The 56,500-nt window shown below is 69.9% G+C and carries 50 protein-coding genes and 2 tRNA genes (2 of these 52 cut by a window edge); 29 read left to right on the forward strand and 23 right to left on the reverse strand.

Going from position 1 to position 56,500, the window contains the following annotated elements; genetic code table 11:
* A protein-coding gene (gene gloB / locus JUB11_RS04630; protein ID WP_207456564.1) for a hydroxyacylglutathione hydrolase crosses the window boundary here: on the reverse strand, positions 1–667 show its 5' portion. Its footprint begins 101 nt before the window's first position; the window shows 667 of its 768 coding nt (coding positions 1–667); its start codon is at positions 665–667; its stop codon lies beyond the left edge, outside the window.
* Between the two features lie 46 nt (positions 668–713).
* On the opposite strand from gloB, the gene JUB11_RS04635 reads away from it, so the two are divergent.
* Genes JUB11_RS04635 through JUB11_RS04645 form a run of 3 tightly spaced genes read left to right on the forward strand, consistent with a single transcriptional unit; the run spans position 714 to position 5,753 of the window.
* Positions 714–1,484: a methyltransferase domain-containing protein gene (locus JUB11_RS04635; protein ID WP_207456566.1), complete on the forward strand. Its 771-nt coding sequence runs from the start codon at positions 714–716 to the stop codon at positions 1,482–1,484.
* Between the two features lie 31 nt (positions 1,485–1,515).
* Positions 1,516–2,079: an alpha/beta hydrolase gene (locus tag JUB11_RS04640; RefSeq protein ID WP_207456568.1), complete on the forward strand. Its 564-nt coding sequence runs from the start codon at positions 1,516–1,518 to the stop codon at positions 2,077–2,079.
* Positions 2,080–2,120: 41 nt separating this feature from the next.
* Entirely contained in the window at positions 2,121–5,753 is a 3,633-nt protein-coding gene (locus tag JUB11_RS04645) for a tetratricopeptide repeat protein (RefSeq protein ID WP_247886857.1), read from the forward strand.
* Here JUB11_RS04645 and serB read toward each other — a convergent pair.
* Together serB and JUB11_RS04655 are read right to left on the reverse strand one after the other, a co-directional pair.
* Positions 5,743–6,642: a phosphoserine phosphatase SerB gene (gene serB, locus JUB11_RS04650; protein ID WP_207456868.1), complete on the reverse strand. Its 900-nt coding sequence runs from the start codon at positions 6,640–6,642 to the stop codon at positions 5,743–5,745. The two genes, JUB11_RS04645 and serB, sit on opposite strands and share 11 nt — an antisense overlap.
* Before the next feature lie 64 nt (positions 6,643–6,706).
* The gene (locus tag JUB11_RS04655; RefSeq protein ID WP_207456570.1) at positions 6,707–7,414 is read right to left on the reverse strand and encodes a VOC family protein; all 708 of its coding nucleotides are present in this window, start codon (positions 7,412–7,414) and stop codon (positions 6,707–6,709) included.
* A gap of 114 nt (positions 7,415–7,528) precedes the next feature.
* Between JUB11_RS04655 and miaA the strand changes: the two genes are divergently transcribed.
* From miaA to ilvC, 5 genes are all read left to right on the forward strand, one after another.
* Entirely contained in the window at positions 7,529–8,518 is a 990-nt protein-coding gene (miaA, locus tag JUB11_RS04660; protein WP_207456572.1) for a tRNA (adenosine(37)-N6)-dimethylallyltransferase MiaA, read from the forward strand.
* 19 nt (positions 8,519–8,537) lie between these two features.
* Complete coding sequence (locus tag JUB11_RS04665) at positions 8,538–9,752, forward strand: aminotransferase class I/II-fold pyridoxal phosphate-dependent enzyme (RefSeq protein ID WP_207456574.1); 1,215 nt, start codon at positions 8,538–8,540, stop codon at positions 9,750–9,752.
* A 350-nt stretch (positions 9,753–10,102) separates the two neighbouring features.
* Positions 10,103–11,866: an acetolactate synthase 3 large subunit gene (locus JUB11_RS04670; RefSeq protein WP_207456576.1), complete on the forward strand. Its 1,764-nt coding sequence runs from the start codon at positions 10,103–10,105 to the stop codon at positions 11,864–11,866.
* A gap of 30 nt (positions 11,867–11,896) precedes the next feature.
* Positions 11,897–12,403: an acetolactate synthase small subunit gene (gene ilvN, locus JUB11_RS04675; RefSeq protein ID WP_207456581.1), complete on the forward strand. Its 507-nt coding sequence runs from the start codon at positions 11,897–11,899 to the stop codon at positions 12,401–12,403.
* Positions 12,404–12,541: 138 nt separating this feature from the next.
* Entirely contained in the window at positions 12,542–13,561 is a 1,020-nt protein-coding gene (gene ilvC, locus JUB11_RS04680) for a ketol-acid reductoisomerase (RefSeq protein WP_207456583.1), read from the forward strand.
* Between the two features lie 111 nt (positions 13,562–13,672).
* On the opposite strand, the gene JUB11_RS04685 is transcribed toward ilvC, so the two are convergent.
* Together JUB11_RS04685 and JUB11_RS04690 are read right to left on the reverse strand one after the other, a co-directional pair.
* Positions 13,673–13,933: a DUF3126 family protein gene (locus tag JUB11_RS04685; protein WP_247886842.1), complete on the reverse strand. Its 261-nt coding sequence runs from the start codon at positions 13,931–13,933 to the stop codon at positions 13,673–13,675.
* A 223-nt stretch (positions 13,934–14,156) separates the two neighbouring features.
* A complete protein-coding gene (locus JUB11_RS04690) occupies positions 14,157–14,471 on the reverse strand; it encodes a hypothetical protein (protein WP_207456585.1) in 315 nt (104 codons plus the stop codon).
* A 370-nt stretch (positions 14,472–14,841) separates the two neighbouring features.
* Here JUB11_RS04690 and JUB11_RS04695 point away from each other — a divergent pair, with 370 nt between their 5' ends.
* The 3 genes from JUB11_RS04695 to JUB11_RS04705 all read left to right on the forward strand — a co-directional run bounded on the left by JUB11_RS04695 (position 14,842) and on the right by JUB11_RS04705 (position 21,372).
* Positions 14,842–17,535, forward strand: coding sequence for an SUMF1/EgtB/PvdO family nonheme iron enzyme (locus JUB11_RS04695; protein WP_207456588.1), 2,694 nt, complete (start codon positions 14,842–14,844; stop codon positions 17,533–17,535).
* A 234-nt stretch (positions 17,536–17,769) separates the two neighbouring features.
* Positions 17,770–20,037 (forward strand): SH3 domain-containing protein, encoded by a 2,268-nt coding sequence (locus tag JUB11_RS04700; protein ID WP_207456589.1) that lies wholly within the window; start codon positions 17,770–17,772, stop codon positions 20,035–20,037.
* 207 nt (positions 20,038–20,244) lie between these two features.
* On the forward strand, positions 20,245–21,372 hold the full coding sequence (locus JUB11_RS04705) for an NADH:flavin oxidoreductase/NADH oxidase (protein ID WP_207456591.1): 1,128 nt from the start codon (positions 20,245–20,247) through the stop codon (positions 21,370–21,372).
* A gap of 104 nt (positions 21,373–21,476) precedes the next feature.
* On the opposite strand, the gene JUB11_RS04710 is transcribed toward JUB11_RS04705, so the two are convergent.
* A complete protein-coding gene (locus JUB11_RS04710; RefSeq protein WP_207456593.1) occupies positions 21,477–22,154 on the reverse strand; it encodes a dienelactone hydrolase family protein in 678 nt (225 codons plus the stop codon).
* 189 nt (positions 22,155–22,343) lie between these two features.
* Between JUB11_RS04710 and JUB11_RS04715 the strand changes: the two genes are divergently transcribed.
* Both JUB11_RS04715 and JUB11_RS32625 read left to right on the forward strand, forming a co-directional pair.
* Positions 22,344–23,750, forward strand: coding sequence for a dipeptidase (locus JUB11_RS04715; RefSeq protein WP_207456595.1), 1,407 nt, complete (start codon positions 22,344–22,346; stop codon positions 23,748–23,750).
* A 276-nt stretch (positions 23,751–24,026) separates the two neighbouring features.
* Entirely contained in the window at positions 24,027–25,454 is a 1,428-nt protein-coding gene (locus JUB11_RS32625; RefSeq protein WP_247886843.1) for a BON domain-containing protein, read from the forward strand.
* 54 nt (positions 25,455–25,508) lie between these two features.
* Here JUB11_RS32625 and JUB11_RS04725 read toward each other — a convergent pair whose 3' ends face one another.
* From JUB11_RS04725 to JUB11_RS04740, 4 genes are all read right to left on the reverse strand, one after another.
* Complete coding sequence (locus tag JUB11_RS04725; protein WP_207456596.1) at positions 25,509–25,709, reverse strand: hypothetical protein; 201 nt, start codon at positions 25,707–25,709, stop codon at positions 25,509–25,511.
* A gap of 313 nt (positions 25,710–26,022) precedes the next feature.
* Positions 26,023–26,295, reverse strand: a complete 273-nt coding sequence (locus JUB11_RS04730; RefSeq protein ID WP_207456597.1) for a hypothetical protein — start codon at positions 26,293–26,295, stop codon at positions 26,023–26,025.
* Positions 26,296–26,397: 102 nt separating this feature from the next.
* A complete protein-coding gene (locus JUB11_RS04735) occupies positions 26,398–26,571 on the reverse strand; it encodes a hypothetical protein (protein WP_207456894.1) in 174 nt (57 codons plus the stop codon).
* 454 nt (positions 26,572–27,025) lie between these two features.
* The gene (locus JUB11_RS04740; protein ID WP_207456598.1) at positions 27,026–28,279 is read right to left on the reverse strand and encodes a multidrug effflux MFS transporter; all 1,254 of its coding nucleotides are present in this window, start codon (positions 28,277–28,279) and stop codon (positions 27,026–27,028) included.
* Between the two features lie 202 nt (positions 28,280–28,481).
* Here JUB11_RS04740 and hisG point away from each other — a divergent pair, with 202 nt between their 5' ends.
* From hisG to JUB11_RS04795, 11 genes are all read left to right on the forward strand, one after another.
* Complete coding sequence (hisG, locus tag JUB11_RS04745) at positions 28,482–29,177, forward strand: ATP phosphoribosyltransferase (protein WP_207456600.1); 696 nt, start codon at positions 28,482–28,484, stop codon at positions 29,175–29,177.
* Entirely contained in the window at positions 29,161–30,468 is a 1,308-nt protein-coding gene (hisD, locus tag JUB11_RS04750; RefSeq protein ID WP_207456601.1) for a histidinol dehydrogenase, read from the forward strand. The genes hisG and hisD overlap by 17 nt, the downstream gene beginning before the upstream one ends.
* On the forward strand, positions 30,468–30,947 hold the full coding sequence (locus tag JUB11_RS04755) for a UPF0262 family protein (protein WP_207456602.1): 480 nt from the start codon (positions 30,468–30,470) through the stop codon (positions 30,945–30,947). Before hisD ends, JUB11_RS04755 begins: the two co-directional genes overlap by 1 nt.
* A gap of 16 nt (positions 30,948–30,963) precedes the next feature.
* Positions 30,964–31,425: a low molecular weight phosphatase family protein gene (locus tag JUB11_RS04760; RefSeq protein WP_207456605.1), complete on the forward strand. Its 462-nt coding sequence runs from the start codon at positions 30,964–30,966 to the stop codon at positions 31,423–31,425.
* A gap of 116 nt (positions 31,426–31,541) precedes the next feature.
* Positions 31,542–32,684 carry a lytic transglycosylase domain-containing protein gene (locus tag JUB11_RS04765; RefSeq protein WP_207456874.1) on the forward strand — a complete coding sequence of 381 codons (1,143 nt, stop codon included), beginning with the start codon at positions 31,542–31,544 and terminating at the stop codon, positions 32,682–32,684.
* Positions 32,685–32,822: 138 nt separating this feature from the next.
* Entirely contained in the window at positions 32,823–33,428 is a 606-nt protein-coding gene (locus JUB11_RS04770; protein ID WP_207456607.1) for a Maf family protein, read from the forward strand.
* The gene (locus JUB11_RS04775; RefSeq protein WP_247886844.1) at positions 33,425–34,672 is read left to right on the forward strand and encodes a ribonuclease E/G; all 1,248 of its coding nucleotides are present in this window, start codon (positions 33,425–33,427) and stop codon (positions 34,670–34,672) included. The genes JUB11_RS04770 and JUB11_RS04775 overlap by 4 nt, the downstream gene beginning before the upstream one ends.
* A complete protein-coding gene (yacG, locus tag JUB11_RS04780) occupies positions 34,669–34,866 on the forward strand; it encodes a DNA gyrase inhibitor YacG (RefSeq protein WP_207456608.1) in 198 nt (65 codons plus the stop codon). Before JUB11_RS04775 ends, yacG begins: the two co-directional genes overlap by 4 nt.
* A 199-nt stretch (positions 34,867–35,065) precedes the next feature.
* Positions 35,066–35,141, forward strand: a tRNA-Phe gene (locus JUB11_RS04785).
* Positions 35,142–35,542: 401 nt separating this feature from the next.
* Positions 35,543–35,929, forward strand: a complete 387-nt coding sequence (locus JUB11_RS04790) for a response regulator (protein ID WP_207456609.1) — start codon at positions 35,543–35,545, stop codon at positions 35,927–35,929.
* Positions 35,930–35,959: 30 nt separating this feature from the next.
* Positions 35,960–38,257, forward strand: coding sequence for a PAS domain S-box protein (locus JUB11_RS04795; protein WP_207456610.1), 2,298 nt, complete (start codon positions 35,960–35,962; stop codon positions 38,255–38,257).
* A 10-nt stretch (positions 38,258–38,267) separates the two neighbouring features.
* On the opposite strand, the gene JUB11_RS04800 is transcribed toward JUB11_RS04795, so the two are convergent.
* The 3 genes from JUB11_RS04800 to JUB11_RS04810 form a co-directional block, all read right to left on the reverse strand.
* Positions 38,268–39,464, reverse strand: coding sequence for a histidine kinase dimerization/phosphoacceptor domain -containing protein (locus tag JUB11_RS04800; protein WP_207456611.1), 1,197 nt, complete (start codon positions 39,462–39,464; stop codon positions 38,268–38,270).
* 75 nt (positions 39,465–39,539) lie between these two features.
* Positions 39,540–40,484 (reverse strand): YihY/virulence factor BrkB family protein, encoded by a 945-nt coding sequence (locus JUB11_RS04805; protein ID WP_207456612.1) that lies wholly within the window; start codon positions 40,482–40,484, stop codon positions 39,540–39,542.
* A complete protein-coding gene (locus JUB11_RS04810) occupies positions 40,477–40,638 on the reverse strand; it encodes a hypothetical protein (RefSeq protein ID WP_207456613.1) in 162 nt (53 codons plus the stop codon). The genes JUB11_RS04805 and JUB11_RS04810 overlap by 8 nt, the downstream gene beginning before the upstream one ends.
* A gap of 152 nt (positions 40,639–40,790) precedes the next feature.
* Between JUB11_RS04810 and JUB11_RS04815 the strand changes: the two genes are divergently transcribed.
* A complete protein-coding gene (locus JUB11_RS04815) occupies positions 40,791–41,144 on the forward strand; it encodes a nuclear transport factor 2 family protein (RefSeq protein ID WP_207456614.1) in 354 nt (117 codons plus the stop codon).
* 139 nt (positions 41,145–41,283) lie between these two features.
* Positions 41,284–42,972, forward strand: a complete 1,689-nt coding sequence (locus JUB11_RS04820; protein WP_207456616.1) for a CHASE3 domain-containing protein — start codon at positions 41,284–41,286, stop codon at positions 42,970–42,972.
* A gap of 75 nt (positions 42,973–43,047) precedes the next feature.
* On the opposite strand, the gene JUB11_RS04825 is transcribed toward JUB11_RS04820, so the two are convergent.
* On the reverse strand, positions 43,048–43,215 hold the full coding sequence (locus tag JUB11_RS04825) for a hypothetical protein (protein ID WP_207456617.1): 168 nt from the start codon (positions 43,213–43,215) through the stop codon (positions 43,048–43,050).
* Between the two features lie 209 nt (positions 43,216–43,424).
* Here JUB11_RS04825 and JUB11_RS04830 point away from each other — a divergent pair, with 209 nt between their 5' ends.
* Together JUB11_RS04830 and JUB11_RS04835 are read left to right on the forward strand one after the other, a co-directional pair.
* Positions 43,425–43,880 carry a YbaN family protein gene (locus JUB11_RS04830; RefSeq protein ID WP_207456619.1) on the forward strand — a complete coding sequence of 152 codons (456 nt, stop codon included), beginning with the start codon at positions 43,425–43,427 and terminating at the stop codon, positions 43,878–43,880.
* Between the two features lie 118 nt (positions 43,881–43,998).
* The gene (locus JUB11_RS04835) at positions 43,999–45,009 is read left to right on the forward strand and encodes a threonine/serine dehydratase (protein WP_207456622.1); all 1,011 of its coding nucleotides are present in this window, start codon (positions 43,999–44,001) and stop codon (positions 45,007–45,009) included.
* Positions 45,010–45,057: 48 nt separating this feature from the next.
* On the opposite strand, the gene JUB11_RS04840 is transcribed toward JUB11_RS04835, so the two are convergent.
* Positions 45,058–46,524, reverse strand: a complete 1,467-nt coding sequence (locus tag JUB11_RS04840; protein WP_207456624.1) for a S41 family peptidase — start codon at positions 46,522–46,524, stop codon at positions 45,058–45,060.
* 234 nt (positions 46,525–46,758) lie between these two features.
* The gene (locus JUB11_RS04845) at positions 46,759–47,481 is read right to left on the reverse strand and encodes a sugar transferase (RefSeq protein WP_207456626.1); all 723 of its coding nucleotides are present in this window, start codon (positions 47,479–47,481) and stop codon (positions 46,759–46,761) included.
* Positions 47,482–47,751: 270 nt separating this feature from the next.
* On the opposite strand from JUB11_RS04845, the gene JUB11_RS04850 reads away from it, so the two are divergent.
* Positions 47,752–47,827: transfer RNA gene (locus tag JUB11_RS04850), tRNA-Glu, on the forward strand.
* Positions 47,828–48,046: 219 nt separating this feature from the next.
* Here the strand turns inward: JUB11_RS04850 and JUB11_RS04855 are convergent.
* The 7 genes from JUB11_RS04855 to JUB11_RS04885 all read right to left on the reverse strand — a co-directional run.
* Positions 48,047–48,730 carry a Crp/Fnr family transcriptional regulator gene (locus JUB11_RS04855; protein WP_247886845.1) on the reverse strand — a complete coding sequence of 228 codons (684 nt, stop codon included), beginning with the start codon at positions 48,728–48,730 and terminating at the stop codon, positions 48,047–48,049.
* Between the two features lie 318 nt (positions 48,731–49,048).
* On the reverse strand, positions 49,049–49,402 hold the full coding sequence (locus JUB11_RS04860; protein WP_348771354.1) for a response regulator: 354 nt from the start codon (positions 49,400–49,402) through the stop codon (positions 49,049–49,051).
* Between the two features lie 169 nt (positions 49,403–49,571).
* The gene (locus JUB11_RS04865) at positions 49,572–52,010 is read right to left on the reverse strand and encodes an EAL domain-containing protein (protein WP_207456633.1); all 2,439 of its coding nucleotides are present in this window, start codon (positions 52,008–52,010) and stop codon (positions 49,572–49,574) included.
* A gap of 228 nt (positions 52,011–52,238) precedes the next feature.
* On the reverse strand, positions 52,239–52,883 hold the full coding sequence (locus JUB11_RS04870; RefSeq protein WP_207456635.1) for an HAD-IA family hydrolase: 645 nt from the start codon (positions 52,881–52,883) through the stop codon (positions 52,239–52,241).
* Positions 52,883–54,073 (reverse strand): GTP-binding protein, encoded by a 1,191-nt coding sequence (locus JUB11_RS04875; protein ID WP_207456637.1) that lies wholly within the window; start codon positions 54,071–54,073, stop codon positions 52,883–52,885. The genes JUB11_RS04870 and JUB11_RS04875 overlap by 1 nt, the downstream gene beginning before the upstream one ends.
* A complete protein-coding gene (locus JUB11_RS04880) occupies positions 54,052–54,543 on the reverse strand; it encodes a Fur family transcriptional regulator (RefSeq protein ID WP_348771359.1) in 492 nt (163 codons plus the stop codon). The genes JUB11_RS04875 and JUB11_RS04880 overlap by 22 nt, the downstream gene beginning before the upstream one ends.
* 137 nt (positions 54,544–54,680) lie before the next feature.
* On the reverse strand, positions 54,681–56,500 hold the 3' portion of the coding sequence (locus tag JUB11_RS04885) for a PhoX family phosphatase (RefSeq protein ID WP_247886846.1). The gene runs 193 nt beyond the window's last position; only the last 1,820 of its 2,013 coding nucleotides appear in the window; its start codon lies beyond the right edge, outside the window; it ends in the stop codon at positions 54,681–54,683.

Below are 56,500 nucleotides of genomic sequence, written 5' to 3' on the forward strand. Positions count from 1 at the left end.
CGCGCAGGAAGGGGTTGGTGCGAACCTCCTCCTCCAGGGTGGAGGGGACGGTGGGCTCGCCCCGCGCGCGCTGCGCCTCGACGCGGGCGACGCGGGCGTGCAGCTCGCGGTTCTCCGGATCGACCGTCACCGCGAAGCGGGCGTTGGACAGGGTGTATTCATGGCCGCAATAGACCCGCGTGGCGCCGGGCAGCGCCCGCAGCTTGAACAGCGAGGTCCACATCTGCGTCGGCGTGCCCTCGAACAGCCGGCCGCAGCCCAGCGCGAACAGCGTGTCACCGCTGAACAGCGCCCCCGCCGTCTCGAACCAGAAGGCGATGTGGCCGGAGGTGTGGCCCGGCGTCTCGAACACGCGCGCGGTCTGCGACCCGAAACGGACCGAATCGCCTTCCCCGACGGTCGCGTCCATGTCCGGGATGCGGGCCGATTCGGCGCGCGGGCCGATCAGCGTGGCACCAAAACGCTGTTTCAGCGTTTGATTTCCGCCGATGTGGTCGCCGTGATGGTGGGTGTTGAGGATGTGGGTGAGTTTCAGGCCCAGCCGGTCCAGCGCCGCCAGGACCGGCTCCGCCTCGCCGGGATCGACCACCCCGACCGCTCCGCTGGCCGGATCGCTGATGAGATAGACGTAATTGTCCGAAAGAGCCGGAATCAGATGGACGTCCATGACCTCTCGCCCTCCCCCCGTTGATCTGTGATATGGTTGGAGCATCATGTACACCGATATCGTCGATCTGCGGGAGTTCTATGAATCCGGCCTGGGGCAGGTGGCGCGGCGGATGATCCGCCGCCGCATCCGCACCCTGTGGCCGGACGTGCGCGGGCAGATCGTGCTGGGCATCGGCTACGCCACCCCCTACCTGCGGCCCTTCCGCGACGAGGCCGACCGGGTGCTCGCCGTCATGCCGGCGAGCCAGGGCGTGTCCTACTGGCCGCGCGAGGGTCCCGGCATGGTGGCGCTCGGCGACGAGGCGGAACTGCCGCTCGCCGACATGTCGGTGGACCGCGTGCTGCTCGTCCATGGGCTGGAGGGCACCGAACAGCTCCGCCCGATGATGCGGGAGATCTGGCGCGTGCTGGCCGGCGGCGGGCGCGTGCTGGTGGTCGTGCCGAACCGGCGCGGCCTGTGGGCGCGCGCCGACTGGACGCCCTTCGGGCACGGCTTCCCCTATTCGGGCTCGCAGCTCAAACAGGTGCTGCGCGACACCATGTTCGTGCCGGAGCGCACCGGCCACGCCCTGTTCATCCCGCCGCTGCGCTCGCGCTTCCTGCTGAGCACCGCGCCGGCCTGGGAAGAGGCGGGAGAGCGCTGGTTCAAGGCCTTCGCCGGCGTGACGATGATCGAGGCGTCGAAGCAGATCTTTGCCGGGGTGGCGCGCAAGGCGCAGCCGGTGCGCCGCCGGCTGATCGTGCCGCTGCCCGGCGGGGCCGCCGCCGCGCGCCGGCAGGTGATCCTGCCGTCGAAGGACGGTTCGGCGGAGTGATGCGGAACGGGCACGGGTTGCGGGGTGTCGCATGGCGGAACAGGGTGAAGGTGTGAGCGTCCTGGTGGCGCCCGGGCTCGGCGGTTCGGGGGCGGACCACTGGCAGGGCTGGCTGCAAGCCCGCCATCCCGCCTTCCGCCGCGTCGAGCAGCGGGACTGGGACGCGCCGGTGCTGCAGGAGTGGGTCGCGGCCCTGGAGGCCGAGGTCGCGGCGGCCCCCGCGCCCGTCGTCCTCGTCGCCCACAGCCTCGCCTGCATCCTGGTGGCCCATTGGGCGAAGAGCGGTTCGACGGGCAAGATCGCGGCGGCCCTGCTGGTTGCCCCGCCGGATGTCGAATCGGCCGAGCACACCCCGCCCTCGGTCCACGGCTTCGCGCCCGTGCCGGCGGACCCGCTGCCTTTCCGCACGGTCGTGCTGGGCAGCCGCAACGATCCCTACTGCACCGCCATGCGCGCCTGCGCCTTTGCCGCCGGCTGGGGCGCCGACTTCATCGACTCGGGCGAGGTGGGCCACATCAACACGGAGGCCGGCTTCGGCCCCTGGCCCGAGGGCGAACGTCTCGTGCAGGACCTCGTCAGGGACGCTTCCGCCTGACCGGCCGGGAGAATGGGCCGGACGCCGCGCTCGACCGGGCGCTGGCGCGCCACCGTGCCGGCGACCTCCCCGGCGCCGAGCGGGGCTACCGCGCGATCCTGGAGAGGGAGCCCGGCCATGCCGGCGCCCTGCATCTGCTGGGGGTCCTGGCGCACCAGACCGGCCATTCCCTCCAGGCAGTCGAGTTGATCGCCCAGGCCATCGCCCACGATCCGGACAAGCCTGACCCGCACGCCAACCTCGGACTCGCCCTGCACGCGCTGGGCCGCGTCCGCGAGGCGGAGGCCGCCTACCGCCAGGCGCTTGCCTTAAGGGAGAGCTTCCCGGAAGCGCACAACAGCCTGGGCAGCGCCTTGCAGGAGCTGGGGCGGCTCGACGAGGCGGTCGCCCATTACCGCCGCGCCCTGGATCTGCACGGCGCCTACCCGGAGGCGCTGGCGAATCTGGGCACCGCGCTGCACGCCCGCGACCGGCTGGAGGAGGCGGAGGCGGCCCTGCGCCAAGCGCTGGCACTCGACCGGAGCAACCTGCTGGCCTGGTGCAATCTCGGCGTCGTGCTGAAGGAATGCGGCCGGCTGAGCGAAGCGGAGACCGCACTTGCCGAGGCCTTGCGCCTGCTGCCCGGCGATCCGGAAACGCTGGTCAATCTTGGTCTCCTGCGCGAGGCGCAGGGCCAGCGGGAGGAGGCGGAGCGCTGCTACAGGCAGGCGCTGGCCGGCGATCCGGGTTTCTCGCTCGCCCGCTGGAACCTCGCCATCCTGCTGATCGGGCAGGGGCGGCTGGCGGAAGGCCGGGACCTCTACGAATCCCGCTTCGACTCCAGCCGCGTGCTGGGCGCGCGCGTTTTCCCGGTGCCGCGCTGGGACGGAAGCGATCCGGCGGGCCGGCGGATCATGGTCTGGCGGGAGCAGGGGCTCGGCGACGAACTGCTCTACGCCACGGCGCTGCCCAACCTGATCCGCCGCGCTGGCCATGTCGTCCTGGAATGCGACCGCCGGATGGTAAGCCTCTTCGCCCGGTCCTTCCCGGACGCGACCGTGCGGGAGGAGACGTTGCGGGATGGAAGGGAGACGCTGGACCCCCTCGATTTCGACGCCCACCTGCCGATGGCGTCGCTGCCCCGCTTCTTCCGGCGGAGCCTCACCGGTTTCCCGCCGGAGGGACGCTACATGGTGCCGGACCCGGAGCGCACAGCGCTGTGGCGGGACCGGCTGGCCGGGCTCGGGCCGGGGCTGAAGGTCGGCATCTGCTGGCGGAGCCAATTGACGACCGGCGAGCGCAAGCACGCCTATACGGGGCTGGATGCCTGGGCGCCCCTGTTCCGGCTGCCCGGTGTCACCTTCATCGCCTTGCAGTACGACCTGCGCGACGAGGAAGTGGCCGATGCCGCCGGGCGGCTTAGCGTCACGCTGCACCGCTGGACCGACGCCGACCTGAAGAACGACCTGGAAACCGCCGCGGCGCTGACCGCGAACCTGGACCTCGTCATCACCGTCGCCTCCTCCGTCGGCGAGATGGCCGGCGCGCTCGGCGTGCCGGTCTGGCGGTTCGGCGGACGCTACGACTGGACCATGCAGGGCACGGCCTGCCGCCCCTTCTTCCCTTCGATGCGCATGTGGCGCGCGGCGGCGGGGGAGCGGCTGGGCGACGTGCTGGGCCGCATGGCGAGGGAAGTGGAGCGGCTGCGCGCGTCCGGTCGGGAGGAGCAGGCCGAGGAGTTGCTCGCCGAAGCTCAGCGGCTGCACGAATCCGGCCGCTGGCCGGAGGCGGAGAAGGCCTACCAGCGCGTGCTGGAACTGGCGGGCGATCACACGGATGCCCTGGAGGGCTATGGCCGCCTCGGCCATGAGGCGGGACGGCCGGACATCGCGGCGGAGCTGATCGGGCGCGCGATCCAGGCGGGGGGAAGCAGCGCCGTCCGGCACCGCCGGCGCGCCATGGCCCTCCAGGATCTCGGCGCCCTGGCTGAAGCAGCCGAGGACTGGCGCCATGCGGTCGAACTGGGCGCCGACGACGCGGAGGCGCAGGGCAACTTCGGTCTGGTCCTGCTTGCGCTCGGACAGGCGGGGGAGGCCGCCGAGGCGCTGGGCAGGGCCGTCCGGCGGGAGCCGGGCTGGGCCGGCCTGCACGCGAACCTCGGCCTGGCCCTCCAGTCCGCCGGACGCGCGGGGGAAGTGGCGTCCGCGCTGCGGCGCGCCCTGGCGCTCGATCCCGCCCTGCCGGAAGGCTGGAACAGCCTCGCGGGCATGCTGCTGAACGGGGAGGATGCGGGCCGGGCTGAGCGTCCGGCCCGCCGCGCCCTTCTGCTGCGCCCCGGCTATCCGGAGGCTCTCGGCAACCTTGGCCTTGCGCAGCTCACCGCCGGCCGGGAGGGGGAGGCGGTGGAGAGCCTGCGCGGCGCCCTGGAATTGCGGCCGGGCGATGCCGGCACGCTCGCCAACCTCGCCCTGGCGCTGGAGCGGGCAGGGCAGGAGGACCGGGCAGGGCTCGCCTGGTGGCGCATCCTGCTGCTCGACCCCGGTTCGGCGCCGGGCTTCGCCGGGCTGGCCGACCTGCGCCAGCGGCAGAAGCGGCTCGACGCGGCCCTCAAGGCTTGGGAGCGGGCCTTGCGTATCGACCCGCGCCGGGCCGACTGGCACTACAACGCCGGCAACGCCCTCCAGGCCGCCGGCCGTCCGGCGGAGGCCGACGCCGTCTACCGGCGCGCCGTGGCGGAGGACCCGTCCCTGTCGCTCGCCGCCTTCAACCGGGGCTATGCGGCCCTGGCACGCGGGCGGCTGGAGGAGGGCTGGACGGGTCTGGAGGCCCGCTTCGCCGCGGGGCAGGCCAGGCCCGACCGCCGCTTCCGCCGCCCGGCCTGGACCGGCGAGGATCTCGCCGGCCGCACGCTGCTGGTCTGGCGGGAGCAGGGGGTGGGTGACGAGCTGATGTACGCCTCCTGCTACCCCGACCTGATCGGGCGGGCCGGCAAGGTGATCCTGGAGTGCGACCCGCGTCTGGCCGGCCTTTTCACCCGGTCTTTCCCCGGTGCCGAGGTTCGCGCCGCCACCGGGGACCCGGACGATTTCGACGTCCATGTCGCCGCCGGCTCGCTGCCCCTGCGGCTGCGGACCGGGCTGGCCGACTTTCCCGCCCGCTCCGGCGGCCATCTGCGGGCCGATCCCGCGCGCGCCACGGCATGGCGGGAACGGCTGGCGGAATCCGGCCCCGGCCTTACGGTCGGCATCTGCTGGCGCAGCCGCCTTCGCGGCGCGGAACGGGACGCCGGCTACACGCGGCTGACGCAGTGGGGGCCGGTCATCGCCGTGCCGGGCGTCCGCTTCGTGAACCTGCAATATGACGAGTGCGCCGGGGAGATCGCGGAGGCCGAGGCCCGTTTCGGCGTGCCCATCCGGCGCTTCGCCGCCCTGGACCTGATGAACGACCTGGAGGAGGCCGCCGCCCTCACCGCCGCGCTCGACCTCGTGGTGAGCGCTGGCACCTCGGTGGCGGAGATGGCGGGGGCGCTCGGCGTGCCGGTCTGGCGCTTCGGCGGGCGGGGGGAATGGACGGCGCTCGGTACCGGCTGCCGTCCCTGGTACACCTCCATGCGCCTTTTCGCGCCCCCGCCCGGCGGCACCATGGAGGGCGCCCTGCGGGCGGTCGCGCGGGAGCTGCGGCGCCTTACGCAGTGACGATCTCGCCCGCCCGGTAGCCCTGGGCGTAGAGCAGGGCGGTCAGATCGCCGTGGTCCACGCGGGCGCGGGCCTCCGCCGCCACGGCGGGCTTGGCGTGGAAGGCGACGCCCAGCCCGGCGGCGAGCAGCATCGGCAGGTCGTTGGCGCCGTCGCCGACCGCCATCGTCTCCGCCATCGGCACGCGGCGGTCGCCGGCGAAGCCCACCAGCGACTGGAGCTTGCTGTCCTTGTCGAGGATCGGCTCGACCACCTTGCCGGTCATGACGCCGTCCACGACTTCCAACTCGTTGCCCCGGTCCTCGTCGAAGCCGATCCAGTCCCGCACCCGGCTGGTGAAGCAGCGGAATCCCCCCGACACGAGGAAGCAGGCCGCACCGTTGGCGCGCATGGTGGCGACCAGTGCCGCGGCACCCGGCATCAGCGTGGCGCGCTGCCACACCTCGTCGATCACCTCCTCCCGCAGGCCCTTCAGCAGCGCCACCCGCTCCCGCACGGCGCCCTTGAAGTCGATCTCGCCGTTCATGGCGCGGGTCGTGATGTCGGCGATGTGCTGCTTCAGCCCGACATAATCGCCCAGCTCGTCCAGCATCTCCTGCTCGATGATCGTCGATTCCATGTCGGCGACCAGCAGGCGCTTGCGGCGGGTCGCGGCGGCCTGCGCGATCACGTCCACGGCGGCCCCGGCCAGCGCCTTGCGCGCAGCGGCCTCCGCCTGCTCGGGCGCCAGCCCCTCGAAGGGCAGGTCGCAGGCGACGCCCGGCGCGAGCCAGTCGGGCCGGCCCGTCTTTCCGCCGAGCGCGGTCAGGGCCGAAAGCACCGCCTGGACCGTATCGTCGGTCAGGTCGGCGGCGGAGGGTGCGGCGATGAGGGTGGCGACGGCGGTCATGGAAGCCTCGGGCATTCGGTTGCAGGCTCCCCTACCACAGCGGGCGTTACGGGTAAAATCCTGATCAGGCTTCCATCGCGGTCCGCCCGATCCCGACCGTGCCGAGCGGTGTCGCGAGGCGGGCGCCGAGCGTGGGTTCCCCCTCGGCCGCATGGATCCGCACCAGCCCGTCGCCGCGCTCCAGCCCGATGGCGTCCAGCGCCGCCGAGAGCCGGTCCGGCTTCGGGTGCCAGAGATCCAGCGCCAGCAGCCGGCAGCCGAGATCCGCCATGCCGCCGGCGGGGTGCGGCCGGTCCGCAGGCCATTGGATCAGCGCCGGCAGGGTGCCGCCCTCCGGCAGCGCCCCGTCGGGCGGGACCGTGATCCGCCATTCCAGCCCGCCGCGGCTCATCGGCTCCACCGGCCCCAGTGGGATGGGCGAGCGGACGGCCGCCTCCTGGATGGAATCCGTTCGGGCGATCCAGGTCACCAGCTGCGGGCCGGACCGCAGCCGGTCCCGCATCGCCGGATCGTCCAGCGCGAACCAGCGCGGGCGGTCCGGCGGCGGCGCCTGCGGATCGACCGCGATGATCTCAAGATAGACCTCGCCGCCGGGCGGCGCGCCGCCGAGCCGCATCAGGTGGTTGTGCGTGCCCATGCGTGGATGGACGCCTCCCGCCGGCGGCACCGCGCCAAGCGCGCGCCGCGCCCACTCCACCCCTTCCTCCAGGGTGGAGGCGGCGATCGCAAGGTGATCGATGCGCGTGCTCATCCCGTCCTCGCCCTTGCTCATGTCTTCGCGAACCGGCGGGCAGTGTCGCAAAACCCGCCTCTCCTGGCGAGATGGGTTGCGTCGCCGCTCCATCCGCTGCCATACGCTGTTGCCTTGGGAAAACAGGCGGGCGCCATGGCTGACGGCACGGCTCAGGATAGGGTTCGGGACAGGGATGTGGTGGTGATCGGCGGGCCGACGGCCTCGGGCAAGTCGGGCTTGGCGCTCGACATCGCCGAGGCTTTCGGCGGCACCGTCATCAACGCCGACAGCATGCAGCTCTACCGGGAGCTGGACGTCATCACGGCCCGTCCGGGGCCGGAGGATCTGGCGCGGGTGCCGCACCGGCTCTACGGCGTGCTGCCGGCGTCCGAACGCGGTTCGGCCGCGCGCTGGCGCGACATGGCGCTGGCCGAGATCGCCGGCGCGCACGCCGCCGGCCGGCTGCCGGTCGTGGTCGGCGGCACGGGGCTCTATCTCCGCACACTGATGGAGGGACTGAGCGCCGTCCCGCCGATCCCGGACGAGGTCCGACGGGCGGCGCACGCCCGGCTCGAAGCACTCGGCGGCGTCGCCTTCCGCGAGGAGCTGCTGCGCCGCGATCCGGAGCAGGCCAAGCTCAACCCCGGCGACACCACGCGCCTGACCCGCGCCTGGGAGGTGCTGGAGGCCACCGGCAAGCCGCTCTCCCACTGGCAGACCCAGGCGCCGGAGGGCGCGCCCGAGGGGCTGGCCTTCCATGTGCTGGTGCTGGACCCGCCGCGCGACGCGCTCTACGCCAACTGCGACCGGCGCTTCGCCTGGATGATGGAGCATGGCGCGCTGGAGGAGGCCCGGCGGATCGACGGGCTCGGCCTCGATCCGGACCTTCCGGCGACCAAGGCGCTGGGCGTGCCGGAGCTGCGGCGTCATTTGCATGGCGAACTGTTGCTGGACGAAGCGATTGCGCTGGCGCAACAGAGCACGCGGCGCTATGCCAAGCGTCAGGTCACCTGGTTCCGCCACCAGCTGATCGGGCGGGAGCCGAGGGGTGCCGTGCATGGCTGTCATGCCGTCGAATCCCTCTACTCTTTTGCGCTTAGGGATGTAATGCTGACCTTTATTGAAACGACGTTGCGTCGTTGATGGCTCTGGAGGGTAAAAAGTGTCGGTCGATTGGGGTCATGTGTTCGCCGGCCGCGTCAGCGGCATGTCGGCTTCTGAGATCCGCGAACTCCTGAAGCTGCTCGGGCGTCCGGAAATCATCTCCTTCGCGGGCGGCATTCCGGATCCGGACTTCTTCCCCAGCGCCGCCGTGTCGCGCGCCTACCAGCGGGTGTTCGAATCCAACAGCGGCGCCGGCAGCGCCCTGCAATACAGCATCAGCGAGGGCTACGCGCCGCTGCGCGACTGGATTTCCGTCTACATGGGCCGCAGCGGCCTGGCCATCGGGCCGGAAGAGGCGGTCATCACCAGCGGGTCGCAGCAGGCGCTCGACTTCATCGGCAAGCTGCTGATCGGGCCGGGCGACCTCGTCGCGGTGACGGCGCCCACATATCTGGGGGCGCTCCAGGCCTTCTCGCCCTACGAGCCGCGCTACGTCAACGTCCCCATGGACGAGGACGGCCCGGTGCTGGCCGCCGTCGAGGCGGCGCTGGCTCAGAAGCCGAAGTTCCTCTATCTCGTCCCCGACTTCCAGAACCCGAACGGCATCACCGTGTCGCTGGAGCGCCGCGAGGCGCTGGTGGCCATATGCGCCGAGGCCGGCGTTCCCATCGTCGAGGACGCGGCCTACGCCGAGCTGCGTTACGAGGGCGAATCGCTGCCGCCGATCGTCGCGCTGGACGCCGCGCGCAACGGCGGCAAGCCCGCCAACGTCATCTATTGCGGCTCATTCTCCAAGACGCTGGTCCCGGCGCTGCGCGTCGGCTGGATCGTCGCCCCGGCCGAGGTCGTCAACCGCATCGTCCTGATGAAGCAGGCCGGCGACCTGCACACCAGCACCATCAACCAGATCGTCGTGCACGACATCGCGTCGGAAATCTTCGACAGCCATGTCCGACGGCTGCGCGTCCAGTACAAGGAACGCCGTGACGCCATGATCGCGGCACTGGAGGAGTTCGCTCCTCAGGGCGTGACCTGGACCAAGCCGGAGGGCGGCCTGTTCGTCTGGCTGGAGCTGCCCGAGGGCATCGACGGCACGTCGCTGCTCGCCCGCGCCGTCCAGGAGTTCAACGTCGCCTTCGTTCCGGGCTCGGCCTTCTTCGCCGACCGCTCCGGCAAGAACACGATCCGCCTCAGCTTCTCCGCGACCAACCCCGAGCGCATCCGCGAGGGCATCCGCCGCCTTTGCGAACTCGTGACGCTCGTATCGGCCTGACGGCCCGTCCCGCCCGGCCGCCGGGCGGGACTTCCTTTGAAAACCCCCAAATCGCTGCCTTTTCGAAGCTCCCCGCCGGCCATCCGGCGCGGGAGCCCTCGGCGTTTCCCGGGCGTGGTAAGGATCGGAGTAGGATGCGAAAGAATAGGAAAAACTCTGCCAAAAAAGCTTTTCGAAACTTCGCAAAATGGGTTGACCAGGGACATGCAATTGTCTAGTTTTCCGCTCCCGGCCGCTGCCGTTGGGGCTAAGCCATTGGCCTAGTTCAACTAAGGCGCAGCCGGACCCGCGAAGGAACAGGGCCGCCCTTGGGAGATTAGGGACGGCGGCATTACCAGGAAGGTCGTGACATGTCCGAACAGAAGCTGACCGGCGCGCAGATCGCCATCAAGGCCCTGAAGGATCAGGGCGTTGACACCATTTTCGGCTATCCGGGCGGCGCGGTACTTCCGATCTACGACGCCCTGTTCCAGCAGAACGACATCCGCCATATCCTCGTCCGCCACGAGCAGGCCGCCGTCCACGCGGCGGAAGGCTACGCCCGCTCCACCGGCAAGGTCGGCTGCGTGCTCGTGACCTCCGGCCCCGGCGCCACCAACGCGGTGACGGGCCTGCTGGACGCCTTGTGCGATTCCATTCCGATCGTCTGCCTCAGCGGGCAGGTTCCGACGCACCTGATCGGCAACGATGCCTTCCAGGAGGCCGACACGACCGGCATCACCCGCCCGGTCACGAAGCACAACTACCTGGTCAAGGACGTCAACGATCTGGCCCGCACGATGCACGAGGCCTTCTACGTCGCGCGCACCGGCCGTCCCGGCCCGGTGCTGGTCGACCTGCCGAAGGACGTGCAGTTCGCCGAGGGCGTCTACGTCCCGCCGGCCGAGGTCAAGCACAAGACCTACCGCCCGCAGACCAAGCCGGAGATCGCCCGCGTCGAGGAAGCCGTCGAGCTGATGGCAAACGCCAAGCGCCCGATCTTCTACACCGGTGGCGGCGTCGTGAATTCCGGCACCGAGGCGGCCCGGCTGCTCACCAAGCTGGTCCAGATGACGGGCTTCCCGATCACCAGCACGCTGATGGGGCTGGGCGCCTTCCCGGCGTCGGAGCCGCAGTGGCTGGGCATGCTGGGCATGCACGGCACCTACGAGGCCAACCTCGCGATGCATGGCTGCGACGTGATGATCAACATCGGCGCCCGCTTCGACGACCGCGTCACCGGCAAGCTGTCGGAATTCTCGCCGGGCTCGAAGAAGATCCACGTCGACATCGACCCCAGCTCCATCAACAAGAACGTCGCGGTGGACGTGCCGGTGGTCGGCGACTGCGCCGCCGTGCTGGAGGAGATGATCCGCCTCTGGTCGGCCCGCCAGCAGCGCAACGATCCGGCCGCGCTGAAGGATTGGTGGAAGCAGATCGATGGCTGGCGCGCCCGCAACTGCCTGAACTACAACCGCAGCGAATCGGTCATCAAGCCGCAATACGCGCTGGAGCGGCTGCGCGAGGCGCTGAAGGGCAAGGACCACTACATCACGACCGAGGTCGGCCAGCACCAGATGTGGGCCGCCCAGTTCCTGCCCTTCGACGAGCCGAACCGCTGGATGACCTCGGGCGGCCTCGGCACCATGGGCTACGGCCTGCCGGCCGCCATCGGCGCGCAGATCGCCCACCCCGACGCGGTCGTGGTGGACGTGTCGGGCGAGGCCTCCTTCCTGATGAACATGCAGGAGCTGGGGACCGCGGTTCAGTACCGGGCGCCGGTCAAGATCTTCATCCTGAACAACAAGTACATGGGCATGGTCCGCCAGTGGCAGGAGCTGCTGCACGGCTCGCGCTACTCGGAAAGCTACTCGGAAGCCCTGCCGGACTTCGTGAAGCTGGCGGAGTCCTGGAACTGCGTCGGCCTGCGCGCCACGAAGGTGGAGGAGGTCGACAAGGTGATCGAGCAGATGCTCGCCGTCACCGACCGGCCCTGCATCGTCGATATCGTCGTCGATCAGAAGGAAAACTGCTATCCGATGATCCCCGGCGGCAAGGCCCACAACGAGATCCTGTTCGGCCCGGAGGACAGCCCGTCCGACGCCACGCCGGAAGACGGCATGGTTCTGGTCTGATCGCGCGCTGAAGATCCGGGAAAGAAGATCATGGAACAGAACATCGAGAAGCACACGATCGCCGTGCTGGTCGACAACGAGCCGGGCGTGCTCGCCCGCGTCATCGGCCTCTTCTCCGGCCGCGGCTACAACATCGAGAGCCTCACCGTGGCCGAGGTGGACAACGCCGCGCACCTGTCGCGCATCACGCTCGTCACGTCCGGCACCCGCATGATCGTGGAGCAGATCAAGGCCCAGCTCGACCGGCTCGTCCCGGTCCACAAGGTCCGCGACCTGACCGACGAGGGTCCCTGCGTGGAGCGCGAGCTGGCGTTGATCAAGGTGGCCGGCACGGGCGACAAGCGGATCGAGGCGCTCCGCCTCGCCGACATCTTCCACGCCAAGGTGGTGGACGCGACGCTGACCTCCTTCGTGTTCGAGCTGACCGGCACGACCAGCGATGTCAACGACTTCGTCGCGCTGATGACCCAGCTCGGCCTCGTCGAGGCCACCCGCACGGGCGTCGTCGCCATGGCCAAGGGCCAGACCGGCTTCTGATTAGGTCAAGCCGGGCGGCGGGCGCATAGGTCCGCCGCCATTTTCTCAACCCCGTTTGTCTTGACGGGGACTATCGCTGGTGGGAGTAATCCCGCCGGTTGCTCACCAACGCTGATTATCGACCCAAGGAACCATCCAATGCGCGTCTATTATGATCGTGATGCCGACGTCAACCTGATCAAGGGCAAGAAGGTCGTCATCGTCGGCTACGGCAGCCAGGGCCACGCCCACGCCAACAACCTCCGCGACAGCGGGGCCAAGGACGTGCGCATCGCGCTCCGCCCGGGTTCGGGCAGCGCGCCGAAGGCCGAAGGCGCCGGCTTCACGGTCATGAGCCCGTCCGAGGCCGCCGCCTGGGCCGACGTTGTGATGGTGCTGACCCCCGACGAGCTGCAGGCCGACCTGTACCGCGACGACCTCGCCAAGAACATGAAGCAGGGCGCCGCCCTGGCCTTCGCGCACGGCCTGAACGTCCATTTCAGCCTGATCGAGCCGCGCGCCGACCTCGACGTGTTCATGATCGCGCCGAAGGGCCCCGGCCACACCGTGCGCGGCGAATACCAGCGCGGCGGCGGCGTGCCCTGCCTCGTGGCCGTGCACCAGAACGCCTCGGGCAACGCGCTGGACATCGCCCTGTCCTACGCCTCGGCCATCGGCGGCGGCCGCGCCGGCATCATCGAGACCACCTTCAAGGAAGAGTGCGAGACCGACCTGTTCGGCGAGCAGGCCGTGCTCTGCGGCGGCCTGACCGAACTGATCCGCGCCGGCTACGAGACGCTGACCGAGGCCGGCTACGCCCCGGAGATGGCCTATTTCGAGTGCCTGCACGAGGTGAAGCTGATCGTCGACCTCATGTATGAGGGCGGCATGGCGAACATGCGCTACTCGATCTCCAACACCGCCGAATACGGCGACTACAAGACCGGCCCGCGCATCATCACCGCCGAGACCAAGGCCGAGATGAAGCGCGTTCTGGAGGACATCCAGACCGGCCGCTTCGTCCGCGACTGGATGCTGGAGTGCAAGGCCGGCCAGCCGTCCTTCAAGGCGATCCGCCGCCGCAACGCGGAGCACGACATCGAGAAGGTCGGCGAGAAGCTGCGCGCCATGATGCCCTGGATCTCCGAGCGCCGCCTCGTGGACAAGAGCAAGAACTGATCGGAGCCTCCGCTTCGAACGCGAAAAAGCGCGCCCCCAGGGGCGCGCTTTTTTGCTGTCCGGTTCTCGCGGTCCGGCGCCGCTCCCCGGCGGGGAGCGGCCTTCGGCGCCTCAGCGCTTGGCGGGTGCGGCCGGCGGAAGGTCTTCCTCCAGGATGACCACATGCAGGGCGTAGGACACCTCGCCCTCGTCCACGTCCCGGTGGAGCGTGCCGACGAACTCACCGGACAGGGTGACCTCGCAGGACTGGCCTGCCCGCTCCGGCGGCTCGACGGTGATGTTGTCGTTGCCCAGGGTCTTGCGCAGATAGGCCTGCACGCGGGCGATTTCGTTGTCGGTCATCTTGGCGACCGTCTGCTTGGCGGGCGGCATGGCGCATCCCTTCTGTTCTTGAGCGGTGGTGTGGGGAAGCGGTTGGTATAGGCGGCTCCGGCAAAAAGGGAAAGCACGACCTCGCGCCCGGCCGTCCTTCCAGGACCCGGCGGCCGGCAACCCGCCGGAGGCAAATTCGAATGTGGTAAGGCCTGGAATGTCCGGCAAGCGGAAACTTGGGCTTAGCCGGGACCACGCGGTCGCGGCACCCCTTCCGGCCGGCTTACTTGGGCTTGTCGTCCTCCTCGTGGCGGCGGGGGCGCTTGCCCTTGTCATCGTGCGGCGTGGGCGGAAGGGCATGCTGGTCCGGCAGGTCACGGCGCTGGCCGGTGTCCGCGCCGACGGTTACCGTCGTGGACGGCCCGGCGCTGGTTTCCGGCGCCGGGGGCGGCAGGTCGGTGTAGTCGCCGGTGGACACGCCCATGCCAAGCCCGGAGCGCCCGGTGGTCAGGGGGCCATGCCCTTCGGCGCCCGGATTGGGATTGCCCGTGTTGCGCGTGACCTGCTCCTCGCCCTTGCGCTCGTCCTGATCGGCCATTCGGTCCTCCAATGGGGTGTTCCGGTCGCGAGCCGTTCGACCCGCCTGTTTTCGGGCCAACATCCTGGCCCGCCGGGAGTTCCGGCGGAGGACGGCGGCGCTCCGCGCGCTCAGGCGGAATCCCGAATCCGGAAAGAGGAGCCAAAATCGCCGGGAGTAATCCTGGCTGGTTGATCTCCTAGCCCGCCAGCCCTTCGTCTATCTTCAAATAAGTATTACCAGTGTTGCGCTTTTGGCACAGCCTTGTCGGATCGCAACGGCCCGGCGTCACTTCCACTTTCGCCGCCTTGTCCCTTGTGAACCGGTCCAAATACTTGGTCGCGGTGAAACATGGATTACTCCGATCCATGCCGTACGAGCCGGTGAGACCATGCAACATCGCCTGATCCGTCTCCTGTTCTGCGCGATCCTGGTCCTTCTGCCCGCCCTGCCGCGCGAGGCGCGCGCGGAAGCGGGCGAGCAGCGCATCGCGCTCGTCGTCGGCATCGGGACCTATGCCCACGCGCCGGAGCTTCCCAACCCGCGCAACGACGCCCGTGCCATGACCGGCGCGCTCCGCAAGCTCGGCTTCAAGGTCGAGGAGAAGTTCGACCTCGACAACCGGGGGCTCGCAGAGGCGCTGCGCAACTTCGGGGTCCAGGCGGCTGAGGCGGACGTGGCGCTGCTCTATTTCGCCGGGCACGGCATGCAGGTCGGCGGCACCAACTACATCCTGCCGTCGGACGCGCGGCTGGAGCGCGAGCGCGACCTCGTCTACGAGGCGCTGCCGCTCAACCTGCCGCTCGGCGAGCTGGCGCAGGCGCGCAAGCTCGGCATCCTCATCCTCGACGCCTGCCGCAACAACCCCTTCGCCGACCGGCTCGTCCGCTCCGGCACCGAGCAGTCGGACGTCCATTCCGGCTTCACCCGGATCGAGGACACGCCCAGCGACACGCTGGTCGCCATGGCGACGCGGGCCGACGCGGTGGCGGAGGACGGCGCCAACGGCAACAGCCCCTACACCGCCTCGCTGCTGAGGCATTTCGAGGTGCCCGGCCTGGAGCTGAGCCTGTTCTTCCGCCGCGTGCGCGACGACGTGCTCCAGGCGACCTCCGGCCGCCAGGAGCCCTACATCTACGGCTCGCTCGGAGCGGCCCCCTTCTACTTCAACCCGCTGCCGGAGAACCGTCCGCCCCAGCTCGGCGACATCAAGCCGCTGGAGGTCTTCGACCGGGGCGGCACCGAATCCTTCGGCATCGCGCGCCCCACCGACCCCGACCGCGACCAGCTCTTCGCCCAGGTCACCGGCCTGCCGCGCGGGGGTGCGGTGCGGATCAGCGACCGCGTCGTGCTGATCGGCGACTACCTGACCGCCGACCAGCTCGCCGGCACGACCTTCAAGCCGGACGCGTCCCATCTCGGCGACGGCGGCAGCTTCGAGTTCGCGGTCATGGACGGGCGGGGCGGGGTGGCGCGCGCCGCCGTGCCCGTGCTGATCAAGCCGAGCAACCGGCCGCCGGTCGTCGCGGCGGAGCGGACGGTGCGCACGGTGGTGAATCCGCTGCATTTCGACGTGCCGACCGATCCCGACGGCGACACGCTGACCTTCACGGTCAACGCCGTCCCCGAGCGCGGCCGCATCCGCGACGGCGTCCGGTCCATCAAGCCGGGCGACCGGCTGACCGCCGAGCAGCTCTCGAGCCTCAGCTACGACGCCGAGCAGGCGCCGGCCGGGCGCGCGGGGCTGTTCAGCGTGCTGGCCGAGGACGGCCGCGGCGGCCGCGCCACCGCCAGCATCGTGCTGGAGGTGGAGGCCGCCGGCGCGCCCCCGCCCGCCGCCGACCTGGAGGAAGCGCTCTGGCGCCGCGTGCGCGACAGCGAGGACGCCGAGCAGGTCGAAGCCTTCATGAACCTGTTCGAGGCCGGCCCCTTCGCCGGGCTCGCCCGCGACCGCCTCAGGCAGCTCAAGGCTGCCTCGCCCCGCGTCGCCATGAACGCCGGTGCGACCGGCATGGCGTCCGACGGATCGGGCGCCGACGTCCCGCCCCAGCGGGCACCGGTGGAGCTGAAGGTGGAACCGACGGGGGAGGGGGTCTATGTGGCCGTCGCCCGCGCGCCCTTGCGCGCCGGGCCGGACAACCGGTCGGAGGCGGTCGGCCAGGTGGAGCGCGGCAGCCATGTGCGCGTGCTGGGCCGGGTCACCGACGCGGACTGGTACCGCGTGTCGGCGGCGGGACCGTCCGGCGAGGTGCAGGGCTTCCTGCCCGGCCCGGCGCTGCGGCCCGCCGGCCTCGGCGACCGGCAGCGGCTGGCCATGGCGGAGCCGGTCGAGATCTCGCGCCCGCGCTCGCACGGCGCCGGCAAGAGCTTCCAGGACTGCCCGGACTGCCCGACCATGGTGCGCATCGCCGCCGGCAGCTACAACATGGGCGCCGACCGGGGCGGCGACCCGACCGAGCGCCCAGTCCACCGGGTGAGCCTGCGCCGTCCCTTCGCCATCGGCGTCTACGAGGTGACGGTCGGCGAGTTCCGCGCCTGCGTGGAGAGCGGCGGCTGCCTGTCCATGCCGCGCATGACCAACGCCGCCGACAACACCCCCGTCTACAACGTGAGCTGGGACGACGCCGTCGCCTACGCGGCCTGGCTCACCCGCAAGACCGGCCACCGCTACCGGCTGCCGACCGAGGCCGAATGGGAATACGCCGCGCGCGGCGGCGGCAACGCCGCCTATGCCTGGGGCGACAGCCTGCGGCCGGACATGCAGCTCGCCAATTGCCGGGGCTGCGGGGGCGCGCCGGACCAGGTCGGGCCGGTCGCCGTCGGGCGGTACGAGCCGAACGGCTTCGGGTTGCACGACATGTCCGGCGGGGTGGCGGAATGGGTCGCCGACTGCTGGAACCCCTCCTACAAGGGCGCTCCCGACGACGGTTCCGCCTGGAACCGGGGCGACTGCCGCAAGCGGGTGCTGCGCGGCGGCTCCTGGCGGGACGAGCCGGGCAAGATCACGGTGACGACCCGCATCGGCTACGATGCCGGGGTGCGCTACCTCGCGGACGGCTTCCGGGTGGCCCGCGACCTCTACTGAAAGGCGGCCATTGTCCGCCCGTGCCGCCCTTGCCGCCCGGGTCATAGGCCGCCCGGCGCGGGTTCGCCCGTACGGATGAGCCTGTACGGACCGTTTAGCTCGCCAGGATGAGGGCAAAAGCGGGGGCCGCCATGGAGCAAGGCGGGCCGTTCGTGCGTTCAAGACCGTACGCGGCGGACCACCGGCGCCTCGAGCGGCGTCTGGCTCTTCGAGGATGGCCCGGAGAGGAACCGCGTGTGGATCTGGAATGAGGGGTGGGCCGTGTTGTTGCGCTGCCGACGGGCCGTTCCGGCCCTGCTGCTGATCGTTGGGCTGTGGAGCGGCGCGATGCCGGGAACCGGCGCCGGGGCGCAGGCCGCCGAGCGGCGCGTCGCGCTGGTGCTCGGCAACGCGCAGTACCAGCAGGGCGGAACCGTTCCGACGGTGGCCGCCAACGCGAACGCCGTGGCCGATGCCCTGCGCCGCGCCGGCTTCGAGGTGACCGTCGCCCGCAACCTCGACCATCGCGGCACCGTGGCGGCCCTGAACCGCTTCCAGGAATCCTTGGACGGCGCCGAACTCGGCTTTCTCTATTATTCCGGTTTGGCGCTTAGCCTGTCGGGCAAGGGCTACCTGATTCCGGTCGACGCGAAGCTCGCCAAGGAAGGCGACATCGCCTTCGACACGCTGGACCTCGACCGCATCCTCCAGGACGTGAACGCCACCGGGCGCAAGAGCGTGGTGGTGCTCGATCCCGTCGCCGCCAACCCGCTGGCCGACAAGCTGGCCGCCTCGATGGGCCCGAGCAACCGGTCGGTCCGCCCGGTCCTGGACGAGCCGGTGACGCTCGACCGGATGTTCGTCGTCTACTCCCACCGCCCTGGGGTGGCGCCGAGGGCGGTGTCCGGGGACAAGCCCGGCCCCTTCGCCGGCGCGCTCGCGGAGCGCATGCTCCAACCGGGGGCCAACTTCCACGAGATCCTCGGCGAAACGGCCCGCATCGTCATGGAGCGGACCGGCGGTCAGCAGCATCCCTGGCTGCGCGACCGTCTGGAGGGCGAACTGGTTCTGGTGCCGGCCGACGCCGATCCGGCCGCCCTTGCCGCCGCCTCGCCGGAGGAAGGCACTGCCGCCCCGGCGCGGCCGGAGATCCAGCTTGACCCCATGGACGAGCCCATGCGGGTGACGCGGGACACCAACCTGCGTTCCGGTCCGGACACCAGCTACTCCGTGCTGCGCGTCATGCGAGGCGGACATGAGGTCACCGCCACCGGACGGGTGAGGGGTGCCGATTGGCTGCGCGTGGAGCACCGGGGAACGACCGGCTACGCCACCGCGGCCAACCTCGCCCCGCCGGCACCACCCGCCGCTCCTCCTTCCGCCGAGGAGGTTCCGGTCGCCCAGGCGCCGACGAGGCCCGAGGAGCCCGAGGCCCAGGCGCCCGCCGCGGAGGCGCGGCCGGCGACCGCGCCGGGGGTTTACACGGTCCTGCGGGAGACGACGATGTTCGCGCTGCCGGTGCTGGGCGCGCGCGGCCTGCGCATGCTGGACCCCGGCATGATGGTGACGGTGGTGGAGTCCGTGCCGGAGGGCAACTGGCTGCGCATCCGCGACCGTTTCGGGACGGAGGGCTTCGTCACCGCCGCGGCCCTCTCCTCCTATTGGGACGAGGCGCCGTCACCGTCCGGCGCGCCGTCCTTCCCGGTGGCGCGCAACGACCTTCCGCCGGACGCGCTCCAGGGCGCGCTGTCCGGCTCCAGCAGCTCGGTCGAGGTCGCCGCGCTGCCGGACGGCAGCGACGCCATGCTACCGGCCACCGGGGCCGCCCCGCTGACCCTCGCGCCGCCGGTCCAGCAGGCGGTCGCCTCCGCCCGCGACGCCGCCGCCCGCGCGGCGTCCGGCCCGAGCAGCGCCGCCGGCATCGCCCGCCAGGCGCAGACCCGCGCCCGGCAGGCGCAGGCCGAGGCGCGCCGCGCCGCCGACGAGGCCCAGCGCGGCGGGTCGCAGAACAGCGTCCACCGTTTCCCGAACGGGGACGTCTATGCGGGAGGCTGGGCCGTCGTGGACGGGAACAGCAGCCGCGGCTATCTCGCGAAGAACGGAGTCGGCGTCTACCGCTTCGCCAACGGGCAGGTCTATGAGGGCGAGTGGCGCAACGACACCATGACCGGCAACGGCGTGCTGGCCTTCGGCAACGGGGACCGCTACGAGGGCGGCTTCCAGGGCGGCCTGCCGCAGGGCAACGGCGTCTATCACTTCGCCAACGGCGTGACCTACGCCGGCGAGATCAAGCGCGGCCGGGTTGAGGGTTACGGGGAGCTGACCTTCACCAACGGCGACCGCTACGCCGGGATGGTCGTGGACCGGCTGCCCAGCGGCTACGGGGAGCTGATCCAGCGCGGCGGAAGCCGGCACGCCGGCCAGTTCCGCCGGGGCACCCAGGACGGCCCGGGTGCCCTGGTCACCGCCGAGGGCGGCATGCAGGGCGGCCACTGGTACGGGGCGACGATGCTGCGCCCCTGACGTCTAAAGAAGGGTCACCGCTCAGCGCGGGCTTGAGCGTTGCAGGAGGCGCATGGCGCCCCTCCGCCCGCCGGCCCGGTGCAATGCGCGGCGGCCATTCCATATCATCTCGTCGGGAAAGCCGGGCGCGCTTGGCAGCGGATCCGCTGCCGGGCGGCTGTCCCCGCGCATTCCGCCGCTTTTCAGGCGACCTTCAGGGACGAGACGATGACCGCATCCGATATCAAGTTGTTCCAGCCTTTCACCCTGGGCGGCGTCGAGCTGCCGAACCGGATCGTCGTGGGGCCGATGTGCCAGTACAGCGCCGTGAACGGCGTGCCGAACGACTGGCACATGGTTCATCTCGGCCAGTTCGCGTTGGGCGGGGCCGGGCTGACCCTGGTCGAGGCGACCGGCGTGAACGCGGAAGGCCGCATCACCCCGCATGATACCGGCCTCTGGAACGACGAGCAGGAAAAGGCCTTCGCCCGCATCGTCGCGTTCCACAAGGAGAACGGCGTCGGCTCGATCGGCATCCAGCTCGCCCATGCCGGGCGCAAGGCCGCAACACGGGCACCCTGGGTCGGCGGCGGGCCGGCCTCGGTGGAGGAAGGCGCCTGGCCCACGGTGTCGGCCTCGGCCGTGCCCTTCGCCGACGGGTACGGCACCCCGTCGGCACTCGACGCGGAGGGGCTCGCCCGCACGCGCGAAGACTTCGCCGAGGCCACCCGGCGCGCCGTCCGCGCCGGCTTCGCGGTGATCGAGATGCACGCCGCGCACGGCTACCTGATGCACCAGTTCCTCTCCCCGCTGTCGAACCGGCGCGAGGACCGATATGGCGGCAGCCTGGAAAACCGGATGCGCTATCCGCTGGAGGTGTTCGAGGCGATGCGCGCCGCCGCACCGGCCTCCGTTCCGGTCGGGGTGCGGCTGTCGGCCACGGACTTCGCCGAGGGCGGCTGGTCGGTGGAGGAGGCGATCGCCTTCTCCCGCGAGCTGGAGGCGCGGGGTGCGGCCTACATCCACGTGTCGGGCGGCGGCCTCGTCCCGCACGCGCGCATTCCCATAGCGCCCGGTTATCAGGTCGGCTTCGCGCGGCGCATCCGAGCCGCCGTCTCGATCCCCGTGATCACCGTCGGACTGCTGACCAACCCGGCGGACGCGGAGCGTGTGCTCCAGGAAGGGGCCGCCGACCTCGTGGCCCTGGCCCGCAAGTTCCTGGAGGACCCGCGCTGGCCTCAGCGCGCCGCCCGCGAACTGGGCGTCGAGGTGCCGCTGCCCAAACAGTACGGCTACGCCATCTCCCCGCGCTGGCAGGAGAGCGCCCAGGCCCAGTGGGGCGAAGCGGCGGAGTGATGCTGGAGAGAGGGTGCCGGTCACCGGCACCCGGCTTGTCTTTTGTCCCTCCCACGCCGGGCGCGGAAGTCCTGACCACAGGTCAGGACTTCATGAAAGTCGTATCAGAACACCGCCCGCAGGAAGCCCAGCGTACGCTCCCTGGCGATCCGCGCGCTCTCCGCGTCATAGCTGCCGCGTTCGTCGCAGTTGAACCCGTGGCCGGCCGGGTAGATGTGACAGGGGACGGACGGATGGCGGGCGCGCACGCCTTCCGCCACCGACAGCGGGATCGCGTGGTCCTTCTCGCCGAAATGCAGCAGGGTCGGGCAGCCCGGCGCCTCATCCAGATGCTGGCCGATGCCGCCGCCGTAATAGCCGATGGCGGCGCGTGGGCGCAGCGCCGACGCCGCCCGCCAGGCTAGCGAGCCGCCCCAGCAATAACCCATCACCGCCGCCTCGCCGGCCCCGCCCAGCGCATCCAGGGCGGCGGCGATGTCGAGAAGGGCCTGTTCGTCGGGGATCGCCTGCTTCAGCGCGATGCCCCGCTTCACGCCGTCGTCGCCGTAGCCCAGCTCGAGCTTGCGCTCGACGCGGTCGAACAGCGCGGGCGCGATGACCCGGAAGCCCTCGGCGGCGTAGGCGTCGCACACCCCGCGGATGTGGCTGTTGACCCCGAAGATCTCCTGCACGATCACCAGCGCGCCGCGCGCGCCCTCCCGCGGGCCGGTCTGGTAGGCGGCGAGCCCGTGACCGTCCGTCGCGGTCAGTTCGAGCCAGTCGCCGGCGGACTGTCCTGCCATGGTCATCTCCCGATGTCTGCTATAGTGGGCTGCTGTAGGGGCTTTCTTGGGCCGGCAGCCTCCATCCTTGCGGGCCGGCGCGCAACCCTCCATTCGGTCAGGCCTGCTGACGCACGGGGCGGGTTGGCGCGGTCGTTGCGCTGGGGTTAAATGCCGCACCCGATTCCAAGTGCATGAAGGCTTGCCGCCATGAGCAGCGCTTTTTCCGTAGATCCCGTCCTCCAGGAAGTGGACAGCCGCTTCGAGGAGTCGGTCTCCCGCCTGTGCGAGCTGCTGCGCATCCCGAGCGTCAGCACCGACCCGGCCTACGCCAAGGACGTGCGCCGCGCCGCCGACTGGCTGGTGGGCGAGCTGAGCGCGCTCGGCTTCACCGCCTCGGTGCGGGAGACGGGGACGCAGCCGGCCGTCGTCGCCCATCACCCCGGCCCCGGCGGGGACGACGTCCCGCACGTGCTCTATTACGGCCATTTCGACGTCCAGCCGGCCGAGCCGCTGGAGCTGTGGAACAGCCCGCCCTTCGAGCCGGCCATCGTCGAGGCCGAGCATGGCCGCCGGATCGTGGCGCGCGGCGCCGTGGACGACAAGGGCCAGGTCATGACCTTCCTGGAGGCCTTCCGCGCCTGGCACGCCGTCCACGGCACGCTCCCGATCCGCGTGACCGTCCTGCTGGAGGGCGAGGAGGAGACGGGCAGCCCGAGCCTGCTGTCCTTCCTGAAGGCCAACGCCGACGAGCTGAAGGCCGATGTCTGCGTTATCACCGACACCAACAGCTGGAACATCGACACGCCGGCCATCACCACCCGGCTGCGCGGCCTGCTCTACGCCGAGGTGACCCTGCACGGCCCCAGCCACGACCTGCATTCAGGCCTGTTCGGCGGGGCGGTGCTGAACCCGATCAACGCGCTGACCCGCATCCTCGGCCAGCTCCACGACGATCAGGGACGCGTCCAGATCCCCGGCTTCTACGACGACGTGGCCGAGGCCACGGCGGAGGAGAAGGCCATGTGGGAGACGCTGGGCTTCGACGAGGCCGCCTTCCTTGCCGGCGTCGGGCTGAAGACCCCGACCGGCGAGGCCGGGCGCAGCGCGCCGGAGCGGCTGTGGGTGCGGCCAACCTGCGACATCAACGGCATCTGGGGCGGCTACACTGGCGCCGGCGCCAAGACCGTCATCGCCGCCAAGGCCTCGGCCAAGCTGTCCTGCCGCCTCGTGCCGGCCCAGGACCCGCAGAAGGTCCTGGCCGGGCTCAAGGCCTTCCTCGACGCGCACACCCCGCCCGACGCCCGCTGGGAGATCCAGACCTTCGGCGCCTCCCCCGGCATCCAGGTGCCGACCGACAGCCCCTACCTGCGCGCCGCGCTGGACGGGCTGGGCGAGGTCTACACCAACAAGCCGGTGCTGATCGGCATGGGCGGCTCGATCCCCGTCGGCGGCTACATCCGCGAGGCGCTGGGCTTCGATTCCATCTTCGTCGGCTTCGGGCTGGAGGACGACCGCATCCACTCCCCCAACGAGAAGTTCGAACTGAAGTGCCTCCACAACGGCATCCGCTCCCACGCCGCCATCCTGGCGCGCTTCGCGGCGCTGAAGGGGTGATGGGGCGACGCTGAGCGCAACGCCGTCCGGTCGGGCCGAGGCTTGGCCGGACGGCGAGTTCCATAACGGCCAGCCCTCGATGGATCCCGGCCCATCCACGCGTTCCGTGACGGAGCCGCCCGAAATCCGAATATGGGGTATCGCGCGGCGGAAGCCGTGAACTCCGCCTCTGCCTCCTGTTTGCCTTGGCAATGCCGCCGGAAGGGGCCTCCGTACGGAGCCCTTTGTGGGAAATCCAGCGCGCGGCGGCGCCAACAACGACCAGGAGTCCCAACCATGGCCGATTACGAGAACCGCCGGAGGAACGAATTCCGAGACTGGCGGGACCGGGACCGCCGGTCCGGCGAGGGCGGCAGCCCCCGGTATCAGCAGCATGAAGGGTACGACGAGCGCGAACCGGGCGACCGCATGCGCGGGCAGGATCCCGGCTTCTCCTACGGCGGCTACGGCGCCTTCACCGAAGGCTACGGGCGTGGCGATTACGGGCGTGGCGCCTATGACCGCGAGGACGAGCGCGGCGGGCAGGATGCCGGCGGGCGGCGCATGGCGGACTGGCAGGGCGGCCACCAGGGCCGGGACCGTGGCGACCAGGATTTCTGGCGCGCTGGCCGCGACATGGATTATGGCCAGGATTTCGGCGGCTATGCCGGACGCACCGGGTCCAGCGGAGTGGGCGGCCGGGGCGGGGCCGGATACGGCCGGGAGGAGCGCATGGGCCGGGATTACGGCTCGCGTGAATACGGCAACCGCGACTTCGCCAATCGTGGCTACGGCAGCCGGGATCGTGACGAGCGCGGCTATGGCGACCGCTCGCACGGCGCGAGGGCCTATGACAGCCGTTCCCATGAGAACCGCGGCTATGAGGGCCGTTTCGAGGAGGGCCGTGGCTTTGACGGCGGCCGGAACGACCAGCGCTACGGCGACCACCGTTTCGGCGAGGAACGGGTGTTCGGCCGTTCGCGCGGCGAGGGCCGGACGGGCGGATTCGGCGAGGGGGACCGGTCCGGGCGCGGGTGGGAGCAAGGCCGGTCCCACGACAGGGATGACCGTCATCACCAAGGCCGCCATCACGAAGGCCGCCATCGTGAGGATCGCGGTTCCGAGTCCCGCGGTTCCGGCCAGGGCCGCGGCTGGCTCGAACGGGCCGGCAACGAGGTCGCCTCCTGGTTCGGGCTCGACGATGCCGGCCAGTACCGCCGGGAGGACGAGCGCCGCGCCGCCCAGCATCGCGGGCGCGGGCCGCGCGGCTACAGCCGGTCGGACGAGCGCATCCGGGAGGATGTCAGCGACCGGCTCGCCGATGATGCCTATGTGGATGCGTCCGACATCGATATCACGGTGTCCGGGGGTGAGGTCACGCTGACCGGCACCGTCGATCACCGCATGGTCAAGCGCCGGGCGGAAGACATCGCGGAATCGGTGCCCGGCGTCCGCCATGTGCAGAACAACCTGCGTGTGGGCGGTCAGGAGAACCGTCAGCAGGGAGGCTCCGCCGGGACGGGCGCGGGCGCATCGGCGATGGCCGGTATGACGGGGGCCGGCACGACGGGCGGCACGCAGGGCAGCGCGTCCGGTGGCGCTGCATCTGGCGCCACCTCGGCCGGCAGCACGACGGGCAGCGGCAGCGTCAGCGGGGGCGGCATGAACATCGCCGCACTGGGGCTGGGCGACGTGTCCGGAAGCAGGACGACCGACCAGTCCTGACGGCGGCAGGCGGGGCGGAACGGCGATCCGCCGCCCGCCCCGTCCCGTGTACGGTCAGTGGCGCGGCGTGTCCGGCCGCCGGGTCAGGAGCTGTTGGGCCGCCCGCTCCGCCTGGTCGACGTAGCGGAAGACGCGGCGGTCCAGATCCCGGAAGGTCCAGTCCGACGCGAAGAAGGTGTAGCCGCCCCGCTCGGCGACCACGATGCCGGCGGTGCGTCCCTGGACTTCGATGGCGAAGGCGTTCGACTGGCTCATGGCAAAACTCCCCCGGCCGCGGCATCCGGGCGCGGGTTTTCAAAAAACGGGTTGTCGCTGTTCTGGGATCGGCCGCTTGCCATCTTCCTGGGGCGGCGTCCTTCCCTTGGCGTGCGGCGCCTTTCTACTTCGACGGCGGCCGGCGGAACAAGGTAGGTTTGCGGAAGATTGCGTGAATTGAAAATGACGAACGCATGACGGACTGAGGCCGGTCTTGGAATCGCTGGACGCGGCATGAAAAAGGCCACCCGGCGGCGTGCCGCCCGGTGGCCTTTTTTGCTATCGTCGGACGGCGTCCGGCGGATGTCGTGGCTCAGATCTCGTTGCCGGGGCCGCCGGTCCGCGCCCGGCCCTTTTCATGGCTGTCCGGGTCCCAGTCATGCCCATAGGGCTTGCCGTCCGGATCGGTCGCCGGGATGTGGCGACCTTCCTTCTGCGCCTGGAGCCGTTCGGAGATCCCGGTCCGCACATCGTCGGACTGGGACCGGTCGCCGTTCCGGCGGGCGACGCTTTCGTCTATGCCCGTGTCGCGCACGCCCGGCGTGCGGCCGGGGCGCTGCGGTTCCTTGTGGGTTTCGTTCGCCATGGAAGGCTCCTCATGTCCGTCTTCGCAACGGCAACCGGCATGGCCGCCGTGGAGTTCCCGGAACGGAGCCTTCGAAGAACGGATGGGGGAGCGCAGGGCCGCTCAGAACACCATCTTGGAGAGCTGGAAGATGACCAGCCAGGGAGCCACCGTGGCCACGGCCCAGACCGCCACGCGCGGAAGGCCCCGCAGCTTGCGTTCCATGATCTCCAGCGGCTCGGGCGCCAGCGTGCGGAGGAACACCGGAGGATGGATCGTGGGAATGCCGTGGGTCATGGGGCTCTGCCGCGAGGGGATCTGCCGCATCGGATGCGTGGCGGCAGAATGCGGCCCCATTGGTTAACGGCTGCTGAATGACAAGCCTTCCGGATCGGACAAGAAGGGTCTAGCCCTTACGGAGTAAGGCTCCCGGCCCGAAAGCGGTGCGGATAGGCCGCACCGCACCGAGTTGTGCACAGCGGCATGAGCCGGGGCCTTGACTCGTGCCGTGTTGCCATTGTGTTTCATCGGCATTGCACAACGCCCGAAAGGGCAGGAGTTCCGCGCTTTTCGGCCCCTCGGTGTGTGCCCGAAATTTAGGCAAATCCGTCGATCAGTTGCATTTGCCCCACCCCTAACAGGTTGCTCTCTGATTCGCCCACAGAGTTACCCACAGACTCTGGGGATATCCGCAAAGAGGGGTGGGGCAGGGGGCTTCCCGGCGGGCCGGACCGTCGGGTGCCGTGGGAAATCAGGCTTTCCGGACACCCTCCTGCCCGCCTGAGGACAGCATCAGCCGGCCGCCCTCGACCTTCAGGACGGTGAGGAGGGCCAGCACCCCGAAGGCCACGAAGCCCAGCGTCAGCGGGTGGGTCGTGCCGTCGAAGGCCTGCCCGACGACCCAGCCGAAGAAGGCCCCGGCGGCCGTCGTGTAGAAGCCGATGAAGGAGGATGCCATGCCCGCCACCTCGCCCAGCGGCTCCATGGCGAGCGCGTTGAAATTCGGCGCGATCAGGCCGAAGCAGTAGAACTGCGCGGCCAGGAACAGCACCAGCACCCAGAGCGGCGGGTCCTGGACGAAGCCGATGCCGGCCAGCAGGGCGCCCGCCAGCACATAGGCGAGCAGCGCCATGTGCGACACCCGACGCATCCCGATGCGGCCGACCAGCCGCGCGTTGGTGAGCGAGGCGGCGGCCATCGCCAGCGCGATCCCGCCGAACACCACCGGGAACAGGGCTCCCAGCCCGTACACGTCCACGAAGACCTGCTGCGCGCTGCCGATGTAGCCCATCAGCCCGCCGAACATGAATCCCATGGCGATGGTGTAGCCGATCGCCTGGCGGGTGGTGGCGACCTTGCCGAAGGCCGAGGCGAGTGCCGGCCCGGAAAGCGGGGTGCGCTTCTCCCTGGGCCGTGTCTCCGGCAGGCGCAGGGCGGCCCAGGCGAGTGCCGCCACCGCCGCCAGGAACAGGAAGGCGAAGATCCAGGGCCAGGATCCGACATGGACGATGCCCTCGCCCACCAGCGGGGCCAGCACCGGCACGATGATGAACACCATCATCACGAAGGACATGACCCGCGCCATGTCGCGCCCGGCGAAGCGGTCGCGCACGATGGCGATGGCGACGACGCGGGGGGCGGCGGCGCCCAGCCCCTGCAGGGCGCGCGCGGTCAGAAGCCATTCGTAGCTCGGCGCCAGCGTCGCCGCCAGCGAGCCCAGCGTGAAGAGCAGCAGGCCGGCGATCAGCACCGGCTTGCGCCCGAACCGGTCCGACAGCGGCCCGTGGAAGGGCTGCCCCGCCGCGAACCCGGCGAGGTAGGCGGTGACGAGCAGCTGGCGCTGGTTCGGCTCGGCCACCGCGTAGCTCTGCGCGATGTCCGGCAGTGCCACCAGCATGATGTCGATGGACAGCGCCGTGATTCCCATCAGCAGGGCCATCAGCGCGACGAATTCGGCGAAGCCGATGGGGCTTGCCGCCGGGGCGGGGGATCGGGTGTTCTGCATGGGCCGAAATTGGTCCGGTCCCGTGACGGCGGCAAGCCGAAGCTGCGCCGCCCTGACATGCGCGCCGCCGGGCACTGCGGCGCAAGAGGCACCGCGCAGGACGGATTTCCGCGCGCCGCATGGGTCCCCGCGTCTGTAAGACCGTGACGGCGGCATGGAATGTGGTATCAATCCGCCCAGCGGATCAGCCGAGGAGAGTGTTTTGCCCGCCGACACCCGCGCCCTTGGCGCGCCGGGAGACGACAACCTGGTGCTCGCCTTGCCCAAGGGCCGCATCCTGAAGGAGCTGCGGCCGCTGCTGAAGCATGCCGGCATCGAGCCGGAGGCCGCCTTCGACGACGAGAACAGCCGGCTCCTGCGCTTCGCGACCAACGTCCCGAATCTGAGCATCATCCGGGTGCGCTCCTTCGACGTGGCCACCTTCGTCGCCTTCGGCGCGGCGCATCTCGGCGTCGCCGGCAACGACGTGCTGATGGAATTCGACTATCCGGAGATCTATGCCCCGCTCGACCTGGGCATCGGCAAGTGCCGCCTGTCGGTCGCCGAGCCGGTCGAGATGGGCGAGACCGACGATCCGTCGCGCTGGAGCCACGTCCGCGTCGCCACCAAATACCCGGAGGTGACCAGGCGCCATTTCGCCGCGCGGGGCGTGCAGGCGGAATGCGTGAAGCTGAACGGCGCCATGGAGCTGGCGCCGACGCTGGGCCTGTGCCGCCGCATCGTCGATCTCGTCTCCACCGGCTCGACCCTGAAGGCCAACGGGCTGGTCGAGGTGGAGCACATCGCCGACGTGACCTCGCGCCTCATCGTGAACCGGGCCGCCTTCAAGACGCGGCCCGAGGAAATTTCCCTCTGGATCGACCGTTTCCGGGAGGCCGTGAATGCCCGTCAGGCTTGATGTCCAGGACCCCCGCTTCGAACAGGCGTTCGACCGGCTTCTCCACTCCAAGCGGGAGGTCAGCGAGGACGTCCAGGCGCTGGTCGCCGAGGTTCTGTCCAACGTGCGGCTGCGCGGGGACGAGGCGCTGATCGAGTACACAGCCCGCTGGGACCGCCAGACCCTGACCGCGGACACGCTGCGCATCCGGGACGAGGAGGTCGAGGCGGCTCTGGCGAAATGCCCCGCCGACCAGCTCGCCGCCTTGAACCTCGCCGCCGAGCGGATCGAGGACTTCCACCGCCGCCAGGTGCCGGACGTGATGGATTACCGCGACGCCCAGGGCGTGCGGCTCGGCGCGCGCTGGACGGCGGTCGGCGCCGCGGGCCTCTATGTGCCCGGCGGCACGGCGGCCTATCCCAGCTCGGTGCTGATGAACGCGATGCCGGCCAAGGTGGCCGGGGTCGAGCGGATCGTCATGGTCGTGCCCACCCCCGACGGGGCGATCAACCCGCTGGTGCTGGCGGCCGCCCGGCGCGCCGGCATCACCGAGATCTACCGCGTCGGCGGCGCGCAGGCGGTCGCGGCACTCGCCTACGGCACGGCGACGATCCGGCCCGTGGACAAGATCGTCGGCCCCGGCAACGCCTTCGTCGCCGCGGCCAAGCGGCAGGTCTACGGCACGGTCGGCATCGACAGCATCGCCGGCCCGTCGGAGATCCTGGTTGTCGCCGACCGGAACAACGACCCGTCCTGGATCGCCATCGACCTGCTGAGCCAGGCGGAACACGACAGCTCGGCCCAGTCGATCCTGATCACCGACGACGCCGGCTTCGCCGACGCCGTGTCGGCCGCCGTGGACAAGCATCTGGAAACGCTTCCCCGCAGCGCGATCGCCGGGGAAAGCTGGCGCGAGCACGGCGCGGTCATCCTGGTCCGCGACCTGATGGCGGACGCCCCGGCGCTGATCGACCGGCTGGCGCCGGAGCATCTGGAACTGGCCGTGGACGATCCCGACGCCCTGGCCGCGCGGGTGCGCAACGCGGGTGCCATCTTCCTCGGCCGCTTCACGCCGGAGGCCATCGGCGATTATGTCGCCGGGCCGAACCATGTGCTGCCGACGGCGCGCAGCGCGCGATTCTCTTCCGGCCTGAACGTCCTGGACTTCATGAAGCGGACGACCTTCGTCGCCTGCGACGTGGAAAGCCTGCGGGCCATCGGCCCGGCCGCCGTGACGCTGGCGCGGGCGGAGGGGCTGGACGCCCATGCCCTGTCGGTCGCCGTCCGCATCGGCGGAGGAGACGCCGCCTGATGAGGAAGGAGTCGCAGCGCATCGTGCATGTCGTCCTGGACGAGAAGACCGTCGTCCGGCGCAAGCCGGAGGTCGAGCACGAGCGCGCCGTGGCGATCTTCGACCTGCTGGAGGACAACGAGTTCTGCCCCTGCGACTTCGCCGATGACGGGCCCTACCATCTGCACCTGTCCATCGAGGACAACCGGCTCGTCTTCGACATCCGGCGGCAGGACGGCAGTCCGCTGGACAAGGTGTCGCTGCCGATCACCGGCTTCCGGTCGGTGGTGCGGGATTATTTCCTGATCTGCGAGAGTTACTACAACGCCATCCGGCGCGCCTCCCCGTCCCAGATCGAGGCCATCGACATGGGACGGCGCGGCCTGCACAACGAAGGGTCGGAGATGCTGCGGGAACGGCTGGCCGGCAAGATCGAAATGGATCTTCAGACCGCGCGCCGGCTGTTCACGCTGCTCTGCGTCCTTCACATCCGCGGCTGACGGGTCCGGCCGGCGCATGTCCCCGGTGATCCAGCCGCTCCCCGTGACGAGCGTGCTCTTCGCCTGCACGCACAACATGATCCGCTCGCCCATGGCGGAGTCGATCATGAAGCATTTCCACGGGCGGACGGTTTATGTGGATTCGGTCGGCGTGCGCGAGGGCGACGAGGTGGACGGCTTCGCCGTCGCGGTGATGGAGGAGATCGGCATCGACCTGACCCGCCACCGCTGCAAGACCTTCGCCGACCTGGAGGACACCAGCTACGACCTGATCATCTCCCTGTCGCCGGAAGCCCAGCACAGAGCCATCGAGATGACCCGCACCATGGCCTGCGAGGTCGAGTTCTGGAACACCTTCGACCCGACCATCATCGACGGCAGCCGCGACGTCATGCTGGACGCCTACCGGCAGGTGCGCGACGGGCTGATGAACCGCATCAAGGAACGCTTCCCGCTGTCGCGCGGGCCGACGGTGTGACGGCGCCGATATGTGACCGCCGTCGCGGGTCGTGTGATTTTAGAGCCCATTAAGCAAATTTAACCTATGCGTGCTACAAAGCACCTTCGTTCGTTCCGCGGTGCCGGCAGGTGACCATGAAGGGTGTGCAGTCCTCGTCCGTTACCGTGCCCCTGCGCAAGCCGGAGCCACCGGCGGCGCCGTCCGGCCCCGGCCCCGGCGCCGCTCCGGGCGGGAACGCGGACGCCTCCGCCTTCCGGGATCTCCTCGCCCAGGCCAGGCCCGTTCCGGTGGGCCGGCTGGAGAACGGTCAGACCGCACCCCCTCCGCCCGCGCGCAAGCCGGAGCCGCCGATGCGGCTCGCCGACGGCACGCTGGTTCCCCTTCCGGGCCGCAAGCCGGCGGCACCGATGCTGCTCGCGGACGGGAGCGAGGTCCCGCTGCCCGGCCGCAAACCGGAGGCTCCCCCCGCCGGCTTGCCCTCCACGCCCGCGCTCGCCGCCCTGAAATCCGACGCTTCCGGCCACGCGGAGCGGCTCGTGCTCGCTTCGCAGCGGGTGGCGGGGCTGTCCGGCCACAGCTACGCGGCGATCCTGGCCCAGGCCTCGCAGGAAAGCGGCCTGAATCCGGCGGCGCGCAACCGCAGCAGTTCGGCGACCGGTGCCTTCCAGTTCCTGGAACGCACCTGGCTGGACCTGTTCCGCCGCCATGGCGCCGCCTACGGCCATGCCGAGCTGGCCGGCCAGATCCAGAGCCGCAACGGCATCCCCTCGGTGAAGGATCCGGCGGTGCGCCGCAAGATCCTGGAACTGCGCCAGGACATCGACGTGTCGGCGGGCATGGCCGCGCGGTATCTGGCGGAAGGGCGCGAGCGGCTGGAGAAGCGGCTGAAGCGGCCGGTGACCGAGACGGAAAGCCGCATCGCCTATGTGATGGGGGCGGGCGGCGCGGCGAAGCTGATCCGCGCCGCCGAGACGACGCCGGGTGCCAGCGCGGCCTCGCTCCTGCCGGCGGCGGCCAAGTCGAACCACAACCTGTTCCACGACCGCGCGACCGGCCGGGCCTTGAGCGCCGCGGAGACGGTTGCCCGGCTGACCCGCCGGATGGACCAGGACCAGAAGGACATGTTCGCCGCCATCGGCCAGGCGATGCAGCCGAAGCAGACGCTCGACGGCGCGCCGTCGCCGTTCAGCGCCTTCCGCGCGGCCGCACTCGGCGACCGCCTGAATGGGGTTCCGGATGGGATCCTGGACGGGGATGGGGGCGTTACGGCGAACTGAGCCGCGCAGGCGGAGCCGGTTAGGCCCGGAGCCCGTTAGGCCCTTGACCGCGGGGGCGGGGATGGTCAGGTTTCGCCGCGCATGCGCCGTGCGGCGCATCGCGATCATCACCGGCATCCTTGAGAGACCAGACCGCTCATGAACAGTCCCGTGGCGCCTCGCCTCGTGCTGGCGTCGGCTTCGCCGCGCCGGCTCGACCTCCTGCGGCAGATCGGCATCGTGCCGGACGCCGTCGATCCCGCCGACATCGACGAGACGCCCCGCCCCGCCGAACTGCCGAACCTGCACGCGTTGCGTTTGGCGGGGGAGAAGGCCGCCGCCGTCGCGGCGCGGCAGGATGGTGCCTTGGTGCTGGCCGCCGACACGGTGGTCGCCTGCGGCCGGCGCATCCTGCCCAAGGCGGAGACGGAGGCGCAGGCACGCGAGTGCCTGGAGCTGCTGTCGGGCCGCCGCCACCGCGTGTTCGGCGGCATGGTGCTGCTGGTCCCGGGCGCGGCCGGAGAGGCGCCGCGCCGGCTGGAGCGCACCGTGCGCACCGACGTCACCTTCAAGGTGCTGGCGAGGGCGGAGATCGACTCCTACATCGCGTCCGGCGAATGGCAGGGCAAGGCCGGCGGCTACGCCATCCAGGGGCGGGCGGCCGGGCTGATCCGCTACATCGGCGGCTCCTACAGCAACGTCGTCGGGCTGCCGCTGTTCGAGCTGTCCGCGCTGCTGCGCGGCGCCGGCTATCCCCTGCCATGAAGACCCCTGCCATGGGCACGGCGTCCCGGCCGGGCCGGGCCGGTGCCGATACGGAAATCCTGGTCGACCGGGACGGCCCCTTCACCCGCGCCGCCGTGCTGACCGGCGGGCGGCTGACCGACCTGTACATCGACAACGCCGGCCGGCCGTCGCTGCTCGGCTCGGTCTTCCTGGGCCGGGTGGAGCGCATCGCCACGGGGCTGGACGGCGCCTTCATCGATCTGGGCACCGGCAAGTCCGGCCTGCTGATCGCCGGCGACGCGCGCGGGCCGAAGGGCCGGGTGGAGCGGATCGGCACCGTGCTGCGCACGGGCCAGAGCGTGATCGTGCAGGTCAAGGCCGACGCGGTGGGGGCCAAGGGACCGTCCCTCACCATGGACGTGACCCTGCCCGGGCGCGTCTTGGTCCACGCGCCCCTGGGCCACAACGTCGCCGTGTCCAAGCGGCTGGGCAGCGGCCCGGCGCGGGCGGAGTTGGCGCGGCGCGTCCAGGCGGTCACGGTCGGGCAGGGCTGGATCGTGCGGGCGGGCGCCGCCGACGCGTCCGACGATCAACTCGCGGCGGAAGCCGACGCACTGCGGATGACCTGGCGGAAGCTGCACGCCCTTTCCGAGTCCGCCCCAGCGCCCGCGCTGCTGCTGGCCGGTCCCGACGCCACGCGCCGCGCACTGATCGAACATGGCGCCGCGAACCCGGCCCGCATCCTCGTGGACGGCAAGGAGCTGCTCCGCGACCTGGAGGGCTGGTGCGGGGAGAACGCGCCGGACCTCGCCGGCCGCTTGGTCCTGCACGACGGGCCGCCGCGCCTGTTCGACCTGCGCGACCTCGACGCGGAGATCGACCGTCTGCTGGGCACGCGCGTGCCGCTGTCCGCCGGCGGCTCCCTGGTGATCGAGCGCACCGAGGCGCTGACCGTGGTGGACGTCAACGCGGGCGAGCGCGGAAACCCATTGGACGCCAACCTGGAAGCGGCACCCGAGATCGCCCGCCAGCTCCGCCTGCGCAACGTCGGCGGCATCGTCGTGGTGGATTTCGTGAACATGCGCGCGCGGGGCGAATCCGAACGCGTGCTGATGGCCCTGTCGGCGGCGGTGGAGAATGACCCCGCCCAGACCCAAGTATACGGGATGTCCAAGCTGGGGCTCGTCGAGATGACGCGCGCCCGGCGCGGCACGGCGCTGGCCGACCTGCTGGCGCCGGCCGCCGAAGCACCCGAAGCCCACGACGCGAAAATCACGCCATGACCGAAACGACCAAGCACACCCACCCGGCAGGCGCCCGCTGCCCGATCTGCAGCCGCCCCGCCAGCCCCGACCTGCGCCCCTTCTGCTCCAAGCGTTGCGCCGACGTGGACCTGTCGCGCTGGCTGGGCGAGGTCTACCGTGTCGAGACACCGGAGCCCGCCCCCGGCATCGCGCGCCCGGACGAGGAGGATTGACGGGAAGAGCGGGCTCCGCGCGAGCCGTTCCGCCGCCGGAACAGAGCCCGGAATCCGGGCTTTCCGACGGCGGAAAAATTCTGACGGGGCTGACACAAAAAATGCGTTTTCAGGCTGGACAGCCCCCCGGCTTTTGCCTATAAGCACGCCCACACCGCGCTGCACCGGGCGAACCGCCCACCTCCTCCGCAGCGCCGGCGCCCAGGTAGCTCAGTTGGTAGAGCAGGGGACTGAAAATCCCCGTGTCGGCGGTTCGACTCCGTCCCTGGGCACCATTCTCCCTTTTTAAAAATGTTTAGAGCGTAGTGCGCGCAGGTCCCTAGGGATCGCGAAGCGCAGTTTCCCGCCTCCTCTTCGATTGCCGGCTTGGCTGCCTTCTGGAGTTTCTTTGGGCTTCAGCCCGCGTGTGCGGGCCGCGCCCAGCCAAATGGCATGTGAAATCAGCAATTCTTCAAATCGCGTGGTTCATGCCAGCGGGGGCGGCAAGCTGCTGGCGTCGGCGCGGTGCGTTCTTGTTCGTTGTGGCCAGTAATCTCTGAGCCCGTTGGGCGGTGAGCGGCGAAGGCCGGACATTTTTAGTATGAATACCCCAATATGTTATTCGGTAGGGCACAAAAATACTGTATTTGTTGTTCCAGTCCGTGCTGGACCACCGACCACAGAGGTGCCTGTTCCCATGCCGCCGGAAATCCTGATCGTCGAGGATGACGCCGCGGTCCGCCGGACCTTGCGCGCCGTGCTGACGCGGCTCGGCTATGGCGTGCTGGCGCTGGACGACGGTGCGTTCGCGGCGCTAGAGGAACTGCCGGCGGGGATCCGGCTGGCGCTGGTCGATCTCTTTATGCCGCGCATCAGCGGGGCGGCGGCGATTGCCCGGATTCGGCGGGAGGCCGGCGGCGTGCGAGTCATCGCCATGTCCGGCGGCTCGCGCGTCACGGGAGGCGCGCCGGACACGCCGGAGGAGCCCGGCCCCGACCTGTTCCTTCAAAAGCCCTTCGAGATCGAAGAACTGCGTGCGGCCCTGGCCTCGCTCGGGATAGAACCGTCAAAGCTTGGCCGTTAGGCCGTCCATACCCTCCCGCCGGCATGGCCCATGACCGACCCCGCCTTCTTCCGGACCCTCGTCGAGCAGCACCACGGGATCGTCTGCACGGTCGATGCCGAGGGCCGCTGGACCTACCTGAATCCGGCCTGGGAACGCATCACGGGTTACGCCCGGCAAGACAGCCTCGGCCGTCCCTTCTTCGATTTCGTGCTGGAGGAGGATCGGGATGCCTGCCGTCTCCATCTGCATGGGCTGATGCAGGGGGTGAAGGCGACGAGCCGCCATGAAACGCGGTACCGGGCACGGGACGGGCGGATTCTCTGGTTCCAGGTCCACGCGGACCGCCTGTGCGACGAAGTCGGAACGCCTGTCGGCGCCTACGGAACCATGACCGACGTCAGCGAGCGCGTGGCGGCGGAGCAGAACCTGCGCCGCAAGTCCGAGCTTCTGGAACTGGCGCTGGAAAGCACCTCGGACGCACTCTGGGACTGGAGCGCCGACACCGGCGAGCTATGGCTGTCGCCGCGCTGGAAGGAGCAGCTCGGCTACGGGGACGGCGAACTGCCGAACCTGCTGGGCGCCTGCATGGATCTTGTGCTCGAGGAGGACCGGACCCTGGTCCACGACCGCTTCCAGGCCGCCCTGGCCGGGGCGTCGCCGGGGTTCGAGGTCACCGTCCGCATGCGGCACAGGGACGGTTCGATCCGTCACATGCGGGTCCGCGCCCGGGTTCTGGACGACGGCGCGGGGAGGGCGCGCCGGGTCGTCGGCGTCACGGAAGACGTCTCGGAGCAATGGCGCCGCCAGGAAGCCTTGTCGGAGCAGGCGCGCGACCTGCACCGGGCGCACCGGATCGCCCGGATCGGCTGGTGGCGGCTGCGCGCGGGCATGAGCGAGCTGGAATGGTCGCCCGAGAGTTTCGCCATCGCCGGCGCCGACCCCGGGAGCTTCCGGCCGACCATCGGCTGGGTGCTCGACCGGGTCCATCCCGAGGACCGCCCGCTGCTCGTCACGGCGCTGGAAAGGCTCGCCGCGGACGGCAGGCCGCAGGCGGTCGAGTACCGTTTCCGGGACAAGGCCGGCCGGGATCTGGTGATCTGGAGCAACGCCCAGTGCGAGCGCAACGCGCGCGGCGAGGTGATCGCCTTCTTCGGGGTGAGCCAGGACATCACCGAGCGCCGGGAGGTGGAGCAAAGCCTCCGGCGGAAGCGCCGCTTCATCGAGCTTCTTCTGAAGGACGCGGCGCGCGGCATTTCGGCCTTCGACGCGCAGGGGCGCTACACCCTGTGGAACCCGGCCATGCAGGCCATCACCGGCCTGCCCGCGGGCGAGGCCATCGGCCGCACCCCGGCCGAGCTGTTCCCGGACATCGCGGACCACCGGGTTGAGGAGGCGCGCCGCCGCACCTTGGCGGGCGAGGCCGTCAGCCTGCGCGAACAGCCCTATGAAATGCCGAGGACCGGGCGGAAGGGCTTCTTCGACGCCCATTACACCCCGATTCTCGAGGCGGACGGGAGGGTCGGTGGTGGCCTTGCCATCATGATCGATGTGACCGACCGGGTGGAAGCCGAACGCCGGCGCCGCGAGCTGGAGGCGCAGCTCGCCCAACGGCACCGGCTGGAGGCGCTGGGGACGCTGGCCGGCGGCGTGGCGCACGAGGTCAACAACCGCTTGCAGCCGATCCTCGCGCTCAGCGAGCTGCTGCTGATGAACGCCACGCCGGACACGCGCGAGGATCTCGACGACATACGCCGCTCCGCGCTGGCCGCGCGCGACATCGTGCGGCAGGTGCTGGCCTTCAGCGGTGGCCGGCGCCCGGGCTGGAGCGGGTCAGGCTTGAGCGGGCCGGGCCAGAACCTCTCCGCTCCGGCCGGCGCGAATCTCCCCGCCCTGGACCTGTCGGATCTCGTGCGCAAGGTCCTCACCCTGCTCCGTCCGACCCTGCCGCCCTTGGTGCGGCTGGCAAGCCGTCTGGAGCCCGTGCCTCCGCTCGCGGGCGATCCCCTCCAGCTCGAGCAGATGGTCATCAACCTGATCACCAACGCGCTCCACGCGCTGGAGGGGATGCCCGACGGCCGGGTGGAGGTGGAGGTCCGGGCTGACGGGGGCGGGGTGGACCTCGTCGTGTCGGACAACGGCTGCGGCATGGAGGAGGGAGTCCTGGAGCGCGTCTTCGACCCCTTCTTCACGACCAAGGACGTCGGCAAGGGCACCGGGCTCGGCCTGTCGGTGGTGCGGACCATCGTCCAGCTGCACGGCGGCACCATCGGATTCGACACGGCGCCGAACCGGGGATGCCGCGCCCATGTGCGCTTCCCGCTGGCCGCGCCGGGTGCGGGGAGCTGAGAGCCGGCGCCTACTTCACCATCAGGAAACGGAGCTGGAAGGTCGTTCCCCGCTCGGACGGGATCCGCTCGATGGTGCCGCCGATCTGGCGTGCGAGGCCGTTGGTCAGCTGCATTCCCGAGCTGCCCGGACGCGGCGGCCCCATGCCGACCCCGTCGTCGGCGACGGTCAGGCAGCCCTCTCCGACCGCGGGATCGGTGGTGAACTCCACCCGCACCGTCCCCTTGCCGTCCGGAAAGGCGTGCTTGATGGCGTTGGTCACCAGCTCGTTGGTGATCAGGCCCAGCGACACCGCGCGCTCGTGCGACAGTTCGGCGCTGACCAGCGCCGGCCGGATCCGCACATGCTCGCTGCGGTGCTCCAGGTTGCCGCACAGGGCCTGCAGATAGGCCGCGACGTCGATGGTCGGCTGGTCGGGGCGCATGGCGAGCTGGTCGTGGGCCATGCTGATGGCGGAGACCCGGTCCATGACATGGGCGAAGCCCCGGATGGCTTCCGCGTCGCGCTGCTTGCGCTTCTGCATCAGCAGCAGCGCCATGATCATCTGGAAGTCGTTCTTGTCCCGGTGCACGAGTTCGCGCATCAGCGTGCGCTGCTGCTCCGTCTCGCGCAGCATCCGCGCGGCGGCGTCCTCGGACCGGGCTTCGGCGAGCCGGTGCTGGACCGCCATGCCCAGTATGTTGGCCATGGAGGTCAGGAACTTCACGTCGGCGTCGCTGAAGTGCCGCGGCGTCTCGCTGTCCACCTCCAGCACGCCCCACACGGTACCGGCCACCGTGACCGGCACGTTGAGCGCGGACACGATGCCATGGTCCCGGAGGATCGGGGAGTAGCGGAATTCCGGGTCGTTCGGCAGGTCGTCGACGACCGTGGGCAGGCGGGTCATGAGGGTGCGGCCGGACAGTGAGGCGACGTCGGCGCCCAGCGTCACGCTGCCGACGACTCCTGGCTTCCAGCCCACGCCCGCCTCGATCAGCAGGTCGCCGATCGCCGGCCGGTAGCGCATGAGCTTGGCGTGCCCGATGCCGGTGCCGCGGGCGGCCTGGAGACAGGTGAGGTGGCGCAGGCCGGCCAGGTCCTTCGCGTCGCCCGCGAGCCGGCTGAAATCCGTCAGGATGTCCTGGTAGCGCAGCAGGCGGGCGAGCAGCGCGGCGTCCGCGCCCTCCCCGGAGCGCCCCGGATGGCTGTCTTCGGGCGTCATGGTCATGCCGGGCTAAACCTCCGCGCGGGCGCGGTTGTTCCCCGGAGCCCCGGCTATGGCATCAGGTCTGTCGCATCAGGCCTATCGCATCAGCCTGCCGCTGCCGGCGCGGACGTCGCGGCTGGTCTGCTGCTCGATCTCGGCGTTCAGCGCCGCGCCGAACAGGATCGCGTAGGCCACGAGGTTCAGCCAGATCATCAGCGTGATCAGCGCCCCCGCCATGCCGTAGGCGGACTGATAGTCGGCCAGGGTCCGCACATAGAGGGAGAAGAGGGCCGAGGCCCCGATCCACAGCGCCGTCGCGATCACGGCACCCCAGCTCACCCAGCGCCATTTCGGCTCGGCCCGGCTCGGCCCGACGCGGTAGAGGACTGCGAGCGCGGTCAGGATCATGGCGACCAGCAGGGGCCAGCGCCCGATCTGCACCAGCCACACCAGCCAGACCGGCAGCTCCAGGAAATCCGCGAGCGCCGGCGCCTTGACGAACAGCCCGAAGCTCACGGGGATGAAGACCAGCCCGCCAATGCCCAGCAGGATCGACAGCCCGTTCAGCTTCAGGAAGCCCCGCCGCTCGCGTTCCCGGTAGGCGAGGTTCAGGGCCGCGATCAGCGCCCGCATGCCGAACCAGAGGCTCCAGAGCGTCAGCATCAGGCTTCCCCCGGCGCCCCAGCGCAGCGTGCCGCGTGTCACCTCCAGCATCGCGGTGAACTGGTCCACGGTCGCGTTCAGGGATTCCTGGGGGAGCACGCCGTCGAGCTGGCCGAACTGTTCCTTGACCGCCTCGGGACCGTTCGTCATTCCGACGGTCAGCATGAGGAAGCCCAGACCCGGCAGCAGCGCCAGCATCGCGTAGAAGGCCACCCCCGCCGCGGCGACCCACAGCCCGTTCTCGCATTGCTCGGTCCACAGCCGCCGGGCGATGCCGCGCCAGCCGGACAGGGGAATGTCGCGCGGATCGCCGTAATCGGCGCCGGCGTCCGGCGGCTCCTCCGCGCCGGGCGCCGGTTCCGGGCGGCGCTCACGCATCGCCGACGATGGCCACGATCCTGCCCGTTCCGTCGCAGGTTGGGCAGGGCGCCGCGTTCAGGCGCCCGCTGCCACCGCAATCCGGGCAGACATTCTCGCCCGTCTGCGCGCTGCCGGGCGAAGACTCGTCGCCCGGTTTCCTCTCGCTGTTCATGCCTGTCCCCTCATTCAAGGCCTGTCCATGAACACGCGAAGGCGGCGGGTGTCGCGCCGCTCCCTCCAGGGGCGTTGGACGGGCTGTTGCGTCCGGGTCCGGTCCGGGGAATTCTTGCTGTTCGAACGCAACCACGGAAAGGGAGACACCCCATGAGGCCGAAGGACCTCGTCAGGCTTTGGGTCGACACGTTCAACCGCGCCGACGCCGGGGCGCTCGCCGCCCTCTACCATGATGACGCCGTGAATCATCAGGTGGCGCTCGACCCTGTCGAGGGCCGCGCCGCGATCCGGGCGATGTTCGAGCGCGAGTTCGCCGCGGCCGAAATGGTCTGCATCGTCGAGAACATTTTCGAGGATGGCGAGGTGGCTATCCTGGAATGGCGGGACCCTCTGGGCCTGAGAGGCTGCGGCTTCTTCCATGTCCGGGACGAACGCATCGCCTTCCAGCGCGGCTATTGGGACAAGCTGTCCTTCCTGCGGCTGCATGGACTTCCCGTCGCGTAGGAAGGATCCAGCTGGCTGGCTGCCGCTTGGGATCTGAGATACAAAGCAACAAGAAGCGTCGCAAACTTGGAAGCATATTTTAACGCTCTCGCAACATTGCCTGCATAGCCTGAAACCATCCCGGTCTGGAGTGTATGTGATGCGGAGCTTCCTAACCAATCTCAGCCTTATCAAGAAGCTCATGGCCGCCTTCGCGGCCGTGATCCTGGGCACCATGATCACGGGCGCCTTCACCTGGCAGAAGACCTCGGTGATGGAGGACAACGCAGGCTGGACGGTTCACACCTATCAGGTGCTGGGCAGCATGGACATGCTGCTGCTGAGCATGGTGAACCAGGAAACCGGGCTTCGGGGTTACCTGATCAGCGGCGGCGATGCCTTCCTGGAGCCTTACCGGTCCGGCCGCGCGGCCTTCGAGAAGAGCTTCGCCGAGGTCAAGACGCTCACCTCCGACAACCCGGCGCAGCAGGCCCGGCTGGATGAACTCGCACGGAGCGTGAAGTCCTGGCAGACGGAGATCGCCGAGAAGGAGATCGCGATGATGCGCGATCCGGCGACCCGCGAAAAGGCGCGCGACATGGAAGTGTCGGGTGCCGGCAAGCGCTACATGGACGCGATCCGCGCGAAGATCGCCGAAATCGGGAAGGTCGAATCGGACCTGCTCGACGAGCGCGCCCAGGCGCTGGCCGGGGCGGCCAACCAGGCGAGGCTCGTCTCGCTGCTCGGCCTGCTGGCCAGCGTGGCGATCGCCGCCATCCTCTGCGCGCTCCTGGGAGCCGGGGTCGCATCGCCCATGCGCCGCATGGCTGCGCTCATGGAGCGGCTGGCGAAGGGCGACAAGACCATCGTCGTGGAGGGCATCGGCCGCAAGGACGAGATCGGGTCGCTGGCCGCCGCGCTCGCCGTTTTCAAGGAGAACGCGCTGGAAGCGGAGCGGCTGGCCGCCGAGCAGGAGCGCGAGCGCGCCGCCAAGGAGGCCCGCGCGGCCACGGTCGAGCGGCTGGTGCGGGGCTTCGAGGCGAGCGTGGGCGGTGTGGTCGAGGCCGTCTCCTCCACGGCGAGCCAGATGCAGGGTGCCGCGACCGCCATGTCCGCCAGCGCCGACCAGGCGAGCCACCAGGCCACGGCCGTCGCCGCGGCGGCCGAGCAGGCCTCCTCCAACGTGCAGACCGTCGCCACCGCCACCGAGGAACTCAGCGCCTCGATCCAGGAGATCGGCCGTCAGGTCGAAACCTCGACCGCCATCGCCGGGCAGGCGGTGCGCGAGGCGGACGAGACCAACGAGACGATACGGAGCCTGGTGCAGGCGGCCCAGCAGATCGGCGCGGTGGTGGAGCTGATCAACAGCATCGCCGGCCAGACCAACCTGCTGGCGCTCAACGCCACCATCGAGGCGGCGCGGGCGGGAGAGGCCGGCAAGGGCTTCGCCGTCGTCGCGTCGGAGGTCAAGGCGCTGGCCAGCCAGACGGCCCGCGCGACCGAGGAGATCCAGGCGAAGGTCCAGGAAATCCAGGGTGCGACCAGCGGCGCGCAGACGGCGATCCAGAGCATCGGCCAGACGATCCGCCGCGTCAGCGAGATCGCCACGACCATCGCCTCGGCCGTCGAGGAGCAGGGTGCGGCGACGCGCGACATCTCCAACAACGTCCTGCAGGCCGCCCGCGGCACGCAGGAGGTATCGGGCAACATCGTCGGCGTGACCCAGGCCGCGGCGGAGACCGGCTCGGCGGCGTCCCAGGTGATGGGCCTGTCGGGCGGTCTCAGCCGCGAGGCGCAGCGCCTGCGCGGCGAGGTCGCTTCCTTCCTCGCCGAGGTCCGTTCGGCCTGACGGAGGAGAGCAGGGCGCGGGCGTCCGTTGGGACGCCCGCTTCCCGCTCGTCCTTCCGCGCATGGGGCACCCGGATCAGGTCGTCTGGTTCGCGAGCCAGCGTTCCAGGGTCTTGCGGTGCCGGTGAGCCCGCATCAGCAGCATGTCCGGCAGCTCGCCCCGCACGACCAGCCGCCCATCCCGGAGCACCAGCTCGCCGCCGGACGCCCGGATCGTGGTGATCAAATGGTTCAGTTCACGCATGGCCTCACCTCGCTTAGGCCTTCCATTTAGAACCATTCTAACAGCTGGGGCAAGCCCATCGTCGCGCACCGTTCCGCCCTGACGGCAATCGTTTTCTCCTATGAAACGCATACAAACAATCGAATGTACCTTCGATGACTCAGCTGTCTAATCTGTTGGCGGGACAGGACGCCGGCCCGGATCAGGGCGAAACCAGGGGAGTTGCGGTGATGACGGATCACGATCGCATCGGCAGCCGGACCGCCCGTCCGCTCTGGCGCGGGCTCGGCCTCTTCCTATTCGCCCTCGGCGCCGTGGGCGCGGTGCTACCGCTGCTGCCGACCACGGTGTTCTGGATCTTGGCGCTGGTCTGCTTCGGCAAGGCGGGTGACGCCCGTGCCGAGCGCCTGCTGAACCATCCCCGATTCGGGGCCACGCTGCGCCGCTTCATGGAGGAGGGCAGCCTGACACGGGCCGCGAAGCTCTCGGCTTTCATCGGCATGAGTGCCGGTGCCGCCGCGCTGCTTCCCGTCATGGCGCTGTCGCCGGCCGTGGCGTCCTGTGGCTGGCTCGTGCTGGCCCTGAGCGCCGCCTATGTCGGAACCCGCCCCGAACCCAATCCCGCCGCCGTCCTCGCCAACGGTCTCCATGCCAATGGGCGGCTGCGGGCGCTCCCGGAACCGTAACGCACCCCGCACGGTTTCGACCTCGCCCACGGGCCGTGCCCGTGGGCGTTTTTTGCCGTGCGCGCGGAGCCGTCCCGTTCCATCATGCCCGCCTCGAACGAAGTGGAGACGGACGGACATGACGGCAGGCGGCAGCGCGGACGGGTTGGCCATCGGGTTTCAGGACATCGAAGCCGCGGCGGAACGGCTTCGCGGCTGGGCGGTGGAAACCCCGCTGATCGAGAATCCGCACCTCAACGAGCGCGTCGGCGGGCGGATTCTCATTAAGCCGGAGAATCTCCAGCGCAGCGGCGCCTTCAAATTCAGGGGTGCCTACAACCGGCTGTGCCAGCTGGACGAGGCGCAGCGCCGCGCCGGCGTGGTCGCCTGGTCGTCGGGCAACCACGCCCAGGGTGTCGCGGCGGCGGCCAAGCTGTTGGGCATGCCCGCGGCCATCGTGATGCCGCAGGATGCACCCCGCCTGAAGATCGAGAACACCCGCAATTACGGCGCCGATGTCCGCCTTTACGACCGCTGGCGCGAGAGCCGGGAGGAGATCGCGATGGGCATCGCCCGGGAGCGCGGCGCCGTCACCGTGCCCCCCTACGACGATCCCCACATCATGGCCGGCCAGGGCACCGCCGGGCTGGAACTGGCGCGGCAGGCGCGCGCCATCGGCGCGCCGGTCGAACAGCTCATCGTCGGGTGCAGCGGCGGCGGGCTGATCGCAGGCATCGCGACTGCGGTGAAGCATCTGGAGCCGGACGCCCGGATCTACAGCGCGGAGCCGGCGGGCTTCGACGACCTCGCGCGCTCGCTCGCCGGGGGCGAGCGGGTGTCGAACGCGCCGGGGGCGACCTCCATCTGCGACGCGCTGATGGCGCCGACGCCCGGCCAGCTGACCTTCCCCATCCACCAGGCGCTCCTGTCGGGCGGGCTGACGGTCACCGACGAAGAGGTGGCACAGGCGATGGCTTACGCGTTCCTGGTGCTGAAGCTGGTGGTCGAGCCGGGCGGGGCCGTCGGGCTCGCCGCCGTCCTGTCGGGGAAGATTCAAACCGCCGGACACACGACGGCCATCCTGCTGACCGGTGGCAACGTCGATCCGGACAGCTTCGGCCGCATCATCGCCGGGGCGGCCGCGCCCTGAGGGGAGGGGGCGGAAGCGGCCGGCTTCCGCCCTCCTTGCTGCTTGCCGTCAGGGGCGCCCGATCAGCGTGCCCATGAGGCGGGTGCGGATCGCCGCCACCGCGCATTCCAGGGGACGGTCGGCCTCGGCCGTGCCCGGTGCGGGCATTCCCGGCGCGGCCGGAGCCGGGGCCGGCGGGGCCGCCGCGACGGCCGGGCAGAGCTCCTCCATCCGCCAGACGCGCGGGGCTGGCGGGGCCACGGCGTGCGGATCGCAGCTGGCCGGGTCGGGGTGGGTTTCCTCCCCGTTGCTGTCGGCGGCCTTGATCTCCAGGTTCGGCGAGACGCCGAAGCAATCCACCAGCCCTTCGGACGGGCGGAAGTAGCGGGCGGTCGTCAGCCGGATGCCGATGTCGCCCGTCAGCGAGGAAATCGTCTGCACCGACCCCTTGCCGTAGGTACGGGTGCCGAACAGCAGCGCGCGGCCATGGTCCTGCAGGGCGCCCGCCACGATCTCGGATGCCGAGGCCGAACCGCTGTTGACCAGCAGCACGACCGGCAGCCCCGACATCAGGTCGCCGGGCGTGCCGGTGTAGCGGCGGTTCTCGTCCGGGTCGCGCCCGCGCACCGAGACGATGTCCACCCCCTCCAGGAAGCGGTCGGCCACGCTCACCGCCTGGTCGAGCAGGCCGCCGGGGTTGTTGCGCAGGTCGATCACCGCCCCGGCCAGGCGGTTGCCGGTCTGGCGGCGCATGTCCTGCACCGCGTCGTCCAGCGCGTGGGCCGTCTGCTGGTTGAAGGTGGCGATGCGGATGTAGGCGACGTCCCCCTCCAGCCGGTAGCGCACGGGCTGGATCTTGACGATGGCGCGCGTCAGCGACACGCGGAAGGGCGTGCCCGCGGGGTTGCGCCGCAAGGTCAGCGCGACCGAGGTGCCGACGGGGCCGCGCATGCGGGCGACCGCGTCGCGCAGGTTCAGCCCCTTCACCTGGGTTTCGTCGATGCGGTCGATCAGGTCGCCGGTGCGCAGGCCCGCGCGCGAGGCGGGGGAACCGTCGATGGGCGACACGACGCGGATGAGCCCGCTGTCGTCGTCCATGGTGACCTCGATGCCGAGCCCGCCGAACTCGCCTTGCGTCTGTTCGCGCATGTAGCGGAAATGCTCGGAGTCGAGGAAGCTCGAATAGGGGTCGAGCGAGGTGAGCATCGCGTCCAGACCCGCCTCGGTCAGGACGCGGTCGCTGGCGCCCGGCTGTTCCGTCTTCTTCTTCTGGATGCCGGCAATGGCCTTGTCCACGAGGGTCTGCGGCGGGGCGGGCTTCACATGCTCGACCAGCACCCGGCGCATCACGTCGGAGAAGAGGATGTAGTTGCGGTCGGACAGGGACGGCGGCGCGTCCACCCCCTTCACCTTGGCGAATTCGGCGCGGTAGCGCTCCAGCGCGGTGAATGTGTCCGCGCGGCTGTAGGGCGCCACCGCGCAGGCGGGGCCCATCGCCACCATGAGCAGCAACAGCGCCACCATCAGTTTCGCCATCCTGCACCCCTCTCGACGGGACGGTCCGTCCGACAAATCCGAAAGCATGTGTCTACTATATCAGGGGTTTCGTCTGCCGGAAGGTCCTGAAAGGGTGCCGCCCGCCGGATGCCCGCAATCGGGTTCCGGCGCGCGGCGGCACCCGCGGACGGCGACCGTAGCACGCCGTGCGGGTGTTCTCAAAGTTCGCCCATCGAACAATATGCGCCGGCGCGGGTTGGGGTGGAGGGCCGGTCAATAGGCGCCGCGTCCGCTGCACATCACCCCGACGGTGCGCAACAGGATGGCGATGTCGCCCCGCAGGCTCCAGCCCAGAAGATAGGCCGTGTCGAGCTGCACCCGCCGCGTGTAGTCCACGTCGTTACGCCCGCTGACCTGCCACAGCCCGGTCAGGCCCGGCCTGCAGCGCATGTAGTAGACGAAGCAGGCATGGTAGCGGGGGACCTCCTCGTCCACGATGGGGCGCGGCCCGACAAGGCTCATCTCCCCCTTCAGCACGTTGAAGAGCTGCGGCAGCTCGTCAAGGCTGGAGCGGCGCAGGAAGCGGCCGATCCGGGTGATGCGGGGGTCGTTGCGCAGCTTGCGCGTGGTTTCCCATTCGGCCCGCGCCTCGGGGTCGCGCGCCATCACCTCCTCGAACACGGCATTGGCATCCACGACCATCGAGCGGAACTTCCAGCAGACGAAGCTCCTGCCATCGGCGCCGATGCGCCGGTGCCCGAAGACGGCCGGCCCCCCATCGCTGCGGATCATCAGCGCCAGCACCAGCATCAGTGGCCCGAACAGCACCAGCGCGCACAGCGCTCCCACGACGTCCATTGCCCGTTTCAGCCGGTTGCCATAGAGCGGCGCCGACGGCGGCAGCCGAGCCGCCACGTCGGCCGCCGAACCGGCCCCGGCCAGCATCGCCGGTTCCAGCGGATCCGTGACCGCCCGGATGGACTGCGGAATTCCCATTTTCACCTCACGCGTCAATCCGCCATCTCCGGGAGAGGCAACGCCCTCAACAGGTCATAGGTCCGGCGGAAGGAGCGGGCGGGGGTGGAAAGAAGGCGGTACGCCCGGCGGGCTACCCTGTCCAACCAGGGCCATCCGCGCGTATGGAGAGGGACATGCGAAGGTCTGTTCCGGCGTCCTCCCCGCCTCTGGCGGAGCCTTTCGCCGGCACCGAAAAAATCGGCTTGCTTTCTCCGCCTCCGGCCGCTAATTCTCTCGCCACCGAACGACGTCCCCATCGTCTAGAGGCCTAGGACACCGCCCTTTCACGGCGGCGACACGAGTTCGAATCTCGTTGGGGACGCCACTCCGCTTCAAGCCAGTTTTCCCATGGCTCGGCGGACATGCCCATGACCGGCATGGCACTTTCCTCCCCGATCAAAACACGAAAAGCGGATCTGCAGCCGCAGCCTTCCACGCATTCGGTCCGTTTTCCGGCAGCGTTCGTCGGCTTCGTGCCTTTACGGTCGGCCTGCCTCCCTTCCGCGGTCGGCCAGGGCAGCGGCACGCGCTACCCACCCAAGACCTACCCGATCCTCGAGCCAAGCAACGCATCGAACTGCGCGCGGACGACGCCGTAGCATTCGCAGGCCGTTTCCTCCAGGGCGGGACGGTTGACGATGGTGATGCTGCCCTTGCCATAGGCGATCAGCCCCGCTTTCTGAAGGCTTCCCGCCGCCACCGTCACGCCAGCGCGGCGCACGCCGAGCATGGCGGCGATGCTCTCCTGAGTCAGGAGGATCTGGTCGCCGTCGGAGCGGTCATGGGCCATCAGCAGCCAGCGGGCGAGGCGTTCGAGGAGCGTGTGGGTGCCGTTGCAGACGGCGGTCTGGGCGATCTGGACGAAGAGCGCCATGACGTAGCGGAGGCACTGGACGTGCGCCGTTGGACTTTTCCGGATCACGTCGCGCAGGGCGGACGCGTCCAGGCGCCACGCCGCACCCGGGATCTGGACGAAACATTCCATCGGCATGGCCTCCGCCCCGAGAAGAACGGGAATGCCGACGATGCCCTCGCGTCCCGTCACCCCGGCTTCGATCCTTTGGCCGTTGTTGAGGATGGACACGATGGAGGCCAGCCCGGCCTCCGGAAAATAGACCGAACGGATCGGTTCATTCAGAAAATGGAGGTTCTTCTGGGAAGGAAGATCAACCAACTCGAGCTGCGGTCCGAGCATTTCGAAATCGGAGGGCTGGAGCGTACGCAGCAAGTGGTTTCGTATACTGGATTGGCTCGGCATACGTCGCATGTTCAGCAGAAGAGTCGATCGTCAGCGTTTCACTGGGGTGGCCCTGAGAAAGGGGAAAGTCCCGCGAAAGGCCTTGCACGCCTCCCTCTACAGCCACCTGCCAAGCTAGAGCACGCCGCCGGCTCCGCCGTCTGTCCGGTTCCGTACCAGCGGGGTTTGGGGATTGCCCGGCACCCGCCGATATTTCGGAAAAGCCGGCCGCGGCATCGGGATGATTTATAAAGGAATACTAAAGACCGCCTCATCGCTCTTTGATTGCGTGGCGCACGGCCGCGGCGTCTAGCCCCGCAGAGCCGCGATGGCGCTCCGAAGGGCGGATTCCGAATAGGGCTTGCCGACAAGGCCGGAGGGGCGGAAGGACAGATCCGCGGGCGCGATGTCGTTGATGTTCGCCGACACGATGATGATCGCGATCCGGCCTTCGGCGGCGATCACCTGTGCCGCCGCCAGCCCGCTGTCACCGCAAGCGAGATGCACGTCCACCAGCACGAGATCCGGCGCGTGATCGCGCGCAAGACGGATCGCCTGCTCCGTCCGGTCGGCGAGGCCGCAAACCTCATGCCCCATCCCGAGCACCAGGGCTTCCAGGTGCATCGCTATGAGAGCTTCATCTTCGACAATCAACACTCGCACGATTGATCCAGGGCCATTTGATCCGGAGCCGTCGCACGCAAGCGTCCAACGCCCTTGTACGGAATCGTACAACGGCTTGTGACACGGATCGGCTCGCAGATGGGCTCAGGCGCAGGGCAGTGTTGTATTTTTGCCGTTGATGGCGGGCAACCGGTTCCGGCATGGCGCGTCAAGCGCCGGCCGCCGCTTCCAGCATTCCCGCCGCCGGGCTCAGCCCGAAATGCCGGATCCCCTCGGGCGCTGCCGGGCGGCCGATGAGATAGCCCTGGACCTGGTTGCAGGCCTCCTCCTGGAGGATGCGGAGCTGTTCCTCCGTCTCCACCCCTTCCGCCGTGACGGTGATGTCGAGCGCCTTGGCGAGCGCCAGGATCGTGCGGACGATGGAGCGGGTTTCCTGGCTGGTCTCCATGGTGCTGACGAAGGAGCGGTCGATCTTCAGCTTGTCGAAGGCGAATCTCTGAAGGTAGCTGAGGCTCGAATAGCCGGTGCCGAAATCGTCCAGCGCGATGCGGACCCCCGCCATTTTCAGGGCGTTCAGGGCGGCCAGCGCGCGTTCCGTGTCGTCGATCAGGACTCCTTCGGTGACCTCGATCTCCAGCCGTTCCGGCGGAAAGCCGGTCTCGCGCAGGATCGCCAGGATGGAGGCGGCGATGTCCGGCTGCCGGAACTGCACGGGCGACAGGTTGACGGCGATGACGATGCCGTCCGGCCATGAGGCGGCCTCCCGGCAGGCCGAGCGCAGCACCCGTTCGCCGAGCGGACCGATCAGGCCGGATTCCTCGGCCAGCGGGATGAACTCCGACGGCGGGACCATGCCGCGTTCCGGATGGTTCCAGCGGACCAGCGCCTCGAAGCCGAGCAGGCGCTGCGTTCCGCAATCCACCTGCGGCTGGTAGTGCACGCACAGCGCGTCGGTCTCCAGCGCCGCGCGCAGGTCGCGCTCCAGCCGCCGGCGCGCCTGGATGCGTTCGTCCATCGCCGCCTCGTAGAAGCGGAAGGCGCCCCGCCCGTCGGACTTCGCCCGCGACAGCGCGGCGCCGGCATGGGCGAGGAGCTGCTCCGCGTCCTCCCCGTCCTGCGGGAAGAGGGCGATGCCGACGCTGGCGCCCAGGGCCGCCAAGGCCGGTTGCGGCCCGTCTTCCAATTCGAAGGGTGCCGCCAGCGCCTGGACCAGCCGCTCGGCCAGCAGCATCGCGTCGTCGAGCGGCGTGTTCAGGGTTTGCAGGACCACGAACTCATCGCCGCCGAGCCGGGCCACGGTGTCGTGCTTGCGGACCGTGTCGAGGATCCGCGCCGCCGCCTGCCGCAGCAGCGCGTCGCCGGCCTTGTGCCCGTGCAGGTCGTTGACCGTCTTGAAGCGGTCAAGCCCGATGTGGAAAACCGCGACCGCCTCCCCGTCGTGGCGCGCGTTCGCCAGCGCCATGCCGGCGCGGTCCAGGAACAGCGAGCGGTTCGGCAGGCCGGTCAGCAGGTCGTGATTCGCCATGTGCCGGATGCGCTCTTCCGACCGCTTGCGCTCCCGGATGTCCCGGATGGCCACGACCCGCGCCGGCAGCCCGTCCTGCGTGATCGAATGCCCATGCGCCTCGGAGACGATGAGGGTGCCGTCGCTGTGGAGCAGCTCGACCTCGAGCCGGCCGAAGGAAGGCTGATGATGGTAGCGCGCGATCGCGTCCCGCTGGCCCGGCGCCACGAACTCGGCCAGATGGCGGCCGATGACCTGCTCCGGCGACCGGCCCAGAAGCTCGGTCATCGCGCGGTTCACGTCGAGGACGCGGCCGTCGCGGTGGATGACGATGCCTTCGAAGGTCGCGTCGGCCAGCTGGCGGAAACGCTCCTCGCTGCTGCGCAGCCGCGCGGTCTCCCGCGACGCCCGGTCGGCGAGGCGCTGGTCGAGGATCGACCCCACAAGCCCCAGCCCCATGATCAGCGTCGCGATGGCCGCGACGGCGACCGCCAGCCATTCCGGCGCCATGGCTTGGCCCGAGGGGGTGGCGAGCGGGTTGGGAACCAGCGTGACCGCCGTCATGCCGGTGAAGTGCAGGCCGCAGATGGCGGCGACCAGCAGCATCGCGCCGAGCGCGCGGGCGCGGAGCGACGTGCGGCGCAGGGAAACCGCCATGGCGGCGGCGCCGAACAGGATCCCGATCGCCAGGGAGGCCGCGATGAAGCGTGCGTCGTGAAGATGGTCGGCCGGCGCCTGGAGTGCTGCCATGCCGGTGTAGTGCATGGCGCCCGTCACCGCGCCGACGATGCCGCCGCCGAGTGCTGCACCCCGCATGCCGGCCCCCCGCCCGATCGCGACCGCGATCCCGGCTCCGCTGCCGACCACAGCGATCACGATGGACAGGGCGGTCAGCAGGACGTCGTAGCCGACGGTAAGGCCGGACCGGAAGGCGAGCATCGCGACGAAATGCGTGGCCCAGATGCCGCCGCCCGTCGCCGAGGCGGCGGCGGCGATCCACAGCCCGCGCATCCGCTTGGCCGCCCCCGCAGCGCGCGTCACGAGGCTGAGCGACACCCAGGCGCCGAACCCGCAGACCGCCGCCGCGAGGAGCAGCAGCCAGGGATCATGCTGCTGGGTGATGCAGGCGTAAACGTGAAGCATTCAGCGTTCCTGGACCTGGCAGCCGGACCGCTGCGTTTGGCAGCTCTACGAATAATACTTTCGGGTTAGGATTGCATCCGTGAAATGCGACGGCTTGATCTGCGTCCCGAGACCTTTTAGGGCGGTCATCTCCAAGGTCATGCGCCTTTTACGCCATAGTCATGCCATCGACACGCGCACGTCATGCGTGGGAAAGGCTGGGGCGCCGGACCGCCGGACGTCCTGCCGTCAGGCGAGCAACGTATGGAGAGCGGGGTCCGCGAAGTCGCGGCAGATCACGTCGGCGCCGGCCTCGCGCAACTCCTCCGCTCCGTGGGTCGTCGTAAGACCCACGGTGAAGATCCCCGCACCCTTGGCCGAGGCGATGCCGGTCCGCGAATCCTCGAAGGCGACGGCGTCCTCCGCCGTGACGCCAAGCCCTTCGAGTGCGGTGGCGTAGGGCAGGGGGTGCGGCTTGGCGTGGGGCAGCTCGTCCCCGATCACCAGGAGATGGAAGCGGTCCGCCAGCCCGAGCACGCGCAGCATGTGGACGGCGTTCTCGCGCGGGGCGTTGGTGACGAGCGCCACCTTCATGTCCCGCTCCCGCGCGCTGTCGAGGAGCGCCGCCAGCCCCTCCACCGGCACGAGGTCCTCGGCCAGCCGGCGGAAGGCCGCCTCCTTGGCCGCGGCGAGGCGGACATGGTCCTCCACCGCGTGGCCGGGCAGGAAATGCGCCATGATCACGGCGTTGGAACGGCCGGTGATGTGGCGGCCGTAATCCTCCTCCGTCAGCTCGACGCCATGGTCGCGCAGCATCGCGGCGAAGGCGCGGAAATGCAGGGGGTCGGTTTCGGCGAGCGTGCCGTCCAGGTCGAAAAGCAGCGCCTTGGGCATCACGCGTCCTGCCCGTCGCGGACGAACTGGTCGAACAGCGGCTCGATGACGGCCCGGCCGAGGTCGCGGGTGATGAAGACGATCTTGGACCGGTGGTCGTCGTTCGGCCATTCCTCCAGCTGCACCGGCGGATGGAACATGTGCTGCACGCCGTGGACGACGATCGGCCGCTCCGATTCCTTCACGTTCAGCAGCCCCTTGACCCGCATCAGGTCGGCGCCTCCGGCGGAGATCAGCGCCTCCATGAAATCGACGAAGCTGTTCCAGGCGATCGGCTCGTCCACCACCAGCACGAAGGAGCGGATGTGGTCGTCGTGGCGGTTCACGTCGTGCGAATGGTCGTGCCCGCAATCCGGCCCGCAGGCATGCCCATGCTCATGGCCGTGATGGTGGTGATCGTGATGCCCGTGGTCATGATCATGATGGTCGTGAACATGGCCGTCGTGATCATGGCCGTGGTCATGGTGGTGCCGCGCCTCCTCCTGCGCCCGGTAGGCCTCCTCCCGCAGCCAGCGGGCCACGTCCGGGCTCTTGGTCTCAGGGTTGAAGAGGCCGGCGTTGAAGAGGTCCTTCGGATCGACGGCGCCCTTCACGGCGGAGATCACCGGCGCGCCGGGGTTGATGGCGGCGAGCCGCCCGCGCAGCGCGGACACCGCCGCCGCGTCGGCGACGTCGGTCTTGGTCAGCACGATCCGGTCGGCCACGGCGGCCTGCTTGACGCTTTCCGGCTGGCGGTCGAGCTGGTCGGAGCCGTGCACCGCGTCCACCGTGCTGATGACGCCGTCCAGGCGGAAGCGGGCGGCGAGCAGCGGGTCGGTCATCAGCGTGTGGATGATCGGGGCGGGGTCGGCGAGGCCGGTCGTCTCCACCACCACCCGGTCGAACTCCGGCACCTCGCCGCGCACGCGCTTCAGGAACAGGTCGCGCAAGGTGTCCACGAGGTCGCCGCGGATCGAGCAGCAGATGCAGCCGCTGTCCATCAGCACCATGTTCTCCGACGCCTTGGCGACCAGCAGATGGTCGAGACCGACCTCGCCGAACTCGTTGATGACGACGGCAGTGCGGGCCATGCCGGGATTGCGCAGCAGCGCCTGGAGCAGCGTGGTCTTGCCGCTGCCGAGAAAGCCGGTCAGCACCGAGACAGGCAGGCGGTTGGGGCTGGCGTCGCTCACGGAACTTTCTCCTGGCATTCGGGGCAGAGGCCGCGCACCTCCACGGTCGGCCGCTGCACGCGGAAGCCGTGTTCCGCGGCTGTAGCGTCGATGGCGGAGCGGATGCGCGGATCGTCGATTTCGATGGCGTTGCCGCAGGCGGCGCAGACCAGGAACTGTCCGGAATGGACGGCACCCGGTGCGGCGCAGCCGACATAGGCATTGAGGGACTCGATCCGGTGGACCAGCCCCTGTTCCACCAGGAATTCCAGCGCGCGGTAGACGGTCAGCGGGGCCGCCGGCTTGCCGTCCTGCTGGCTCAGATCCTCCAGGATGGCATAGGCGCCGCGCGGGCGGTGGCTGTTCCAGACCAGCTCCAGCACGCGCCGGCGCAGGCTGGTCAGCCGCGCGCCACGCTCCGCGCACAGCGCGTCGGCCCGCGTCAGGGCGTCGGCGATGCAGTGGTCGTGGTCGTGGTGGGGGGCCGGGGCATGGGGCGAATGCATGATGTTACGATATAACATCCGTTTGGGCCTGGCGAAAGGGGCCAAAAAAACTGGGCGGCCCGTCGCCGGACCGCCCGTGGAGTTTTCGTTTCATAAGGCCTTCCGGCCAGGGTCCCTGAGCGGCCCTTCGGGCCGCGGGGTCAGAGACCGATCACGCCGCCGTCCTGCTTGGTGATCGCGAGGATGGACGGGCGCGGCGGCATGTTGGGCTGGAAGTCGGGCCAGCGGGTCGCCGGGTCCTCGAAGCTGGACAGGCGGCCGAAGGGCTTCCACAGGTCCACGCCGTCGGTGGCCGGGTGCTGGACCGCGAGGAACAGCGAGCGGTCGTCCGGGGCGAAGCAGGGGCCACAGAGTTCGGCGCCCACCGGGTTGCGGTAGAACATGCGGGAATAGCCGCGCATCTCGCCTTCCGTTTCGACCGCCCACAGCCCGTCGGCGGAGCCGGAGACCTTGGACCAGGCCTCGCCCTGGTCGGTGGTGACCCACAGACGGCCGCGGCTGTCCGTGGCGAGGTTGTCCGGGCAGGAGAACCAGCCGTTCTCCGAGGTCGCCGGGTGGAAGGCGGCGCCGACCGCCTGGTCCGACGGGTTGCCGGCGCGCACCAGCATCTTCCAGGTCGCGGTGGCGGCGGCGTGGTTCTTGCCGTCGGCGGGGATGATCTCGACGATCTGGCCCCACTGGTTCTCGGCGCGCGGGTTGGCCTCGTCCTTCTGCTCGGCCTTGCGGCGCGAGTTGTTGGTGAGGGCCACATAGACGCGGTGGGTCTGGTGGTTGACCTCGACGTCCTCCGGACGGTCCATCTTGGTGGCGCCCAGGATGTCGGCGGCGCCGCGGGCGTTGATCAGCACGGTGGCCTGGTCGGGGAAGCCGGCCTCGGCGGTCAGGCCGTTCTGGCCCTGGACCAGCGGCAGCCAGGTGACGGTGCCATCGGCGGCGAACTTCGCCACATACAGCGTGCCCTCGTCCAGCAGGTCCATGTTGGCGGCGCGGTTGGACGGGTCGTACTTCTTCGCGGCCACGAACTTGTAGACATATTCGAACCGCTCGTCGTCGCCCATGTAGGCGACCACGGTGTTGTCCTCCATGATCGCCAGGTTGCAGGCCTCGTGCTTCATGCGGCCGAGTGCCGTGCGCTTCTTCGGCGTGGAGGTCGGGTCGGTCGGGTCGATCTCGACCACCCAGCCGAAGCGGTTGGACTCGTTCGGCTCCTTGGTGACGTCGAAGCGCTCGAAATGAACGCCCCAGTTGTACCAGCCGCCCGGGATGCCGTAGCGCTTCATCAGCTTGGCGTTCGGGTGGGTGTTCTCTTCCGGGCCCCAGAAGTAGCCGTTGACGTTCTCCTCGCAGGACAGCCAGGTGCCCCAGGGGGTGACGCCGCCGGCGCAGTTGTTCAGCATGCCGCGCACCTTGGTGCCCGACGGATCGTAATTCGTCTTCATCAGGGCGTGGCCGGCGGCCGGGCCATGGATGGCGAACTCCGTCTCGCCGGTGATGCGGCGGTTGTACTTGGAGTTCGCGTCGTAGGTCCACTTGCCGTTGACCTTGCGGATCTCGATGACCGAGCCGCCGTGCGCCGCGATCTCGATCTCCACATGGGTCTTGGTGATCTTGTCGAACTTGGCCTTCTGCTGCTCCTTGCCGACGCCGGGGAACATGACCTCCTCGTCGGTGTACTCATGGTTCACGACGAGCAGGCCATGGTCCGGCGTGTTCGAGCCGAGCGGCAGCGGGATGTAGCCGACATAGTCGTTGTTGTAGCCGAACTGCTTGGCCTGGGCCTCGGCGCTCTGGTTCATCGGGTCGAACTTCGGAGCGCCCGGCAGGACGGGGTCGCCCCAGCGGATCAGCACGTCGGCGTCATAGCCCTGGGCGACATGGTGGCGCTCGTCCACGCCGTGCTCGACCTCGGGGAAGCTGAAGGAGGCCTTGCCGGCGGCCGCCTCGGCGCGGCGGGCGGTCA

It is taken from the genome of Azospirillum sp. SYSU D00513 (assembly GCF_017356015.1).
In the GTDB taxonomy this organism is placed as follows: Bacteria; Pseudomonadota; Alphaproteobacteria; order Azospirillales; family Azospirillaceae; genus Azospirillum.

Bases quoted from the DNA above. Each gene is read 5' to 3' on its own strand.
- JUB11_RS04635 (WP_207456566.1), top strand. From the start codon at position 714: ATGTACACCGATATCGTCGATCTGCGGGAGTTCTATGAATCCGGCCTG.
- JUB11_RS04640 (WP_207456568.1), top strand. From the start codon at position 1,516: ATGGCGGAACAGGGTGAAGGTGTGAGCGTCCTGGTGGCGCCCGGGCTC.
- serB (WP_207456868.1), bottom strand. From the start codon at position 6,642: ATGACCGCCGTCGCCACCCTCATCGCCGCACCCTCCGCCGCCGACCTG.
- JUB11_RS04655 (WP_207456570.1), bottom strand. From the start codon at position 7,414: ATGAGCAAGGGCGAGGACGGGATGAGCACGCGCATCGATCACCTTGCG.
- miaA (WP_207456572.1), top strand. From the start codon at position 7,529: ATGGCTGACGGCACGGCTCAGGATAGGGTTCGGGACAGGGATGTGGTG.
- JUB11_RS04670 (WP_207456576.1), top strand. From the start codon at position 10,103: ATGTCCGAACAGAAGCTGACCGGCGCGCAGATCGCCATCAAGGCCCTG.
- ilvN (WP_207456581.1), top strand. From the start codon at position 11,897: ATGGAACAGAACATCGAGAAGCACACGATCGCCGTGCTGGTCGACAAC.
- ilvC (WP_207456583.1), top strand. From the start codon at position 12,542: ATGCGCGTCTATTATGATCGTGATGCCGACGTCAACCTGATCAAGGGC.
- JUB11_RS04685 (WP_247886842.1), bottom strand. From the start codon at position 13,933: ATGCCGCCCGCCAAGCAGACGGTCGCCAAGATGACCGACAACGAAATC.
- JUB11_RS04690 (WP_207456585.1), bottom strand. From the start codon at position 14,471: ATGGCCGATCAGGACGAGCGCAAGGGCGAGGAGCAGGTCACGCGCAAC.
- JUB11_RS04695 (WP_207456588.1), top strand. From the start codon at position 14,842: ATGCAACATCGCCTGATCCGTCTCCTGTTCTGCGCGATCCTGGTCCTT.
- JUB11_RS04705 (WP_207456591.1), top strand. From the start codon at position 20,245: ATGACCGCATCCGATATCAAGTTGTTCCAGCCTTTCACCCTGGGCGGC.
- JUB11_RS04710 (WP_207456593.1), bottom strand. From the start codon at position 22,154: ATGGCAGGACAGTCCGCCGGCGACTGGCTCGAACTGACCGCGACGGAC.
- JUB11_RS04715 (WP_207456595.1), top strand. From the start codon at position 22,344: ATGAGCAGCGCTTTTTCCGTAGATCCCGTCCTCCAGGAAGTGGACAGC.
- JUB11_RS32625 (WP_247886843.1), top strand. From the start codon at position 24,027: ATGGCCGATTACGAGAACCGCCGGAGGAACGAATTCCGAGACTGGCGG.
- JUB11_RS04725 (WP_207456596.1), bottom strand. From the start codon at position 25,709: ATGAGCCAGTCGAACGCCTTCGCCATCGAAGTCCAGGGACGCACCGCC.
- JUB11_RS04730 (WP_207456597.1), bottom strand. From the start codon at position 26,295: ATGGCGAACGAAACCCACAAGGAACCGCAGCGCCCCGGCCGCACGCCG.
- JUB11_RS04735 (WP_207456894.1), bottom strand. From the start codon at position 26,571: ATGACCCACGGCATTCCCACGATCCATCCTCCGGTGTTCCTCCGCACG.
- JUB11_RS04740 (WP_207456598.1), bottom strand. From the start codon at position 28,279: ATGCAGAACACCCGATCCCCCGCCCCGGCGGCAAGCCCCATCGGCTTC.
- hisD (WP_207456601.1), top strand. From the start codon at position 29,161: ATGCCCGTCAGGCTTGATGTCCAGGACCCCCGCTTCGAACAGGCGTTC.
- JUB11_RS04755 (WP_207456602.1), top strand. From the start codon at position 30,468: ATGAGGAAGGAGTCGCAGCGCATCGTGCATGTCGTCCTGGACGAGAAG.
- JUB11_RS04760 (WP_207456605.1), top strand. From the start codon at position 30,964: ATGTCCCCGGTGATCCAGCCGCTCCCCGTGACGAGCGTGCTCTTCGCC.
- JUB11_RS04765 (WP_207456874.1), top strand. From the start codon at position 31,542: ATGAAGGGTGTGCAGTCCTCGTCCGTTACCGTGCCCCTGCGCAAGCCG.
- JUB11_RS04770 (WP_207456607.1), top strand. From the start codon at position 32,823: ATGAACAGTCCCGTGGCGCCTCGCCTCGTGCTGGCGTCGGCTTCGCCG.
- JUB11_RS04775 (WP_247886844.1), top strand. From the start codon at position 33,425: ATGAAGACCCCTGCCATGGGCACGGCGTCCCGGCCGGGCCGGGCCGGT.
- yacG (WP_207456608.1), top strand. From the start codon at position 34,669: ATGACCGAAACGACCAAGCACACCCACCCGGCAGGCGCCCGCTGCCCG.
- JUB11_RS04790 (WP_207456609.1), top strand. From the start codon at position 35,543: ATGCCGCCGGAAATCCTGATCGTCGAGGATGACGCCGCGGTCCGCCGG.
- JUB11_RS04795 (WP_207456610.1), top strand. From the start codon at position 35,960: ATGACCGACCCCGCCTTCTTCCGGACCCTCGTCGAGCAGCACCACGGG.
- JUB11_RS04800 (WP_207456611.1), bottom strand. From the start codon at position 39,464: ATGACCATGACGCCCGAAGACAGCCATCCGGGGCGCTCCGGGGAGGGC.
- JUB11_RS04805 (WP_207456612.1), bottom strand. From the start codon at position 40,484: ATGCGTGAGCGCCGCCCGGAACCGGCGCCCGGCGCGGAGGAGCCGCCG.
- JUB11_RS04810 (WP_207456613.1), bottom strand. From the start codon at position 40,638: ATGAACAGCGAGAGGAAACCGGGCGACGAGTCTTCGCCCGGCAGCGCG.
- JUB11_RS04815 (WP_207456614.1), top strand. From the start codon at position 40,791: ATGAGGCCGAAGGACCTCGTCAGGCTTTGGGTCGACACGTTCAACCGC.
- JUB11_RS04820 (WP_207456616.1), top strand. From the start codon at position 41,284: ATGCGGAGCTTCCTAACCAATCTCAGCCTTATCAAGAAGCTCATGGCC.
- JUB11_RS04825 (WP_207456617.1), bottom strand. From the start codon at position 43,215: ATGCGTGAACTGAACCATTTGATCACCACGATCCGGGCGTCCGGCGGC.
- JUB11_RS04830 (WP_207456619.1), top strand. From the start codon at position 43,425: ATGACGGATCACGATCGCATCGGCAGCCGGACCGCCCGTCCGCTCTGG.
- JUB11_RS04835 (WP_207456622.1), top strand. From the start codon at position 43,999: ATGACGGCAGGCGGCAGCGCGGACGGGTTGGCCATCGGGTTTCAGGAC.
- JUB11_RS04840 (WP_207456624.1), bottom strand. From the start codon at position 46,524: ATGGCGAAACTGATGGTGGCGCTGTTGCTGCTCATGGTGGCGATGGGC.
- JUB11_RS04845 (WP_207456626.1), bottom strand. From the start codon at position 47,481: ATGGGAATTCCGCAGTCCATCCGGGCGGTCACGGATCCGCTGGAACCG.
- JUB11_RS04865 (WP_207456633.1), bottom strand. From the start codon at position 52,010: ATGCTTCACGTTTACGCCTGCATCACCCAGCAGCATGATCCCTGGCTG.
- JUB11_RS04870 (WP_207456635.1), bottom strand. From the start codon at position 52,883: ATGCCCAAGGCGCTGCTTTTCGACCTGGACGGCACGCTCGCCGAAACC.
- JUB11_RS04875 (WP_207456637.1), bottom strand. From the start codon at position 54,073: ATGCCAGGAGAAAGTTCCGTGAGCGACGCCAGCCCCAACCGCCTGCCT.